The following is a 57,671-nucleotide window of genomic DNA, read 5'->3' as shown; positions in this document are numbered from 1 at the left end:
ACGAGCAAAGACCTACACCTTCCCAGCCCACAAACATCATCACGTAGTTAGAGCCCATTACAAGCAGTAACATCGAGAACATGAACAGGTTAATGAAAGCGAAGAACTTACCGAAGTTCTCGTCGTGGCTCATGTAGCCGGCCGAGTACAGGTGAATCAGGAAACCGATACCGGTCACCATCAGCATCATCAGCAGGGTCAGCTGGTCTATCAAAAACGAGAAACCGATCTGCATATCGCCAACCGAGATCCAGTTATAGAAATCTACGGTGTAAGCGCGGCTGCCATTAGCTGTGAAATCCACGAAAAGGTATACCGAGATAAGGAAGGACGCCAGCACGGTGCTGCAGCCTATCAGACTTACCATACCCTTTGCGAGCTTCCTGTTGCCAAGCCCGTTCACGATAAAGCCGATCAGAGGCAGCAGCGGAATGAGCAAACAGAGCAGTGCCATCGCCTGGTTATTGAAGGGCATTACAATCTCTTGCATCTAATTTTTATTAAGTTAAGCTATTGTAGATTCGATTTCGGGCTTACCACTTCAGGCGGTTAAGCAATTGCACATCCGTAGAGCGTACGTTGCGGTAGATCATTACAATAATGGCCAGACCAACGCACACTTCGGCAGCAGCCACAGCCATGATAAAGAACACAAAAACCTGCCCGTTGGGATCGGAACGATATGCTGACAGGGCCGTAAGTAAAATGTTTACAGCATTCAGCATCAGCTCCACGCACATAAAAATAATGATGGCATTGCGTCTGATAAGTACACCAACTATACCGATCACGAAAAGAGCGGTGCTGAAGAACAGGTAATATTCCAGCGGAATGGTTCTGATAATTTCAGGTATCTGGTTCATTGTCTGTGTAGTCCGAACGTAGTCCTACTGTTAAAGTATAATCCAATATTTCGTGCCGCAAAGTTATCCCCTTTTCTTAAATATCCATAACATATTTCTATACTTCTTTGGATAAAGGATTTAAGGGTTTTGTTCAATTTTCAGGATTAAATCTATATTTTGAGGGAGTTTGTTTTTTAAGTTGAGTAATGCATTTAAGCGGCGATCAATTAATATGAAAAAAGAGCATAACAGTAACCTGAAGTTCTATGTTATAGTTGGTATACTTTCATTAGTATTCATGATTCTTGTTCGTTATTTCTTTCCTTACATGGTTAAGAGTAGCTTGTGTGACAAAGAGCAGGAATTGAAAGATGCGCATTTAAATGGGGTAGTGAAGCAAAAATATATAGATAAGCCCAATCACGCTGCGGAAGTGCTATTAGTGCATCATCTAAATGGATCAGAGTATAAATTATATTTAGATGGAGACTCAAGCAGCTTGTACAACTATGCAACAGTTGGCGACTCAATCTATAAAGAGTTAGAATCTACGAAAGTGGAAGTATATCGAGAAGGAAACGCGAAGGCATTTATGGTTGCCTTTGGTTGCGAAGAGTTCACAACATTTTAACTAACAATTGTGCAATTTACAAGTATAAGTAGTGGTTCTTTAACTAACTCATTCGATGCTCTTAAAAAACAGGTTAGCCTTTAAATGTAATGCAATTGTTGTTTTGTTAAGCTTAGTTGCCTGTCAAATACTAATGCAGGGGTGTGATATGAAGGATAAAAAGAAAAACATTGATGCTACTGAAGAGGAAAGTACAAAGTTATCCGCAACTATAACTGCAACCCATTTTTACCATAATATCCCGTCGGGCTCTGGCATTGAGGAGGCGCCGGACGGCTATTACATCATCGGCGATGACTCTCCTTTTCTGTATCTGTTTGATAAGAACTATGCGCCTAAAGCGCAATATCCGCTTTTTGATACTGCCGGTTTCGTAAATGGTCGTATTCCCAAACCTGAAAAACCTGACCTCGAGAGCCTGGCAACTATAGCTTATAAAGGCAAAAGTTACCTGCTTACATTGGGCTCCGGCTCGTCGGAAGTGCGCAACAAAGCGTTTCTCGTGGAACTGCCACTGTCTGCTGCCAATCCAATAGTTAAAGAGGTGAGCTTAAAAGCCTTGTTCGATACCCTGCAGCAGGACACAACTATAGTTGGCGAAGAACTGCTGAATGTAGAAGGTCTTGCTATTTCCGAAGAGAAAGTGTATTTGCTGCAACGCGCTTTAAAGGCCGCTCCTAACCTGGTATTGACATTCGATCTGAATGATTTTGTTGCTTTTCTGTTCGAGAACAAAGCCTTACCTGAACCGGGAAGACACTTTTTTCAACTCCCCTCTTTACAGCAACACCAGGCCGGCTTTTCAGGAGCTTATGTTCTGGATGACAAACTGTTCTTTTCAGCATCTATCGAAAGCGCCCCCAACGCTATCCTCGACGGCGAAGTGATCGGCAGCTACATCGGCTTTATTCCCTTGGCAGCTCTCTCCGAAGCTACCTCTCCCACTAAACCCATCGTTGCCACCGCAGCCATAGTTACCGACAACAAAGGAAAAACCTATACCGGTAAAATAGAATCACTGGTTGTGGAGAAGGGGAAGAATGCAGGTAACTATAAAGTTATCGCCATTTCAGATGATGATCAGGGACATTCGGAATTATTGGAAGTAGAGTTTATAGTTAAGTAGGCTGCTGTCGTTTTGTTTAGGGATTTTATAGATCCTATAGTTTCACTATTAGTCATGTCGGGCATTCTTGAGACATCTTATGTGCCCATTTCTTGTCATTTCGAACAACGTGAGAAATCTATCTCAAACTATAGTTGAGGCTCAAGGACTATCATGTTATAGTTTAGTTTGCCTGCCACTGGAGACAAGCCGTAGTTTTATAGCTACTCTTCATCCTGGGAGCTTTAAAAGCCTACAGTCTTATAGTTTGCTTGGCTCCCTCTAAGGCCGGGAGGCCCCGTCTTCGGGCATCGCGCGGTGTACATTTCCTTTGCTCGTGCCTCGCAATGCCTTGCGGCACCGGAAATCTACAAGGCGCTCAACCCAAAGACTGATATCAGTTCGATAGCTGATGCTTCAACTATAGTTGCTGCACTTGTTCTTAGCTAAAACAGATCGGTTTTTCTCGTGGTTGTAATTCCGAAGGGTAGGCTGCGCCTCTCTTCTCTCGGTTTGTAACTATAGAACTATAGCTTCAACTATAGCAATAGCAGAGATTGTCCCCTTGAGGGGACTACAGGTGTGTTAAAGCAGCAACTATAGAACTATAGCTCAAACTATAGCATTGCCAGAAAGTCCCCCTTTGAAGGGGCAGGGGATGACAAACGGAAACTATAAAACTATAAGATTCAAACTATAACCATAGCCATAATTCCCCTCTTGAGAGGGGTAGGGGTGTGTTTGTTGACTATAAAACTATAGCTATCAACTATAGCCACAACCCTCATCCTGAAAATCCTAAAATCCTGTAAATCCTGATTCAGACAAAAAAAGGGCTGCAACTATAGAATTGCAGCCCCTTTATACTTTATAAGTAATCCGAATTAGAAGTGTCTTTCTCCGGTCTCTTTTTTACCTAACATTACAGCACCCACCATGGCAACTAAGAACAGCACCGATGCTAACTCGAAAGGCAGCAGGTATTTGGTGTACAACACTTTACCCAGGTTCTCTACCATGCCTATCTGTGAGTTAAAGTTCTCGGCATCATAGGTACCTACATGGGCATCTTTCAGCGCCGCAATCATCACCACGAATAGTAACCCACCTGCAATCGTTCCGGTAATTTTGGTCAGAGCCGATGTTTTCAGATCGCGCTCATTTTTGCCCATGTTCAGGAACATGATCACAAACAGGAACAGTACCATGATGGCTCCGGCATAAACGATGATGTTAACCGCAGCCAGGAACTGTGCATTTAGCAGGATGTAGTGTCCGGAAATGGTGAAGAACGTAATAACCAGGAAAATAATACTGTGCACCGGGTTTTTAGATATCACTACCATCAGGGCGCAAAGCAACGTAAGCGAAGCCAGAAAATAGAACAGATTCTCCATCAGGGATTATTTTGTTTCGGTTGTTTTTAACGGCTCCACCAGTCGGTCTTTGCCATAAATAAATTCGTCGCGCTCGTAGCGGGCAGGTGCAAGTTTATCATCCTGCAGAAAGATCGCCGCTTTAGGGCAGGCTTCCTCGCACATACCACAGAAAATGCAACGCAACATATTGATCTCATACGTCACGGCATACTTCTCTTCGCGGTACAGATGCTCCTCACCTGCTTTGCGCTCACCAGCCGTCATGGTAATGGCTTCGGCAGGGCAGGCTACGGCACAAAGTCCGCAGGCAGTGCAACGCTCTGCTCCTTTCTCATCGCGCTTCAGCACGTGCAAGCCACGCCATACGTCGCTGCGCTCGCGTGTTTGCTCCGGATAATTTATAGTTGCCTTCTTCTTAAAGAAGTGTTTTAATGTAATGCCCAAGCCTTGCGCAATAGCCGGAAGATAAGCCCTTTCAGCAAAGGTCATCTCGCGCTTCTGCACTTTTTTGCTTCTATTTGATAATGATTCCATTATATCGTTCTCCCTTCTATTGGTCCAACTATAGGTAAGACCAGTTTGAGGTACTATAGTTTAAAATAAATAGTCTTTCAGCAGAATAGCACCACCTGTTAATACTACGTTCAGGATCGCCAGTGGAATAAGGATCTGCCAGCCCAGCTTCATCAGTTGGTCGTAACGGAAGCGCGGAAGCGTCCAGCGAACCCACATAAAGAAGAAGATAAAGGCAAATATCTTCGCAAACATCACGATCACGCCCAGTATGGTCACCACGTTATTGGCCAGCACCGGATCGCTGATAGCCGCGCGCAGGTTTTCCATGAACGGGAAGTTGTAAGCACCAAAATATAAGGTAGACATTACCGCCGATGCCACAAAGATGTTGATGTATTCCGCGAACAGGTACATACCCAGCTTCATAGAGCCATATTCAGTATGGTAACCACCTATCAGTTCTGCCTCCGATTCCGGTAAGTCGAACGGGGTACGGTTACATTCTGCAAAAGCACACACCAGGAAAATCAGGAAACCAAGCGGCTGGTACCAGATATTCCAGTTAAAGCCCTGCTGCTGCTCTGCAATCTCTCTCAGCGAAAGCGATCCTGTCATCATCAGCACCGCGATCAGCGAAAGGCCCATTGCCAGCTCGTAGCTGATGTTCTGCGATGCTGCACGGATAGCGCCCAGCAACGAGAATTTGTTGTTGGAAGCCCAGCCACCGATCATCAGACCATACACACCCAGCGATACCACACCAAAAACGTACAGTACGCCAATGTTTACTTCTATTGCCTGCAGCCATATTTCGCGGCCACCAACTATAAGCATGTCGCCAAACGGAATCACCGCGCTCGACATGGTAGCCACCAGCATGGCAATACCCGGACCTATGATGAACAGCGCTTTGTTTGCCTTGGTAGGTATAAAATCCTCTTTAAAGAACAGTTTACCGGCATCGGCTAATGGCTGCAGCAAACCAGCCGGACCAGCACGGTTAGGGCCTACCCGGTCCTGGATAAAGGCTGCAATCTTACGCTCAAAATAAGTCGAGTAGGTAGCGATCAGCAGGGTGATGCCGAAAATTACCAGGATGTATATCGCTTTGTAAATTAGGTCTACAGACTCCATGTTTTAGTCCTGTGGCAGGTTTTTCTTGGTAGAACTTGGTAAGTTAGGCACAATTGGCACGTTCAGTACCGGCAACTCGTAGTGGTTTACCGAGATTACTGAATTACGCTCGATATGGCGCGGTCCTTCAATGGTCCAGTCTTTGGTTTCTTTTTTATCGAAGCGGCAGGTATTACAGATAAACTCTTCTACTTCGTTGTACTGGTCTTTGCGGGCTGTTACGCGCAATACTTCTTCGCCACGTGTCCAGAGGGTAACCTTACCGGAGCAGGTCGGGCAATCGCGGTGTGCATCCATTGGCTTTGTAAACCATACACGGTTCTTAAAGCGCCAGGTCTTATCGGTAAGGGCACCTACCGGGCACACATCGATCACGTTACCAGAGAAGTCGTTATCGATCACATTCTCAATGTACGTTCCGATCTCAGCGGCATCGCCACGGCCTAATACACCATGCACACGCTTAGCGGTGATCTGGTCGGCAGTATACACGCAGCGGTAGCACAGGATGCAACGCGTCATGTGCAGCTGAATGTAAGGACCAAGATCTACTTTATTGAAAGTTCTCTTCTCTTCTTCGAAACGGGTAGCGCTTACACCATGCTCAAACGAAAGGTCCTGCAGGTCACACTCACCAGCCTGGTCGCAGATAGGGCAATCCAGCGGGTGGTTGATCAGCAGCATTTCCACGATGCCTTTGCGGGCATTCATTACATCCTCGTTTGTAGTATTTTCTACCACCATGCCATCCTGCACCGGCGTAATGCACGAGGCTACCAGTTTAGGCATAGGACGCGGGTCTTTTGCCGAGCCCTGCGTTACTTTTACAAGACAAACACGGCACTTGCCACCACTTCCTTTAAGGGGAGTATAGTAGCACATGGCTGGCGGCACTACACTGCCACCAATTTTTCTGGCGGCCTGAAGAATGGTAGTTCCGTCTTCTACCTCTACTTCAATGCCATCGAATGTTATTTTAGCCATTTTATTATCGTTGTTCGTTATTCGCTGATCATTTTTCAAAAGAATCAACTATAAACGATTTTAAGCTATAATTTCCTTTTCAGGATATTTTACCTGAGAGCCAGTACCAGGAAAAAGTCTAATGTCTGATATCCTGATACTAGCATCTAATTTTACGCTTCTATAGTTGCCAGCTGGCCTCTGTATACAGCTCCCGGCAGCGTTGCTTCCTTCGGATGCTTAATGTGCCACTCGAATTCCTCGCGGAAGTGACGGATCGCGCTGGCTACTGGCCATGCGGCTGCATCACCCAGCGGGCAAATGGTATTACCCTCGATCTGTTTGGCAACGCTTACCAACAGGTCAATGTCCTGCTGATGGCCGTGGCCATGCTCGATGCGGTGCAATACTTTTTCCATCCAGCCGGTACCTTCGCGGCAAGGACTGCACTGGCCACACGACTCATGATGATAGAATCTGGCATAGTTCCAGGTGTTACGCACAATGCACTGGTCTTCATCAAACACAATGAATGCACCGGAACCCAGCATTGAGCCACTCACAAAACCACCATCAGATAGCGATTCATAAGTCATCAGGCGCTGCTCGCCGGCTGCAGTTTTGGTGATCAGGTTAGCAGGCAGGATCGGAACAGAAGAGCCACCCGGCACTACAGCCTTCAGTTGCTTGCCTTTCCAGATACCACCGCAGTATTCGTCAGAGTAAATGAATTCTTCCACCGGAACACCTAGTTCGATCTCGTAAACCCCCGGTTTGTTAATGTTACCGCTGCAGGAGAATAACTTCGTACCAGTACTTCTGCCAATACCGATCTTCGCATACTCTGCCCCACCGTTGTTCACGATCCACGGCACTGATGCGATAGACTCCACGTTATTCACCACCGTTGGCGAAGCGAACAGACCTTTCACAGCCGGGAATGGCGGTTTGTTACGCGGGTTACCACGCTTACCTTCCAAAGACTCCAGCAGCGCAGTTTCTTCACCACAGATATAAGCACCACCGCCCGGAGCCACATGCAGGTCCAGGTCGTAACCAGAGCCCAATATGTTTTTACCAAGCAAACCAGCTGCATAGGCTTCTGCAATGGCTTTCTCCAGTATGCGCAGCACAAACATCAACTCACCACGGATGTAGATATAGGATGTGTTCGCACCCAGCGCGTAGCTCGATGTGATCATACCTTCTATCAGGGAGTGTGGCGTTTTCTGCATGAAGTAGCGGTCCTTGAACGTGCCAGGCTCCGACTCATCGGCGTTGCAAACCAGGTAACGCGGAATGCCTTCCGGCTTAGCCAAAAAGCTCCACTTCATACCAGTCGGGAAGCCGGCACCACCACGACCACGCAGGCCTGATGTTTTTACTTCTTCCACCACCTCGTCCGGAGTCATCGTTTTCAGGGCTTTCTCTACCGAGCGGTATCCACCGTGCTTACGATATACTTCCAGGGTCTCGATGCCTGGTACGTCTATATGTTCGGTTAATATTTTAATTCCCATTTCAGCAGGATATCTATACTTGGTTATTGCTTGACAAAGAACTTCCGGACAAAGGACAAAAGAGATTAAGTTTAAAGTCTTTTGTCTGACTGTCTTTCGTCACAAAGTCTACTAATTACTTCTGATGATAAGGAGTTTCTACCTCGGTATTGCGCATAGTTTCCAGGAACTGATCCAGTTTTTCTTCTGTATCGATGTTCTCGTAAAATTTCTCGCGCACCTGCAGCATCGGGCCTGTTCCGCATGAGGCAAGGCACTCTACCGGCTTCAGGGTAAACATACCATCAGCAGTTGTCTCTCCTTCTTCTATGTTCAGCTTCTCCTTGATCATGTCGATCATCTGGTCAGCACCACGAAGGCAGCAAGGACCTGTGCGGCATACTTCCAGCACATGCTTGCCAACCGGCTTCAGGTTGAACATAGTATAGAACGTTGCCACTTCGTATACTTCGATGGGCTGTATGTTCAGGATTTCGGCAATTTTATCCATCACCTGCGGGCTCAGCCAGCCACCAAATTCTGCCTGTGCTACGTGCATAATAGGTAGAATAGCGGATTTCTGACGTCCTTCCGGGTAATGACTGATGTAGCGCTGGATCTCAGCCATGCCTGCATCAGAAAACTTTACTTCGTTTATTGTCTCTGCCATTTTTCAATTAGCAATGATCAGTTAACAACTATAGATTAACCTGATCGGGTATTTATATATGAGCCAGCAGCTTTGTTTACTGCTAACTATTTACTGTTCACTCTACTATGCGTCCAGCTCGCCGGCAATTACATTCAGGCTGCTCAGCGTCAGGATCGCATCCGCAAGCTGGCCACCTTTGATCATCTCGGTATAAGCCTGGTAGTAAATAAAGCAAGGACGACGGAAATGCAGACGATAAGGCGTGCGGCCACCATCTGATATAAGATAGAAACCAAGCTCTCCGTTACCACCTTCTACAGAATGATACACCTCGCTAACCGGGGCATCAATTTCACCCATCACAATTTTAAAGTGATAGATCAGGGCTTCCATGTTGCGGTACACTTCCTGTTTTGGAGGCAGGTAGTAGTGCGGCGCATCCGCATGGAAAGATCCTTCCGGTAAGTTCTTATAGGCCTGCTCAATGATCTTTAAGCTTTGCCATACTTCTTCGTTGCGCACCAGGTAACGGTCGTAGGTATCGCCTTTGCTTCCTACCGGAATTTCGAAGTCGAAATCTTCGTAAGATGAGTACGGATTCATCACACGCACATCGTAGTCTACCCCAGTGGCACGCAGGTTAGGGCCGGTAAAGCCATAGCTCAACGCACGCTCTGCCGAAATAGCACCAACATCTGTAGTTCTGTCGATGAAGATACGGTTGCGGGTAAGCATTTTCTCGAACTCAGCCCATACTTTCGGGAAGCGGTTCAGGAATTCGCCGATCAGGTGCAATGCTTTTGGCGAAAGGTCGCGCTCCATGCCCCCGATACGCCCCATGTTCGTTGTCAGACGGGCACCGCAAACTTCTTCGTAAATATCGTAGATGTGCTCACGCTCCTGCATCACGTACAGGAAGCCGGTAAACGCACCTGAGTCCACACCTAGGATAGAGTTACAGATCAGGTGATCCGAGATACGGGCCAGTTCCATCATGATCACGCGGATATACTGCGCGCGCTTCGGTACGGTAATCCCCAACAGCTTCTCTACCGACATCAGGTAACCCATATTGTTAATAGGTGCCGAGCAATAGTTCATGCGGTCGGTAAGCGGCGTGATCTGGTAAAACGCGCGTCGCTCCGCTATTTTCTCAAAAGCACGGTGAATGTAGCCGATCGTTGGTACAGCGTCCACGATCTTCTCCCCGTCCATCTGCAGAATGTTCTGGAAAATACCATGCGTTGCCGGGTGTGTCGGGCCCAGGTTCAGCGTGGTCAGGTTCTCGTTATGTTTATCTTGTAGTTTCAGATCCAGGTTCTCACGAAACTGCTCTAAACCATCAAGTTCTATTGTCTTCTTTTCAGTAGCCATAATATGCTTCTAAGTACAGCCGCCGGGTTAAGAGCGGCAAAACTGGCTTAACGTCCGAAAAACGTATTTACTTTATCTTCTCTCGTCTGGTCTTCCAGCGGGTATTGCTTCAGCATCGGGTGGTACTCCATGTCCTCCACATTCAGGATGCGGATCAGGTTCGGGTGACCGGTAAAAATAACACCGTAGAAATCGTAAGCCTCACGCTCCATCCAGTTGGCGGCTGCGTAAAGGTCTGTCATAGTTGGCATTACCGGGTCCGAGATCGGGAAATATACCTTTATGCGCAGGCGGTAATTATGGCGCAGGCTATGCAACTGGTACATCATGCACAGTTCCCTGTCCTTTTGTTCCGGATAATGAATACCGCACATAGTTGTCAGGAAGCTGATCTGCAGCTCCTTGTCGTCGCGCAGGTATTTTATCAGCTCATGAATGGTCGCACGGTTTGTCTGGAACGTCATGATCCCATCCGGATTTACAGCATCCCAGATGTTCTCTTCTCCAAACTGTTCGATGATCTTACCGAGTACGTTTTCGTTCGTAAGCTCCATGATGCTTATTTAATATTATAAGAGGCTAACAGTGCCTGATATTCCGGTGAGTTGCGGCGGCGCAACGATTCGTTTTTGGCAAGGTCCTGCACACGCATCAACCCGTCCAGTATCTGCTCAGGGCGCGGCGGGCAACCCGGCACGTACACATCCACAGGCACAATACGGTCGATACCCTGCAGCACAGAGTAAGTATCGAAAATACCACCTGAGGTAGCACAGGCACCTACAGCCACTACCCAGCGCGGCTCTGCCATCTGCTCATATACCTGCTTTACAACGGGGCCCATTTTTTTGGCTATAGTTCCCATTACCAGCAGGATGTCTGCCTGGCGTGGCGAGAAGCTTGGACGCTCCGACCCGAAACGGGAAATATCATACGTTGCACCCATGGTAGCCATAAACTCGATACCGCAGCACGATGTAGCAAAAGGCAATGGCCAAAGCGAGTTAGCACGGGCCAGACCAATTACTTTCTCAAACGAGGTAGCAAAAAAACCCGCTCCGGTGTATCCTTCCGGGGCTTCTGCCATTTTAATATCTTTATTAGAATCGCTCATTTTCAGAGTTATATTTGTTGTACAAAAAGGCGCTTTAAGGCCTCTTGCTCTAACAATATTGTTCTTGTAATAGTTTAATCTATTCCCACTTCAGAATACCCTTCTTCAGCACATAAAAGAAGCCGGACATCAGCAAGCCAAGGAATAAAAGCATCTGCAGGAAACCTTCTGCACCAAACTCTTTAAAGTTAACTGCCCAAGGGTACATAAAGATGATCTCCACATCAAAAAGCACGAACAGGATCGCTGTCATGAAGTATTTGTAAGAGATCGGCGTACGCGCATCCCCCACCGACTCGATACCACTTTCGAAGGCGGCGCCTTTTACAGCACTGCTGCGCTTAGGACCCAGCATGTGCGTTGCCACTAAAGCAAAAATCACAAAACCAAGGGCCGCTGCAAATTGTATTAAAATCGGCAGGTAGTCAGACGGTAAGTACTGATTTACAGTAGGTTCCATAAAGTTGTAACTCTTTCTTGAAATTTGGGAGCAAAATTAGGCATAAATAGCCAACAATCAAAAGTATAAGTTGCCTGTAAATCGGGGCAAAAAGGATGATTTAGCTCACCTTTTCCAGCAGTTTAACTTATCTAAATACAAGTATAACAAAACAAAGGGCCGCTACTCCCGAGAGTGCGGCCCTTTGCATTAAACTATAGGTTTATTATTTGTTCTCGCCTAAGAACGGGTAGCGGTAATCTACCGGCGGAACAAATGTTTCTTTGATAGAACGGGCAGATACCCAACGCAGCAGGTTCAGCATAGAGCCGGCCTTGTCGTTGGTACCAGATGCACGGGCACCACCAAATGGCTGCTGACCAACTACAGCACCAGTTGGCTTGTCGTTGATGTAGAAGTTACCGGCGGCCTGGTCCAGTTTCTTGGTTGCATACTCCACAGCATAACGGTCCTGTCCGAAAATGGCACCGGTCAGGGCGTAAGGCGATGTAGTGTTTACTAGCTCCAGCGTGTCTTCAAAGTTATTCTCATCATATACATAAATGGTAATAACCGGCCCGAAGATCTCTTCGCACATGGTAACATACAGCGGGTTATGCGACAGTAACACTGTTGGTTCTACAAAGTAACCTTTCGATTTATCGTAGCCGCCACCAGCTATAATTTCTACTTCGTTGCTGTTTTTCGCATTATCAATGTACTTGGCAATCTTGTCGAAAGATTTCTCGTCGATAACCGCGTTAATGAAGTTGCCGAAATCTTCCGGAGCGCCCATTTTAAACGACTTCAGGTCTTCGATGATGTAGCCTTTCACTTCGTCCCACAGGTTGCTTGGGATGTAGGCACGCGATGCAGCAGAGCACTTCTGGCCCTGGTATTCGAAAGCACCACGCGAAATGGCTGTAGCAAGCGCTTTGGCATCCGCTGACTTATGAGCCAGGATAAAGTCCTTACCACCGGTTTCGCCTACGATGCGTGGATATGATTTGTATTTATGGATGTTGGTACCGATTGTTTTCCAGATGTTCTGGAATACGCCGGTGCTGCCTGTAAAGTGAATACCGGCAAAATCAGAGTGGTTAAAGATCACATCGCCGGCAGTCGGGCCATCTACATATACTAAGTTGATCACGCCATCCGGCAGACCAGCCTCACGGAACAATTCCATGATCATCTGGGCAGCATAGATCTGGGTGTTAGCTGGTTTCCAAACCACTACGTTCCCCATCAGGGCTACAGAAGCTGGCAGGTTACCGGCAATGGCTGTAAAGTTGAATGGTGTTAACGCAAACACAAAGCCTTCCAATGGGCGGTGCTCCATGCGGTTCCAGACACCAGGCGAAGATTCCGGCTGCATCTGGTAAATTTCTGTCATGTACTGCACGTTAAAGCGCAGGAAGTCGATCAGTTCGCAAGCTGAGTCGATCTCCGCCTGGTACGCGTTTTTAGACTGACCCAGCATAGTAGCTGCATTCAGGCGTGCTCTCCATGGGCCAGCCAGTAACTCAGCAGCTTTTAAGAAGATAGATGCACGATGCTCCCAGCCCATGTGTGCCCAGGCCTCGCGTGCCGCAAGTGCTGCATTTATAGCCTGCTCTACGTGTGTCGAGTCGCCTTCGCTGAAATGACCCAGGATATGCTTGTGGTCGTGGGGCTGCAGCATTGGCTTCTTTTTGTCGGTAAAAACTTTGTCGCCACCAATGTACATCGGCACATCGATCTCTTTCGACTTCAGTTCTTTATAAGTTCGCTGCAGTTCTTCGCGCTCCGGTGAGCCCGGTGCATAAGACTTTACAGGTTCGTTTATGGGTGTTGGTACTTTAAAAAATCCGGTTGCCATGTAGTTTATAGTTAAGGATTTAAAATATGCTTCTGGGTGGTTGATTTAACCATGGTGCAAAGGTAAGGCTATTTCTGGAAATAAGCTTGTGTGTTAATGGGTTTCACCTGTTGCCTATCATGTAACTGTTTACTTGCGCTATAGTTTGAAAATGTCTGGTTCAAGGCTTCAGATTTCGTCAGCACGTGCAGTTCTTCTCCATGTTTGAGGTTTGAAGCAGTTTTTTTCTTTGTCATGTCGAGCAGCGCCGAGACATCTTATTTGTCCTATAGTTCATTCCTCTCTTTTGTCATTTCGAGTGTAGCGAGAAATCTATCTCAAACTATAGTTGAGGCTCAAAGGCTATAGTTCTATAGTTTGCTTTGCCTGCCATTGGAAACAAGCCTTTTATTTCATAGTTTCTACCAAGCCTGGGAGCTTTAAGAGCCTATAGTTTTATAGTTTGCCTGGCTCCCTCCCGGGCCGGGAGGCCCCGTCTTCGGGCATCGCGCTGCTGCCTTCTTGCTATCCTCGTACCTCGGATTGCCTGACGGCACCGCAACAAGTCAAAGGCGCTCAACCCAAAGACTGATAACAAGTTCGATAGCTTCCGCTTAAACTATAGTTTCTGTTCTTGCTTTTGGTGGGAGCAGATCGTTTTTTTCGTGGCTATAGTTACGAAGGGACAGGTCGCGACCTGTCCTATCTACTGCTTTAACTATAGAACTATGGCTGAATCTATAGTAGTAGCAGAGTTCCCCTCCTTGGATAAGGAGGGGCAGGGGTGGTTTGACCTATAGCAACTATAAAACTATAACTCAAACTATAACAACAGCCCGAATCCTGAAAATCATTTCATCCTGTAAATCCTGATTCAGCCAAAACAAAAAAAGCCTGTAACATTACTGCTACAGGCTTTTTGTCAAACTATAGTTTACAACTACTTCTTCTCCGAAGCAGAAATATTTCTCATTTTAATATGCAGCTCATCTAACTGTGCATCCGAAATTGGTGATGGAGCATCGATCATTACATCGCGGCCTGAGTTGTTTTTCGGGAAAGCAATGTAATCGCGGATAGAATCAGAACCGCCGAAAATAGAGCAAAGTCTGTCGAAGCCGAAAGCGATACCACCGTGCGGCGGCGCACCGTACTCAAACGCTTCCATCAGGAACCCGAACTGGGCTTTTGCTTCGTCGTTAGAGAAACCTAACAAGCGGAACATCTGCTCCTGCAAACGGCGGTCGTGGATACGAATAGAACCACCACCCACTTCTACACCATTGATAACCATATCATAGGCATTTGCACGGATGTCGCTCGGTCGGTCATCGATCAGCTCCAGGTCTTCCGGCTTTGGCGACGTGAACGGGTGGTGCATCGCATGGAAACGGCCTGATTCTTCGTCCCACTCTAATAACGGGAAATCCACTACCCACAGGGCAGAGAATGTATCTTTATCGCGCAGGCCAAGTCGTGTTCCCATTTCCAGGCGAAGCTCGTTCAGGGCTTTACGGGTTTTATCTTTTCCACCGGCCAACACCAGCAGCAGGTCGCCAGGCTTGGCGTTAAAAGCAGCAGCCCATTCTGCCAGATCTTCCGGAGAATAGAATTTATCTACCGATGATTTTACAGAGCCATCTTCATTCACGCGCGCATAAACCAAACCGGTAGCACCGATCTGCGGACGCTTCACAAAATCAGTCAGCTCGTCGAGTTGCTTGCGGGTATAGCTGGCAGCGCCTTCTGCATTGATACCAACTATAAGCTCGGCGTCATCAAATACTTTAAAACCTTTGTTCTTTACCAGGTTATTCAGCTCTACAAACTGCATCCCGAAACGGGTATCCGGCTTATCAGACCCGTACAGGCGCATGGCATCGGCATAGGTCATGCGGGGCAGCTTTGGCAGGTTAATGCCTTTTACTTTCTGGAACAGGTGCTGGATCAGGCCTTCAAAAGTGTTCAGGATATCTTCCTGGGTTACGAAAGAAAGTTCGCAGTCTATCTGTGTAAATTCCGGCTGACGGTCGGCACGCAGGTCTTCATCTCTGAAGCATTTCACAATCTGGTAATACTTATCGAAACCAGACACCATCAGCAGCTGCTTGAATGTTTGCGGCGACTGTGGCAGGGCGTAAAACTCACCCGGGTTCATGCGGCTTGGCACCACAAAGTCGCGGGCACCTTCCGGCGTTGATTTGATCAGAACAGGCGTTTCTACCTCAATAAAATAATGTCCGTCCAGGTAATGGCGGGTTTCGCGCATCACACGGTGGCGTAGCTCCAGGTTACGGCGCACCGGGTTACGGCGCAGGTCCAGGTAACGGTACTTCATGCGCAGGTCGTCTCCCCCATCGGTCTCATCTTCAATCATGAAAGGTGGCAACTTGGCGGCATTCAGTACTTCCAGCTTGGTCACTTTCAGCTCTATTGAGCCGGTAGGAATTTTATCATTCTTCGATTCGCGCTCAATTACTTTACCTACTACTCTGATCACGAATTCACGGCCCAGGCTACGTGCCTGGTTCAGAAGCGCTTCCGGCGTCATGCCTTCTTCAAAGCTTAGCTGGGTGATACCATAGCGGTCGCGCAGGTCTATCCAGAGCATTCCGCCTTTGTCGCGCAGGCGCTGTACCCAGCCAGCCAGGATAACTTCTTCGCCTACATTATCTATTCGTAGTTCGCCGCAAGTATGAGTTCGGAGCATAATCGTTTTTTGTAAAGTATATAGCGCAAAAGTAATAATTGTTACGTTAGGTTGCAGCTAAAATAGCAGGAGTATGCAAGAACTCAGTAAGCGGGCAGATGAGCAACTATAGCACCGCTTATTTACCGGGATGTAAACTATAAACTACATCTAAATACCGCAGACAATTCTAAACACAGGCTACACAGGGCTTAAACAACTATAACTCAGGTTGGTCGGGAAAAAGGGCAGGTTTGTATAGTTTATTTTGAATGGAAAAATGGATTGATTTTCTTTAGCTATAGTTATCTCTGGAAATCGAAAATATTAAGTATAAAATACAACTATGGAATTAGTCATACAGAATCTGTCCAAAACCTACCCTAATGGCACTCAGGCCCTTAAAAACATCAACCTGACTATTCCGAAAGGAATGTTTGGCCTGCTGGGACCCAACGGCGCCGGAAAATCATCGCTGATGCGAACTATAGCTACGCTGCAGGAAGCAGATACCGGCAGCATTATGCTGGGCGACTTGGACGTGCTGCGCCAGAAGGAAGAAATGCGGAAAGTGCTGGGTTACCTGCCACAGGAGTTTGGAGTTTACCCTAAGGTAAGTGCCGAAGAAATGCTGGACCACTTTGCTGTATTAAAAGGCATCAGCAACCCGAAAGAACGCAAGGAAGTGGTGGCAGCGCTGTTGCAGCAAACCAACCTGTACGATGTGCGCAAAAAGAACCTGGGTGGTTACTCGGGCGGTATGAAGCAGCGCTTTGGTATTGCGCAGGCACTGCTTGGCAACCCGCAACTGATTATAGTGGATGAGCCAACCGCCGGCCTGGACCCTGCCGAGCGTAACCGTTTCCATAACCTGCTGAGCGAGATTGGCGAGAACGTGATCGTAATTCTTTCTACACACATCGTGGAGGATGTAACTGACCTGTGCCGCAACTTTGCCATCATCAACAAAGGTGAAGTACTGCTTACCGGCGACCCGCTGGAAGTAATCAACAGCCTGAATGGCCGCATCTGGCGCAAATTCATCCACAAGTCAGAGCTGGCAGCACACCAATTACAGTACGATGTCATTTCGTCGCGCCTGTTTGCCGGCAAAACTATTATCCACGTGCTCAGCGATGTGCAGCCGGGTGTAGAATTTGAACCTGTAAACGCAGACCTAGAAGACGTGTACTTCAGCAAGATACACGAGGCTACTAGGGGCGAGCGCACTGAGCCTGCTGAAGTAATTATGAATTAAAAATTATGAATTATGAATGGCTTTGGTGGTTAGTAAAATACTACTCAGGATTTTCTGTAGCTCGGTAGCATCCTGATGAACTGATTCGAAAGATTTTGTGGAAATAAACTCACTGTCTTTTAGCAGTTTCAGCCAGTAAATCGTTTCGCGGGTTTCTTTAGCGGCAATGTTCAGTTTGTTCACAAAATCGGCACGGGAACTGGCAGCTATAGCTTCGGCTACATTAGCCCCGATTGATGTTCCGCTCCTGAGAATCTGTTTCGAAAGGATAAATTCCTGCTCAGAAAAACGAAGATGCTTGTACAATTTTACAACACGCAGTGCAAAGGCATAAGACTTATCAGCCACCACATTCTGTTTCATATTCATTTAAATTTTGACACAAGACATTAATTCATAATTAATAATTCATCATTCATAATTATTAAAGAGATGTTCAAAGAGATATTCCTGTTCGAACTGAAGTACCGGATGAAGCGCCCGGCTACTTATATCTATTTCTTCATTCTGTTCCTGATGGCCTTTTTTGCGATGCTTGGACTGGGTGGTGCTTTTGGTGCCGGTGTGGTGATCGGTGATACCAGCGGAGGAAAGGTGTTTGCCAACTCTCCTTACCAGATCAACTGGATCGTAACCTTGCTCAGCTGGTTTGGCGTGCTCATTACCTGCTCCATGATGGGTACCCCGATCTTCCGGGATTTCGAGCACAAAACGCATTCGCTTTATTACACTACGCCCATCTCAAAGGCAGGCTATATTTTCGGCCGATTTACGGGTTCGTTCCTGGTTACGCTGTTCGTGTTTGCGGGTGTGGCGCTTGGTGCCATGGTTGCTACTTTTATGCCGTGGATGTCACCTGAAAAAGTAGGGCCGTTTAACCTGATCTGGTACATACAACCTTATTTAACGATTATCATCCCCAACCTGCTGCTGACCGGTGCTATCTTCTTTACCCTGGCATCGCTTACCCGCAGCGCGCTTTCCATTTATGTAGGCGGCGTTATATTCCTGGTAATGTACGGCATTGCCAGCAGCCTTACCAGCGACCTGGACAACGAGTTTATCGCCAACCTGACCGACCCGCTCGGTGCTTCTGCCATTTACCTGACCCAACGCTACTGGACCACTGCCGAGCGAAATACCATGATGCTGCCTTTCAGCGAGTATGTGCTCCTGAACCGTGGGCTTTGGCTAACTATAGGTTTGAGCTTACTGGCGTTCTGCTACTATAAATTCAGTTTCTCGTTTGCCAACACCGGCATCAAATTGTTCCGCCGTAAAAACAGTGCTGAAGCCGTAGGAGCCATTATTCCGTCTGAGCGCCTGAACCTGCCCAAAGTATCGCAGAGCTTCTCGTTTAACCTGAGCCTGAAGCAGTATTTCAAGCTGAGCAAGCTGGAGTTCAATGGCATTATCAAAAGTGTTTATTTTATAGCTATAGTTACAGCCGGCATTATTTTCCTGTTCGTTTCAGGGGCGCAGGTCGGCAAGATGTATGACACCAATACCTTCCCGGTTACCTCGCAGGTAGTAACGGTGCTGAACGGCACATTCGCGCTGTTTTTCCTGATCATCATTACCTTCTACTCTGGCGAGCTGGTGTGGCGCGAGCGCGATAACAGTATTAACCAGATCTACGACTCCCTGCCTATTCCGAACTGGGTGCCTTTTGCTTCTAAAATGACTGCCCTGATGCTGGTGCAGGTGGTATTGCTGTTCGTTATTATGATCTGCGGTATCATCATCCAGACGTTTAAGGGCTACTATAAATATGAAATTGATGTGTACCTGCAGGGCCTGTTCGGCATTAACCTGATAGATTACCTGCTGCTATGCGTACTGGCGATGCTGGTACAGGTGATCGTGAACAACAAGTTTATCGGCCATTTTGTGATGGTGGTGTATTACCTGCTTAACATCTTTAAAGGCCAGCTTGGTTTTGAGCACACACTCTACTCCTATAGTTCCGATCCGGGCATTACCTACTCGGCCATGAACGGCTATGGGCACTTTGTGTGGCCATTTACCATCTATAAAATTTACTGGGGAGCCTTTGCCCTGTTGCTGGCTATAGTTGCCAATATGCTATGGTCGCGCGGTTCGGAGAATATGCTGAAGTGGCGCCTGAAACTGGCCAGCATGCAGCTTACAAAATCTACCCTTTTCGTTACCGCAGCCGGACTTATCGTTTTCCTGATCACAGGTAGCTTTATTTTCTACAACACCAATATCCTGAACAAGTACCGCACATCAGACGACCAGGAAGAGCGCCAGGCTTATTATGAAAAGACCTATAAAAAGTACGATGGCATTCCGCAGCCGCGCATTACAGATGTAAACCTGAACGTGGATATCTACCCGGAAGAGCGTATTTTCGACTTTAAAGGCTATTTCTGGATAAAGAACACACACAGCCAGCCAATCGACTCGGTGCACATTAACCTGTCGGATGAAGCTGAAGTGCGCAAATTGGAATTCGATAGGCCTGCCAAACTGGCCCTGCATGACGAGGACTATGGTTACCGCATTTACAAACTGGACAAGCCAATGCAGCCCGGCGATTCTATGCGTCTGAACATGGACCTGCACTATGCCACCAAAGGTTTCCGTAACAGCGGTTCCAACACAGGCATCGTTTACAACGGCACATTTATCAACAGCGATTATCTGCCTAAAATAGGGTACCAGTCCGGGCTGGAGCTGAGCGAAGACGATATGCGCAAAGAGCATGGCCTGGAACCAAAGCCTCGCATGGCCGATGTAAACGACTCGGTAGCCCGCATGAACACTTATATCAGCAAAGAAGCAGATTGGGTGAACTTTGAAACTACAGTAAGCACTATTCCAAGCCAGATTGCCATTGCGCCGGGTTACCTGCAGAAAGAATGGACAAAAGACGGCCGCCGCTACTTCCACTATAAAATGGATGCGCCGATCCTGAATTTCTACTCTTTCCTGTCGGCAGATTACCAGGTGAAGAAAGACCACTGGAAAGGCAAAAACGGCCAGGATGTAGCTATCGAGATATACTACCACAAAGGCCACGAGTATAACCTGGACCGCATGATAAAATCGGTGAAGAAATCGCTGGATTATTTTACTGAGAATTTCAGCCCGTACCAGCACAAGCAGGTGCGCATTCTGGAATTCCCGGGTTACCAGTCGTTTGCCCAGTCCTTCCCGAACACTATTCCTTACTCCGAATCTATCGGCTTTATAGCGGATGTGGACGACAACGACCCGGAAGATGTGGATTACCCGTTCTATGTAACGGCTCACGAAATAGCGCACCAGTGGTGGGCACACCAGGTAATTGGTGGCGATGTGCAGGGTTCAGTGCTAATGTCGGAGACGATGAGCCAGTACAGCGCCCTGATGGTGATGAAGCATGAGTACGGCGAAGAGCGCATGAACAAGTTCCTGAAATATGAACTGAACTCGTACCTGCTGGGCCGAACCACGGAGCGTAAAAAAGAAATGCCGCTATACAAAGTAGAAAACCAGGGATACATCCACTACCGCAAAGGCAGCGTGATCATGTATGCACTGGCCGACTACATTGGCGAAGAAAACCTGAACAAGGCGCTACATAAGTACATTCAGAAAGTGGCGTTCCAGCGGGCTCCGTATACTAATTCTGTCGAGTTTTTAGGTTACATCCGCGAAGCTACGCCGGACTCGCTGCAGTATATGGTGACGGACATGTTTGAGAAGATCACGCTCTACGAGAACAAAACCACCGACGCGACCTACAAAAAACTACATGACAACAAATACAAGGTTACGTTTACTGTAGATGCCAAAAAATGGTATGCGGACAGCCTGGGTAACGAAGCGCCAGCCAAAATGAACGACTGGGTAGATATTGGGGTAATTGCCCGTCACAAAGTAGACGGCAACTGGCAGGACAAACCGCTGTACCTGAAGAAGCACCAGCTAAAAGCCGGCGAAAACAAGTTCGAGTTTATAGTTGACGAGAAGCCTGAAAAAGCCGGCATCGATCCGATGAACAAACTCATTGACCGAAACCCAACCGATAACACCAAAAAAGTTACCGAAGGATAAAAACCTATAGTTTAGATTAAACACAGAAGCCATACCTGACTAGGTATGGCTTCATTTTTATAGTTGGGTATAGTTCGTATGTATGCCCTCGCTCGCGTCTCGCGAGTGTGAGCTATTTGGTGGCGTCTCGCCACGTTATCATCCGGTTTCAATCTGTAGTTGTAACTGTAAACTATAGTTTAGCGCGGCCAGAGTCCGCAGGAAGCTCACACGCGCGGGACGCGAGCGAAGGCAGTAGCTTTTATAGTTTCGAGCAACTATAAACTATAGTTACTTAAACATTCCACCCAGCTTATCGCCTAAGCCGCCGGGCAGTTTGTCTTTCAGGCCGCCGCCGAGCATGCCCATCAGGTCTCCTTCCGACGACACTTTACCAGACAGCTTCTGCATAATGAACGAGATAACGAATGGCCCGGCCTGTTTGGCTATAGATTCCGGCACGCCCAGTTTCGTGCTCAGGTCGTTCACGTACTTCCCGATCATGTTATTTACTGCAGGATGTTCTGTAGTACCTTTGTTGCCTTTCAGCACATCCAGTATGCCGCCAAAATTGCCGCTGGTCGCTTCGTTCTTCAAGCCATTTTCCAGGTCATCCTTGGCAAGGTCTACGGCTTTGTTGGCGGTGTCGGGCTGCAACTGAAATTTGTTTTGCAGTTCGCCGGTCAGTTGTCCTTTTACCGAATTAATCAAGTCGTTTAGCATAGTTATAGTTTGTTTATAGTTATAGATCGATCTATAGTTTGTAACGGCAACTATAGCTATAGGATACTTTTTAAATCTCCGGCTTCGTTAGCAATCTCAAACTTTTGGCAGAGAAATTGCACCACTTTCGCTTACTACCTGTTATTTGAACAATAATTTATAGCTTTGCCTACACAACCCTTATGAACATGCGTTATTTAGCATTTTTAGCCATCATCCTTATAGCCGGTGCTGCTTTTGCCGCTCCAAAACTGAAAAAGATAAATCTCACCAAAGAGATCAGCATTAAACTGCCCAAAGACTTTACGCCGATGTCGGATGATGACATTGCCCGCGAGTACCCTGCCACTACCAAGCCGCTGGCTGTATATACCAGCCCGGATGGCAACATCGACTTTAGCTTAACGCAGAAGCGCACTACCTTCCGTGAGCGTGACCTGACCATGCTTCGTGAGTTTTATAAAGCCAACCTGGTCGAAACGTTCACCAACATCGATTTCATCCGCCAGGAAGTTACTGCCATAGACGGAAAGCAGTTTATAGTATTTGAGTTTGTATCGAACCTTGCAGATACGCGCGGCGCCTCTAACCTGAAACCGGTGCAGAAATACAGCATCATCATGTACACCATAACCGGCAATCAGCTTCAGATCTACACCCTGCATATCCCGTTCCAGCTCAAAAACCAGTGGCAGGATACCGCCCGCGAGATCATGGGTTCAGTCAACATTAAAAAGTAAGCTTACCTAACTATAGCTTAAAAGCCTCTTCTGCAACCAGGAGAGGCTTTTTTTATGGACCAGTGAAAGGGATTGGCTGGATTAGTGGGATTGCTATAGTTGCAGCTATAGTTCTATAGTTGATTTTACCAAAACATTGTTCGCTGGCGCGAGTCTCCCGACTCAACTGGCCCGCAAGGGACAACAAAAGTAGTGTCGTTGGCTATCGGTCTATAGTTTCAGTGGTCCGACTACAGTTATAGCTATAGTTCTATAGTTGGCGTTTAACACCCCTGTGAGCTGCGCTCGCAAGTTTCGAACTCTCGTTCTCACTTGTCCTCAAGGGGACAGTCCTGCTATAGTTTGAGTTATAGTTCTATAGTTACAGTTTATGTGCAGATAGTATCCTCACCAAACAACCAGCAACTAAACCTTGCTTAACCTGGCCTTAGCCTTTACCTTTACAACTATGGCTACAGATTTTCTTTCTATTTACAGCGACGAGTATTTTATGCAGCAGGCCTACCGGCAGGCGCAGCAGGCTTTTGAAGAAGGCGAGATTCCGATTGGGGCTGTTATAGTTGCCAACAACCGCATTATAGCCAAAGCCTACAACCAGACCGAGAAACTGAACGACGTAACTGCCCATGCCGAGATGCTGGCTTTTACCGCTGCCTCCGAGTACCTGGGCAATAAGTATCTACATGACTGTACGCTGTATGTAACGGTTGAGCCCTGCATTATGTGCGCGGGCGCCAGCTACTGGGCACAGCTTAAGCGGGTAGTGTTCGGAACAAATGAGCCGAAGCGCGGTTATAGAAGAGTAGGCAATTTACTACATCCTAAAACCGAGATGGTTAGCGGTATTATGGCGCAGGAATGTGCCGACCTGATGGCAACTTTCTTTGCAGCCAGAAGAAAATAACTAATTTTGAAACTAAGAGTTTAAACGCATACGTACTCCTACAATGGCTACGTATGTAATTGTTCACATATAAAAATATACAAAACTATGGCTTTCGAACTTCCGAAATTACCTTATGCTTACGATGCACTGGAGCCGCACATTGATGCACGCACCATGGAGATCCACCATACAAAACACCACCAGGCCTATACCGACAACCTGAACAAGGCCATTGCCGGCACCGACATGGAAGGCAAAAGCATTGAAGATATCCTGCAAAACCTGGATGGCGAAAACAAAGCGGTTCGTAACAACGGTGGCGGTTACTACAACCACAACCTGTTCTGGACAATTCTTTCTCCGAACGGTGGCGGTCAGCCTTCAGGTGAGCTGGCAGATGCAATCAATTCAGCATTCGGTTCTTTCGATCAGATGAAAGAGAAATTTAACGCCGCTGCAGCTACCCGTTTCGGTTCTGGTTGGGCATGGCTTTGCGTAAAAGATGGTAAGCTGGAGATCTGCTCTACGCCTAACCAGGACAATACCCTGATGCCATTCGCTGAAGGTTGCGGCGGTCAGCCAATCCTGGGCCTGGACGTGTGGGAGCACGCCTATTACCTGAACTACCAGAACCGTCGTCCGGACTACATCAACGCTTTCTGGAACGTAGTGAACTGGGAAGAAGTAACCCGCCGCTACAACGAAGCAAAGTAGTAGTTTAGAAACTAGATGATAGACGTTAGATTTTAGACTTCTGAACTACAAACAAAAATCCCCACCAGAAATGGCGGGGATTTTTGTTTGTAGTTTGGTGCAGGTATCCTGCTTAATCAGTTTAATCTCTTTAATAACCGGTCTACCTCTGAGCTACGCTGCTTTGTCTGTTCTTGTAAGCCTCTACACCGGCATCTAAAAACTTCACAAAATTATCTATGCTCAGGTCGTAAGCAGTTGGTTTTACCAGCACGTTCTCATGTTCGTCCATCAGCACATAATATGGCTGGGCATTTACGTTAAACTTCGTGATCTGGTAGTCGGCGTACTTTCTGCCGATCGTTTTCTTTTCCTTGCCATCGTAAGTGCTGGTGTACCATTCGCTTTGCGGCAGTTCGGTTCTGTCGTCTACATACAGCGCTACCACCACATAGTTCTCGCGCAGGCGTTTCAGCACAGCCGGGTCCGACCAAACATTTTGCTCCATTTCGCGACAGTTCACGCAGCCGTGTCCGGTAAAATCTATAAAGATCGGTTTGCCCTGGGCAGCGGCACATTTCTTGGCTTGTTCCAGGTCGAAGTAGCCTTGCAGGCCATGCGGCAGATGCAGGAAATCAGCATATTTCGGCGCCTCGCACTGCTCATTGGTGTTGGCAGCTAACACAGCGGTATTGCCAGCGTTGCCACCATTGTTCTGCCTTACAATTTTATTGATATCGAAGTCCTGAGTGGTTTGTGGCGGCAGGTAACCGGACAGTGCTTTAAGCGGTGCACCGAACAGGCCCGGCACCAGGTACACTACAAACCCAAACGTAACAATAGCAAAGAACAGGCGCGGCACACTAATATAGTTCAGGTCAGAGTCGTGCGAGAACTTGAGTTTGCCTAGCAGGTAAAAGCCCATCAGCGTAAAGATCACGATCCAGAGCGCCAGGTACACTTCGCGGTCCAGGATGCCCCAGTGGTACACCTGGTCGGCTACGCTCAGGAACTTAAGCGCCAGTGCCAGCTCTATAAAACCCAGCACTACTTTTACTGAGTTCAGCCAGCCACCAGACTTAGGAAGGCTGCTTAGCCACGACGGGAAAATGGCAAACAAGGTAAACGGCAAAGCAAAAGCCAGCGAATACCCGAACATGCCAACTATAGGTCGTATCACTTCGCCCTGGAAGGATGAGGCAATGATGCTGCCAACCAGCGGACCGGTACAGGAGAAGGAAACCAGCACCAGGGTCATGGCCATAAAGAACACACCTACCCAGCCACCTTTATCTGCCTGCGCATCTACTTTTGTCAGGAACGAGCTTGGGAGCGTGATCTCAAACATGCCGAAGAACGACATGGCAAACAGGATGAACACAAAGAAGAAAAGCAGGTTCGGGAACCAGTGTGTACTGATGAAATTGGCTCCATCCACCCCAAAAACTCTCGCAAATATAGTCCCGACAAGGGTGTAGATAGCAATGATAGAAAGGCCGTACACAAAGGCTTTCAGGATTGCTTTTCCGCGGCTTTCGCTGCTGTTGGTAAAGAAGCTCACCGTCATCGGCACCATAGGGTATACACATGGTGTTAGTACCGCAAGCACACCGGCACCAAAGGCCATGATCATAAATGTCCACAGGTCGCTTTCATCGGTGGCAGGTGCGGTCAGGGCAACATCGGCGGCCTGTATAGTTTCACTGTTTTCCGGAGCGGTTACGGTATCTGTAGTTGCTTTTTCGCCCAGGCCAAAAGCCACGCTGGCAGCTGTATCGGTAGTGGCAGGCTGCTGAACTATAGTTTGCAATTCGCCAGTAGGCTGGCCTGCAGATGGAGCAGCAGGAGCAGGTTGTTCAGCAGTTATAGCTTTTGTTGGCTGTGCAGCGGCTTTTCCGGTTACCTGAATCTGTTTGTTATTAAACGTAAAATCGTCGTCAAACGGAATGCAGCGGCCATCTATGTCGGTACAAACCTGGTACTCGTAAGTGCCTTTTACCAACAGCTCGGGCTGCAGCACGCGTATTTTCTGGCGGAACTGGGCTGTGCCGGTAAAGTAAGTATACTCACCGCCCCACAGGTCGTCGTATTTCTTTTTGGGGTTAACCGGTTTTATTTTGCCTACCAGTTCGTAAGACGGATGCTTGGCAAAGGTAAATTCCGTTACCATCGGGCCCAGTTCCGGATCAAAATCAGACGAGTACAGGTACCAGTCCTTATCGATGCGAACGTTAAAGATCAGCTCAACTTCCTCGCCAACCGCGACTTGTTTTTTAGAGACATCATAACTCCAGGTAGCCGGCTTAAGTACCTGCGCAACTGCCGAAAAGGTGACCAGCCAGAACAGCGCAGCAGCCCAAAGGCTTTTAGAAGATATAGTAGTAAGCATACGTGCTTCTTTAATTTGTAGGTTGTGTAACCCGTGTTATTAAAAGCATAACACAAGCCAGGGAAACAATGTTAACAACTATAGCTACAAATGTAAAAAATATATCGCTGCCTTGGGTAGCAACTATAGTTTATTCCGGCTGCGGCAGATGTATAGCTACCTGCGCACTATAAACTGCTTTGCCTTCCCGACCAACTAAAACAACAGCATTACAGTTACAAAAGCCGCCACCACTATAGCAACCCCAGTTATATTTTTCCTGCTTTCACAGCCCTAACATTCGCTTCGATAACTATAGCAATATTTCAAAGTCAAACACAAATTTTTATAAAATACATTAAAAATAATATATAAAAAGATAACTATTTTAAAATATTTTCCGTATATTATACAAGTTAAAATTATTACGGTGCAACACATAAATTATAAACTTTCACCCTTTAAATTTTGAAGTATACCAATATAAAACTACCGCTTACTTGTAACTGCTGTTAAGGGGTGACGGGAACGGAATTTTAGCCTACTTTTGATTGTACTATAACAAAGAATAAGTATAACTCAACCAATAAACACCATGAAACAACGTCTTGAGCATACCGATGAGCAGCTATTACAGACAGAGTGCGGCAGAGTGTTTGGCTACATCTTTAAAGCAATGAAGCTTGTACGCGATGAAAAGCATAATTTTCATGTAGTCTACAAAACCATGACGGATGAGTATATCTATTCTTTTTGCAATCCCTTCCTGGATACCCTGGCACCAAACACGTACAAACTGATCTCGGAAGAAGAGGCCAGAAAAATATTTCTGCCCCAGCTTACTTCTGAAAACGCCCACGAGTTGTTTACAACCGCCAAGGCTTCTTTTGCACTGCATGCATAGTTTAGTGCCAGCGTATCTGTAACACGAAGGTGCCCCGCAAGGCACCTTTTGTTTTTATAAACGGGCTAAAAGGCCATATTTAGCGCTAATATTTGCCAAACTATATACATTTGTGGCTTAACATCGTATTTTAGTTAATTTTACAGAGTAGCGCCTTAGCTTGCCTATACTTAAACTATGATCCTAAATATACTTCTTACCATATTCCTGGTATTGCTTAATGGCTTTTTCGTGGCTGCCGAGTTTGCTATCGTAAAGGTGCGCGCCTCGCAGATAGAGCTGAAGGCGCAGGCCGGCAACACCATGGCAAAAATGGCATCCCACATGATATCGCACCTCGATGCCTACCTGTCGGCCACACAGCTGGGTATTACGCTGGCCTCGCTGGGCCTTGGTTGGATCGGGGAAAGCGTTGTGTCGCAGATCATCATCAACATTATGGCTGCTTTTGGTTTTGAGCCAAGCCCCGAAGTAGCCCACAGCATTGCCCTGCCTATTGCCTTTGCTTTAATTACAGTACTGCACATTGTATTTGGCGAGCTGGCCCCAAAATCGCTGGCAATACAGCGCCCGGAGTCTACTACGCTGGCTATTGCGCTGCCGCTGCGGTTCTTCTATATCCTGTTCATTCCGTTTATCTGGCTGCTCAACGGTTTTTCAAACTTTATCCTGCGTTCTATGGGCATCCGCTCGCTGCATGGCGCCGAGGTACACTCTGCCGAAGAACTGCGCCTGCTCTTTGAGCAAAGCGCCGAGGGAGGTGCCATCCAGGATTCGCAGCACGAGCTGATCGAGAATGTGTTCCAGTTTAACGAGCGCATGGTGAAGCAGATACTGGTGCCGCGTACCAAAATGGTTGCCGTAGACCTTAACATCTCAGAGCACGACCTGATGGAGATCATCTTTAACGAGGGTTACTCGCGCCTGCCGGTGTACAGCGGCAACATCGACAATATTGTGGGTGTGCTGTATGTAAAAGACCTGCTGAGCAAGATGCGCCTCGGGGAGCCGATAGAATTAGAGAAACTGATGCGCCCTGCCTATTTTGTGCCGGAAACCAAGAAAATAAACCGCCTGCTGAAACAGTTCCAGCGCCGCCACCTGCACATGGCTATCGCTACCGACGAGTTTGGCGGCGTATCAGGTATTGTTACCATTGAGGATATTATTGAGGAACTGGTAGGCGAGATACAGGACGAGTACGATGAAGAAGTGCCGCTGGTAGAAATGTTAGGCGACTACGAATACAAAGTAAGTGGCGCTGCCTCGATCTCGGATGCAAACGATTACCTGCCTTATGCACTGCCGGAGGGCGAAGATTACGAAACTGTAGGCGGCCTGATCAGTGTGATTTATGGTCAGATACCGGAAAACATTACCGATACCATTGATTTTAACGAGTATGAAGTTCGTGTGCTCGAGAAATCAGAAAGAAGTATTGATTCGGTACTGTTTAAGATACGCGAAGAAATGCGGGAAGAATCCACACTGCGCGAAATGCCGGAGCATTAAACTGCAACTATAGTTTTGAGCCAACTATAGTTTTGCTGAAAGAGCTATAGTTGTGATTACAGCTATAGCGCGAGCGCCCTGGCTCATGTCGAACTATAGTTCAGGTGTTGCTCTATAGTTGCGGCTATAGTCTAAACGCGGCCGGAGTCCGCGGGTAGCTCACACTCGCGGGACGCGAGCGAAGGTATGGGCTATAGTTACAGACCGGTTATTCTTTTCCTGTAAACCAGCCGCTGTACATTACATAGTTGTTGGCTACTTTGTCGAGGCCGTCTACCTGTTCCTGGCTCAGCTGTTTTACTTTTTTAGCCGGTATGCCCGCATAGATCCAACCCGATTCGCACACGGTATTTTCCAAAACGATAGCGCCGGCAGCCACGATACAGTTCTTCTGCACTATAGCATTGTCCATCACAATCGACCCCATCCCGATCAGTACGTTGTCTTCTACGGTACAGCCGTGTACAATAGCGTTGTGGCCTACCGATACGTTGCTACCAATGGTGGTGGCGGCTTTCTGGTAAGTGCAGTGTATCACGGCGCCATCCTGTATGTTGGTCTTGTCTCCGATCCGGATCGCATTTACATCTCCCCTGATCACGGCATTAAACCAGACAGAGCATTCGCGCCCCATCACCACATCGCCAACTATCGTTGCATTCTCTGCTACAAATGTATCATCGCCAATCTGTGGCATCACGCCTTTCACCGGAAGTATAAGGGGCATAGCTTTTTGAATTATGAATGAAGAATTATGAATGGGTGGTAAAGTTATGGTTTAATTGTTGATGGTTAAATTGTTACTCTTGTAAAGTATTTCTTATCGTGTAAATCTAAAACTCTGTAAATCCTGATTCAGAGAATTAACAATCATCCATTTAACCATTAACAATTAAACAATTAACCGCTTCCAGGTGCCTTTGTTGTAGTTGTATTTCAGGGTGCTGGGCAAGGCTTTCCAGAAGTATTTATTCAGGTTTACGGCAAAACTGGGTTGCATGTAGCAGTTAATGGTACATCCTTCGCAGGCGGGCAGTCTTCCTTCCAGTTGCTTTTGCTTTTCTACTTCGGGGCTATAGTATAGTTGCTGCAGGTTACCGTTAATCGGGTAGGTTTTAGCGCCTAAGTGGTAGCAGGGCAATACCAGTTCGTTTTCAGGCGAAATAACTATAGTTGTAGTGGCTGCTTTACACACCGGGTCGCTGATATGGTTTCCGCCATCCTTTCGAAGCTGAATAAAACCATCGTTCAGGTACACGCCTTTCCGTTTACCAAAAGCCGACAGGTATTCCAGTTCTGCTTCCGTTAAGCGTTCGCCGGTTTCTACCCCATTGTATTCAAAGGCCGGGTTCAGGATAAGTACCAGTTTGTTGGGTTGGGTTATGGTTCGGTACACTTCTTCCAGCTCGTGCAGGTTGTGCTTAAAAACGGTGAAAAGAATATCCGGCCGCTCGCCCAGCGCTTTAGCTACTTTAATAGATTCCATCACGAAATCATAACAAGCTACTCCCCTGCCCGCATCGTGGGTTTGTTTATGCGCAGAGTCGAGTGAGAAATGCAGCATATCAACTTTCCCTTTCAGGTGCTGGGCCAGTTTAGGGTAAAGCATAGCGTTGGTGGTGAGCGTGGTAATAAAGCCCATGTCGTGCGCCAGTCCCAGCATCTCGTCGATCTGGCGATGCAGCAACGGCTCGCCCCCGGTAAAGTCGATTACCTGTACACCCAGTTTCTTCAGGTCGCGCAGGTTTTGCGCTACATCATCTATAGTTATGTAAGGCGAAGGTTTTTCCCAGATATCGCAGAACGAGCACTTTGCGTTACAGCGATAAGTAACGTAGTAGTTGCAAAGTACAGGTCTGGTTCTCAGGAGCACGATCTTAATTACGAATTATTAATTACGAATTACGAATTTTAGAACGAGATAACGAAATATAGCTTAATTGCTACTGATTGATTATTGTAACTAAGAATCTTAACTTTCTAACTATGAAAAGGCAGAACATCTCATCCGGCGCTATGTGGGAAGACATTGTAGGCTACAGCCGTGCTGTACGGGTGGGCAATGTAATTGAAGTGGCAGGCACTACCGCTACCGACGGCGACCAGATCATAGGAAAAGGCAATGCTTACGAACAGACCAAATTCATTCTTCAGAAAATAGTGAAAGCTTTAGAAGAAGCCGGCGCAACAATGGAAGATGTAGTACGCACCCGCATGTTTGTAACGGACATAACCCGCTGGGAAGAGATTGGTCGCGCGCATGGCGAGGTGTTCCGGACTATAAAACCGGCCGCTACCATGGTGCAGGTGAGCGCACTCATAAATCCTGAACTTTTAGTAGAGATAGAAGTAACAGCCCTTTTGTCCGCAGAACATCCACAAACTGAAGGTTTTTCTTTACGGTAGTTTAGGTTGAAGGACTATAGTTAGCGTTGCGGATAATTTTACCTCACCCCGACAACAGAATAGAATTTGTCTGAATCAGGATTTTCTGGATTTGGGCTTGGCTATAGTTTGAGCTTTAGTCTTATAGTTACTGCTTTAACACCCCTGTAGTCCCCTCAATGGGACAGTCCTTGTCTTGCTATAGTTGGCACTGCTATAGTTTTATAGTTACGGTTTGTCCAACCACCCCTGCCCCTCCCTATCCAAGGAGGGGAGCTCTGATACTGCTTTAGATTAAGCTATAGTTCTATAGTTTAAGGCATAAGTAGGCCAAGTTTACTTGGCCCCATGGAACTACAACTACGAGAAAAATGATCTGCTCTAACTAAGAGCAAGCACTGAAACTATAACTAAGGCAGCAACTATCGAATGTGATTTCAGTCTTTGGGTTGAGCGCCTTGTAGATTTCCGGTGCTGAAAGCATTGCGAGGCACGAGCAAAGGAAATGTACACAGCGCGATGCCCGAAGACGGGGCCTCCCGGCCTGGGAGGGAGCCAATGAAACTATAGAACTGTAGGCTCATAGAGCTCCCAGGAATGAAAGCAGCTATGAAAGAAAAGGCTTGGTTCCAGTAGTAGGCAAATCAACTATAGAACTATAGCCAACTATAGGCTGAGATAGATTTCTCACTGCGTTCGAAATGACAAAAGTGGAACTCTAGGATAAACAAGATGCCTCGGCGTTGCTCGACAGGACAAAAACGAACTATAGCTTATTGACCTATAGCCAGCGCTATTGGTAATCCTGTCACCATCGGGCCAGTTTAGTTGGGAAACTAAACACCATAATAAGTTACGGTGAGGACGCTCGCGCCAACAAGAGAGCAGCAACGGCGTTTACAAAATGATAAAACAAAACCGCCGGAAAGCGAATGTCTCCGGCGGTTTCTGTATCAAATGTATTAAAATAAACTCCTACTTCGGCATATACATCTCGGCACCAGGACCAACCGGCCATCCGAAAATGATCCAGACGATGAACAGCAGGGTCCAGCCGATGAGGAACACGACGGTGTAAGGTAGCATGGTGGAGATAACCGTTCCGATACCGGCTTTCTTATCATAGCGCTGTATAAAGGCCACGATCAGGGCGAAGTACGACATCATAGGCGAGATAATATTGGTAACACTGTCGCCGATGCGGTAGGCGGTTTGCGTAAACTCCGGGGTGTAGCCCAGCAACATGAACATAGGGATGAACACTGGCGCCATAATAGCCCACTTGGCCGAAGCCGATCCCATTACCAGGTTTATAGTTGCGGCTACCAGTATGAACATAATCATCAGCGGAATATCGCTCAGGCCCATCGTTTGCAGTACTTCAGCACCGTTAATGGCCAGTATCAGCCCTAAGTTGGTCCAGTTGAAGTAAGCCACAAACTGCGCCGCAAAAAACACCAGTACAATGTAAGAGCCCAGGGTTTCCATCGATTTAGCCATGCCGCGCATCACATCGCTGTCGTTTTTAATGGTTTTGGCGCCAATACCATAAGCAATACCAGCCACACCAGCCAGAATAAAGATAAACGCCACAATACCCGACATAAACGGCGAGTTCAGGATGTCGCCGGTCTCAGGGTCGCGCAGGTAGCCATTTTCCGGAATCAAACCGCCCAGAATAAATGCCGACATCAGGGACACAGCTATAGTTGCGTAAAGGATGCCGCGCTTTTCCTGCGGATTCAGGCGGTCGATGCTTTGCGGCTTTTCATCGCCGGTATACTCGCCAAGGCGTGGTATCACAATTTTTTCAGTTACCCATGTTCCTAACGCTGCCACTAGGAAAGTAGAAACGAACATGAAATAATAGTTAGCGGCAGGGTTAACCACATAGTTTGGGTCGATGATCTTGGCAGCCTCGGTGGAAAGGCCGGCCAGCAACGGATCGACGGTGCCCAGCAACAGGTTGGCACTATAACCACCCGATACGCCGGCAAAGGCCGCCGCCAGACCTGCCAGCGGATGACGGCCCGCTGCCAGGAAAATAATAGCCGCCAGTGGTACCAGCAGCACATATCCAACCTCAGAAGCGGTGTTCGACATTACGCCCGCAAATACAATTACAAATGTAAGCAGGCGCTTCGGCGAGGCCAGCACTACCAGGCGCAGCACTGCCCCAATCAGGCCTGTCCCCTCGGCAATACCAATGCCCAGCAAGGACACCAGCACTGTACCCAGCGGCGCAAAGCCGGTAAAATTGGTCACCATGCGCGTCAGGATCATGTGCAGCCCTTCTGCGGAGATCAGGTTAACAGGGGCTACTGTTTCGCCGGTGCCGGGGTGCACGACGGCCATATCAAACAGGCTGGCTACCCACGACAAAATAATGATGAGCAGGGCGAAGCCGGCAAAAAGTGTGGCCGGGTGTGGCAGGGCATTTCCGATACGTTCTATCACAGACAGAAACCTGTCGATGCCGGATTTTTTTTCTTGAACTGCAGGCATAAGATAAGGTGAATGGTATGCGGCCAATGCAAAAAACAGATGCTATTGGCCAGATAGATTTAGTTTAGCTCCTGAATATCTTTAAAAAAGGCCGCACCTGCAAACTTTCGGGGAAATCCCTAACTTGGTAGCCGCTTATAGTTTACACGTTTTATGATACCACCTCTGCAACCCGGCGACCGTATCGCCATCCTTTCTACGGCCCGAAAAATAACTTCACAGGAGCTTGCACCCGCCATCCGGACATTTAAAAACTGGGGTTTGCAGGTAGTGTTGGGGCAAACAATAGATGCCAGCTACAACCAGTTTGCCGGCGACGATGCGCTCCGTTTACAGGATTTCCAGCAGATGCTTGATGATGAAACGATAAAGGCCATCGTGTGCGCACGCGGCGGCTACGGCACCACCCGCATCATCGACCAGGTAGATTTTACCAGGTTCCGACAACAGCCTAAATGGGTTGTAGGGTTCAGCGATGTCACTACCATCCACAGCCACATCCATAACCTGGGCATCGAGACCGTGCACGCCATTATGCCCGTGCTGTTCGGCCGCGAAGGAACAATTGATTCCGTGGAAACGCTGCGCAAAGTACTGTTCGGCGAACGTGTAAACTATAGTTCGGCACCGCATCCTTTTAACCGTACCGGCACCACGCAGGGCCAGTTGGTAGGCGGAAACCTGTCCATGCTGCACACGCTTACCGGCACTCAATCCGACATCAGCACCGAAGGTAAGATCCTGTTCTTAGAAGACCTTGACGAATACCTGTACCACATCGACCGCATGCTGGTGCACCTCGACCGCAGCGGCAAACTCTGCAACCTGGCCGGCCTTATAGTTGGCGACATGAGCGACATGAAAGACAACACCATCCCCTTCGGCAAAACAGCTTACGAGATTATAGCAGAGCACACCGGCAAGTATAATTACCCGGTTTGCTACAACTTCCCGGTTGGCCACGAGCCGCTTAACTTAGCCTTGGTGTGCGGCAGAGAGGCCGTGCTTGAAGTGAGTGAACTGGGAGCTAAACTGGAGTATGTTTTGTAACCAAAAAGTACTACATTAGATTTTAAGTATATAGTATATTCGTTAGTCCGATTCCGTTTAGCCGCTTTATTTGGGCTTATAAACGGAATAAACTCTTAATAAACTATAGTTGGGTTTAATCCAAACTATAGAATCTGCACATTCAAACGAGAAGAGATGAAACTAACACTATGCTTTTCAATGCTCTTACTCTTTGTATGCGTGAAGGTGTATGGACAAACAAGAACTATAACTGGGAGATTGATAACTGAAAACTTGGAAACTCTTCCAGAAGTTAGGATTCATAATTCAGACACTGTAGTACTTGGCACGACAGATAAAGAAGGGAGATTTGAAATAGAAATTGCTCCTACAACAGAAGACCTATTGATTGGCTGGATTGGTATGGAGTGGAAAACTATTCAGCTTCCTGCCCACTGTAACCAGCTTGACATAATTCTAATGTACCATGGGCATTATGATTTTATGTCGGTAGGAAGAATTGATAGACTTCGGAAAAAGCGGTTTGAGAAGCTGCCTGGGTTGCACCTAACAGCATATAAAAAAGGACTCTTTACTACAAAGCAACCCTGTTATGGACAGGAGTTTGTGCCAATCAAGAATAGATTAAAAGAAATAAATCGAAAGAGACGAACAAAAAAGCCCTAAACCTAACAAGATGCATAATTTAGGCTTCGGCAATGCCTCACCCACATTATAGCACGAACACGTTGGGCTTAATTTGATAAACTATAATTTAGAAGAGTATGAGTTTTCCAGAGGGACGAAATGATGAATTAGTTATTTTTAAGCCTGAAAGTGGTAATACTGAATTCCAAGTTGTTCTTGATAGTGAACATGATACTGTTTGGGCTACAGAACAGCAAATTGTAGAATTGTTTGGAAAATCTAGGAGGACTATTGGTGAGCATATTAAGAATATATATTCTGAGGGAGAACTTGACAAAGAATCAACTTGGCGGGAATTCCGCCAAGTTCAAAGAGAAGGTGATAGAGAGGTTTCTAGGAAAGTTTCCATTTATAATTTAGATGTAATAATATCAGTTGGATATCGAATAAAATCCAAAGTAGGAATTGAATTTAGAAAGTGGGCAACTTCTAAACTTAAAGAGTATTTACTCAAAGGATATTCAATTAATAAAGAACTATTAGAAGGACAACAATCAAGAATCTTAGAACTAGAACAGTCTCTAGATAAGTTGCATGACCAAGCACTTCAAGAACAAAAAATTCTTACTGAAGGATTTTTAAGTATAATAACTGATTATTCAAAATCATTTGAACTACTTAGTAAATATGATTCAGAACAACTCTCAATAGAGGGATTAAGCAGTGAAATAATCTATGTAATAAATTATCCAGATGTAAAAGAAGCAATACAAAAGCTAAAACAGACTTTGATTGCAAAAGGGGAAGCATCAGAAATATTTGGAAACGAGAAAGACCAATCTTTTGAGGGTATTTTAGGAAGTATATCCCAAACTGTATTTGGAGAGTTAGCTTATCCAACCGTTGAAGAACAGGCAGCACAACTCCTATATTCAGTTGTAAAAGGACACGCATTCAGTGATGGGAATAAAAGAATAGGTTCTTTTTTATTTGTTTGGTTTCTTGAGCAGAACAATTTTCATCTCAACTCAAAAGGGGAAAGAAAGATAAACGAAATCACCCTGCCTGCACTGGCACTAGCTGTAGCCCAAAGCCTTCCAGAACAAAGAGAAGTTATGACTAAGCTAATAATCAACATGATAAAAAACTAAGTCCAACAAGGTATATAGTGTATGGTTTCATATCGTCAACCACAGCACCATATACCAGCCCATTACCTCCCCAATCCAAACTATGCCCAACTATAGATCTTTCGAAACAGAGCGGCTTTTGCTTAAACCAAGTACCGAGGAAGATTGCTGCTTTTGTACTGGAACTGCTGAACACGCCCAAATGGCTGCAGTATATCGGCGACCGAAACGTGCATACCCTGGAAGCTGCAGAAGAGTATATCCGGAACAGGATGCTGCCACAATATGCAAGGTTAGGGTACGGCAACTATACGGTAACACGCAAAACGGATGGGGCGAAACTGGGCAACTGTGGCCTTTACGACCGCGAAGGCCTGGAAGGCATAGACATCGGGTTTGCGTTTTTGCCCGAACACGAAGGCAATGGTTATGCCCTGGAGGCTGCTACAGAAGTAAAACGTGCTGCCATAGAAATTTTCGGCCTTACACGCATCGGCGCCATTACTGTAAAAGAGAATACCTCGTCGCAGAAGCTGCTTGAAAAGCTGGGCCTGAGATACCAGAAAACCGTGCAGTTACCCGACAGCAACGAAGAGCTGTTATACTATGAGCTTATAGTTACACCGGCTTAAGTTATAGTTCGGCGTTCTGGCGCACCCTTACTCATAACCATTTAAGTTTTAACGCACTATGTTGAAATATTTCTTTTTATGGTTTCCGATGGTTGTGCTGGCAGTGCTGAACGGAACGGCGCGGGACCTTTGGTACAAAGAGTATGTAGGTGAATTAGCTGCTCGGCAGATCTCAACCATCACGCTCCTGTTACTTTTTGCAGTTTATATCTGGTTTGTGGTCAGAAAGTACCCACCTGCAACTTCGGGGCAAGCTTTAACTATAGGAATGCTGTGGCTTGTTTTAACCCTTATTTTCGAATTCGGAGTAGGTTTTATGTCGGGCAGAACCTGGGCGCAAATGTTGGAAGACTATAACTTACTGGCAGGCCGCCTTTGGATTCTGATTCCCTTCTGGGTTGCTGTTGCGCCTTATCTTTTCTATAAGATGATCAAAACCTGACAGCAGTTTCCCTGTTGAGCCGGAAGAGCTCCTCCCTCAATTCATTTCAGAGCAGCAAAAATACGGACCGGTGTTGAGCCGACAGTAGCTATCGTTTAATTGCTTTACTGCATTCAGTATAATTTAATTTTTATTATATTTTACTAAACTTTACTACGTCTACCAATTCAAAGCAGCTACTTACCTGTCGCTATAAACATATCACAATAATAAGCTTGAAAAAAGTTATCCGCCAAAACTGCATCCGTATATTTGTATGGCAGCAGATTATGGTATAAAGAGCTCGTATCAGGTTTGCTGCCAGCTAATACTCCTTTCAATAGCCACCCTTCTCTACAAAAGGCTGTTTATTCCCCGGTCTGCATTTACAAGCTTCTCACTAAACTTCCATTAAGTATAATCAGAAAGTAGAACCAAGTTAAGCTAACACTGGCATAGCTGTATAAGCTTCGCAACTATGCCCTACCGCTCCTAATACTGCAGCGTTGTGCTCCCTCTTACATTTTAAAAATCACAGGTGATCCTACATCCTCACCCGGCACCGCTGTGCCTATAGTTAACCAATTTTCACTATTAGTAATAACACAAACAAAACACTATTATGAGAACAAGAATTTTAAGCTTAGTAGTCACATTTATTGCCCTTTTGGCTTTTAACAATGCTTTTGCCCAGAATCCACACTTTAATTCAAATGAGACTCAAAGTGTTACTGTAACCTGTGAAGAACAAGGGTCCAGTACTGTTTATCTTGTAACTATATCAGGTACAGTACATGGTATAGGCAACGCCAGAACAGGTACTATAACTTATACCTATGATGCAGAATTTAACTGCTATAACCGGGGTGCAGACGCCGGCCCAGTTCCGGGACAATCTGGCCCGGTATCCGGAGTTGTTAAAAATGTAACTCTTACTACCATAAAACCCGGAGTTGCTACTTACAACGCTACTTTCACAATTGGTGCTTCATGCAAAGGCAAGTCACTTTACTCTGTAGTAACTGATCTGGACTTTTCTGCATTAAATCTTGTAATACAGGGTGAGAGCCTAAGTTTGCTTGACTACATCGGTGCTATACCAAATTGCGAGGAAGAGTAATATATCCTAATCTGGGCATTATCAGGAACGCATATTAAACGCTACTTTCTGATAATGCCTATTTTATAATAAAATAAGATGCCGGAATGCTATATCAGAAATATCTTACAAGATGCTTGAGAATAGCAGCCCTGCTAAAAACGCATTGGTTTTTATTTCTATTACCTTGTTATTTCACATCTTATCCTACCGTTAGTCAGGTAAAACCTGCAACTATAAAAGGCACCGTTACAGATTCTACTACCAGCGCGCCATTGGCTTATGTAACTATAGTTGTACTGGATAAAGAAGAAAAGCAAACTATAAAGCATGTTCTGAGCTCCGAATCAGGCACTTTCAAGCTTACCGGCCTCGCTCCAAAGGCATACCAGCTAATACTCTCCTATGTTGGCTACAAAACCAAAACTATAAACATATCTGATCTTTCTTCTCCTACGCTCGATTTAGGGAAAGTACAACTATCGCCGGTGGCTACACTGCTGGAAGAAGTGCAGGTAACCACCCAGCGCCCGCTTCTGGAGCAGGGCGCCGATAAACTGATCTATAACGTAGAAAACGACCCGGAACAGTACACCCTGAATACACTGGACATGCTCAGGAAAGTACCCTATATAACCACAGACGCGGACGACAACCTGTTACTCAACGGCAAAGGCAACTACCAGGTGCTTGTGAACGGCAAAAGATCGGCGCTGATAACGGGTAACCCGCGCGATGTGTTGATGAGCCTGCCAGCCAGTTCTATAAAAAAGATAGAGGTTATTACTGTCCCCTCGGCCCGCTACGAAGCTGAAGGTATAGGCGGCATTATAAACATTATTACACATAAAAAAAGCATCAGCGGCTACAATGGCACACTGAACCTGGCAGGCAATAGTCCGGGGGGCTACCACGCGGGCGGTACCCTGAGCGCAACGATGGGCAAGTTTGGGGTTTCCGGAAGTTACCGGCATAGCTATGCTACCTCTCCGGGCAGCAGCAGCAACCTCCTCCGGAATGACCTGATAAGGCAGATGCGGCTGGAGCAAACCACCGAAAGCAATAACAGCAGCAGGTCGCAGCATGTAACCAGCGAATTAAGCTATCAACCGGATAACCGGCACAGCTTTACGGCAAACTATAGTTATAACAGCAACGGCAGCACCAACAATTTCAAACAACAGGCTTTGCAGTTTAACGAGGCCGATGTGCTGACCGAGGCCTATACCAACATAACCACCACCGAAAGTGCCGGCACAGGGCAGGATGCCAGCTTGCAATACCAGTTCAGTCCTAAAGAAAATGAAGAGCAGCTGCTTTCCGTAAGCGTAAACCTGACCGATAATGCCAACAATGGTAACGGCAACTATAGGCTTCAACCAATCCTAAACTATACCGGCAGCGAAAATTCAACGCTCAACCTGTACCATGCCCGGAACCATACACTACAGGCAGATTATGTGCAACCGCTCGGCAGGCAAACGCTGGAACTGGGCATCAGGTCGGACCAGGAAAAGAACAGCAGCGATTACGAGTACCGTACCAAAGACCCGGAGACAGGCATCTTTAAACCTGATACAGCACTGAGTAACAACTTCGGGTATAAACAAACTATAAATGCGGCTTATGCTTCGGTAAACCTGAAACATAAAAACTGGGGACTGCGCAGCGGCATCCGGGTAGAAGACACGCGCCTGAATGCCGCTTTTGTTTCTTCGGGCACCAGCGCCAGGCAACGGTACCAGAACATTTTTCCGAGTATCACACTTTCACGGGCCTTCAAAAAAGGTAACACCTTAAAATTCTCTTACAACCAGCGCATCGAGCGTCCCGGTCTGTATTACCTCGACCCGTTTGTAGACAAGTCAGACCCACTGAATATCTTTTTCGGAAACCCCGAATTAAAACCCGCTACCAGCCACACCCTGCAGTTTGATTTTGACTCATTTTTCGGGAGCAGTTTTGTAAACGCCAGCCTTTCGCACAGCTTTACAAATAACACGATACAGGAGTTTACAGTGCTCGGCTCCGACTCGGTGGCACGCACTACATTCGGGAACATCGGCAAAAGCAGAAACTATAGTTTTACCCTGAGCGGCAACACCACGCTATTCCGGAAGCTCAACATCAGCCTTAACTCGGGGGCAAGCTACCTTGTTTTTAACAGCCGCCAGGAAGGCAACCTGCAAAACAGCGAAGGCTTCAGTTACTATGTGCAGGGCAATACAAATTACCGGTTCGGTAAAAACTGGCGTGCCAGCGGTAACCTGGGCTATAGTTCGCCCAACATTTTATTGCAGGGCAGATCGGGTGGGTATACCTGGAGCAGCCTGTCGGTAAACAAGGACTTTCTGAAGAACAACAAAGCCAGCATCAGCCTCGCTGTCAGGAGCCCGTTCCAGGAAAAACGCCGCGCTACCACCGAGCTTACCAACCCCGCCTTTTATCAGCGCCGCGAAACAGATACCCGTATCCGCCAGTTCAGCCTGTCGCTCACCTACAGGTTCGGTAAACTTAAATAGGTTACACACTTCTATAATTTAGTTCTTTACCTTTTACCATGCTCACAACATGGGTTAAAGTGTATAAGCTGGGCGAGTAGGTGTAGGTTACGGGAAATCTATTGGGAAACTATTACATTCTATAAAGTCTGATACCTTATACCAATTGTCTGTTTCTTCCATCAATGCCACATTCGGTAAGTAAGTTATCAATAATAAACAGTTCTAATATGCTATAAAAGAGGTATAGATTAATTCACTTTGTACTTATAAGCATAATTCAATATATTAGGCTTTTAATATTCAATGTAATTCATTTAACCCTTTTATGAAAACAAGCTTTACCTCTTATCTTCTGAAAGCGCTTCCGCTTCTTGTACTATTTATAGCCTTCTCATGTGGTGATAAGAATGACCCCGAACCACAACCTTTAATAGAGAGGGAGACTTCTTATTCAATACCTGTTAGTGAATCAGGAGAGATTCTTACAAATTACAAAAGACTCTGGACAGAAAAAGTGTATGACGAAGCAGGCTTGCTTATAAAAGAAAAGTACCGAAAGCTTAGCTACTCAGGTTCCGGATACCCTATTCCTGATAACTTATTTACCGAAACCAACACTTATGAAGGCGGGGTGCTGATGATTAAAATTGTAGAACGGGCCGAGCCACCAGTTACGGAAAAATATGTCTACACCTATAAAGACAAAAAACTGACCGCCAAGGATTACTACTTTGGGTATGGTACCGACCTGACATTACTTCAGAAATACTGGTATGAGTACGCTACTGGTGACCAACCAAGCAAAATGTATTTCAACCATTATAATTTTAGCTACGAGCCTGATGTGTTCGAGTATACTTACGATAGCCGTGGCAACAAAATAAAGGAAAACATTATTTCCGATGATTATGCAGGACATCCACATTCACACCGGAAAGGTACTTTTACCTGGGAATACGATGAGCATAATAATCTGACGAAAGAAACTTTCTATTCGGCTCAGACTAAAACAACAACAATAACTAAGCTGACAGAATATAAATATACTCCGGATGGCAAAATTGCTGAAGAAATCAGAAGCTTCGGGGGAAACTTTTTTGAAAAATATGTTTACCACTATAATCAGCAAGGTTTGGTAGAAAAAGTAGAGGTTCTGAAAAAAGACGGGGCTTATTACCCAGACTACACGCTTAGCAGCATTCTTGAGCATGAGTATGTCTTCAGGAAGTAAAACAGTATTTAGTTAACTATTTTAAAGCACAACTATAAGAGGGACTTCAGGGGTCCCTCTTATAGTTACAATCCCATCAGTTCTTCACTTTAGTTATTTAATCGATCGCAGAAATCCTCAACTTCGTTATAGTGCCTGCAGCTAAAATATTGCAGATAATAGAAAGCTGCTTTCCACCTGATAGATCGCTTTTCGTTCGCAGCGCTAAAGTGTATAGGCTTGTGTTAAGTATCTGCATTCCCACGCAAAATCTTCCAACACAACTATAGCACTACGCACAGGATAATTTTATTTTCTCTAATTTAGAGGCTGCTTCAATTTCAACTATAGCCTTTATGCACATCCTGATCGTTAACAACACCCGGATACCGGTTACAACTTATGGCGGCACCGAACGCGTGATCTGGTACCTGGGCAAAGAACTGACAGACTTAGGCCACAAAGTTACTTACCTCGTGAACCAGGGCTCCCACTGCCCTTTTGCCGACGTGTTGTTTTTAGATCCAGCCAAACCTATGGCTGCCCAGATACCCGACGATGTGGATGTAGTGCATTTTAACATTATGCCGCCTGCCGAAGGAATTGGCAAACCGTACATTTACACGCTGCACGGCAACCACACCAACCCCGAACCACTGGATATAAACACCACATTTGTGTCGCGCAACCATGCCAGCCGCTATAACTCTGCCTCGTTTGTGCACAACGGCATGGACTGGAACGACTATGGCCCGGTGCAGCTCGACAACAAGAGGAATTACTTCCATTTCCTGGGCAATGCTGCCTGGCGCGTAAAAAACGTGAAGGGAGCTATAAAAGTGATAAGCGGCGTAAAAGGCGGAAAACTGAAAGTGCTGGGCGGTAACAGGCTGAACATTAAAATGGGCTTCCGGCTCACGCTTAACCCCAATATACAGTTCCATGGCATGGTTGGCGGCGCCGAAAAACTACGCTTACTGCAGGGCTCAAAAGGACTCGTATTCCCGGTGCGCTGGCACGAGCCGTTCGGGCTGGCTATAACCGAGAGTTTATACTTTGGATGCCCGGTATTAGGAACCCCTTATGGCTCGCTCCCGGAACTGGTGCCAGCTGAGGTAGGCTTTCTATCAAACAACAGCCGCGACCTGACAGAAGCTGCCCGAACTATAGACAAATACTCGCGCAAGCGCTGCCACGAATACGCCGCCGACCTGTTCAACTCCAGGCTGATGGCGGAGCGCTACCTCGAAAAATATGCTACCGTACTGAATGGCCAGACCCTGAACCAGGAAAAACCACAGCTGCAGCAAGTGCAGACAGTTAAATTTCTGGAGTGGCATTAACTATCGTTTGCCTTACGCAGCCTTATCAATTCCTTTAAAGCGTACATCCTGGTAATAATTGCAGATGTTGTGGAGCACACATTCCTCGCATTTAGGCGCGAAAAATGTACACACCCGCTGGCCATGACGAAGCATGTGCACATGAAAATTAAATAGCTCGACAGGGTCTTCGGGGAGCATGTGCAACAGCAGGTCATGGGCTTTGTTGGCGGTCACCTTGGCTCCTATCAACCCTACACGCTGGCTTATCCGGAACACGTGCGTATCAACGGGCATTACCGGTTTGTAGAAGTTAAAGAGCAAGAGCAGCGTTGCTGTTTTAGGGCCTACACCCGGCAGGTTGGTCAGCCAGTCCATGGCCTCCTCTACGGGTAAGTCTTCCAGAAAATCAATATTAAACTCGCCCCGTTCTTCTTTTATTTTGCGCAGTGTTTCCTGTATCTGAGGTGCTTTCTGGCCGGGGTAACGGGTAGTTTTTATAGCATCTGCCAGCGCTTCAAAATCAGCGTTCATCACGCCATCCCAATCCCCGAAACGCTCCAGCATAGTGTAAAAAGCCTTCTCCTCGTCTTTGTGGTTGGTGCGGTGCGATAGCATCGTTGAGATAAGCTCGTGCATGTGGTCGCGGCGCTTTTCCAGTTTCAGGCGCTTGTAGGCTTTGTTCAGCAGCTCGTGCGTCAGCAGCGTTTTCTTTTCCGGAGATAGTTCGTGTGCATCCATGGCAACTATAGTTTGCATATTTTCTACGGACTACGGCAGGCACAGTTGGCACCCGCACAAACTATAACTATAGGTAGCAATTGCCGGTTGTAACTATAGCTACAGCCTGGCACATTGAACTTTACACACAACTATTTGCAGATTTGTACGCTATATGCTGTAGGATTTTTTTGGCAGGACACCAGTTACAGACCTTGTATGCAGATAAAATTTTTAGGAACCGGCGGCGCTTTTGATATAGATTACCTGAACTCAGCTGCAAAACTACATTTCAGGGGTAAACATATTCTTATCGATTGCGGCTTTACTGTTTTTCCGGCGCTGGTTCATAAAAATCTGATCCAACAGGTAGACCACATCTTGATCACACACCTGCACAACGACCATATCGGCAGCCTGCCCACCATGCTGCTTTATAAAAGCATTATCGAGAAAAGCCCGCGCCCCGTCATACTGTACCCATCGGAGCAACTGAAGAATCAGCTGTACGCCATCCTGGAGCCTCAGCTAAAGAATCCTGATAAATACGCGGAGTTTATACCACTGGAGCAATTTGAAGGCATCACCGCCATCGATACCTTTGGCCAGCACTCTGAAGGTATGCAAACTTACGCTTATGTGTTTGACGAGGGCGAAGAGCGCATTGCCTATTCCGGCGACTTAGGCAAACCCGAAACGCTTTTCGACAGGCTGGAAAAAATGAAACCGCTGCGCACCTGTGTGTTTCACGAGATAACCTTTAACGCCGAAAATACCGGCCACACCTTTTATAAAAAGCTGCTTCCCTACCTTGCCAACTACGAGGTATTCGGCTACCACTGCGATCCTACCAAAAACCCTTCGGATAACCCGGTCCGGCTGGTGTTTTACGAACCCGATCTGATGGCTTAAACTATCACCACAACTATAGTTTAAGGTCTCCCACACTGGCACGGATCTATGATCCGTGACTAACCTATAAGGTTGGATCTGTGATCCAACTGGGCCAGCGGCCCAAACTATAGTTTGATACGAGCGGGGACGCTCGCGCCATAGTTATAATCCCAACTATAAATTTTCCCAACTATAGATTTCAGCAAACTTATAGTTTCTGCTGGCGCAGAAAGCCAGTTACAAACTGGCGCCATTTTAACCACAAGTTACGCTACCGCTAAACTTGCGGCATAAAAGAAGGCTGAACGCCCTCGCTTGCGTCCTGCGAGTGTGAGCTATCCCGTGGCATCCCGCCACTTTTGGAGCAACTATAGTTTAGCAAGGGCAGCTATTTTACTGCAGCTCCGAGGCTTTTACTTCTTTCTGCCAGATATCGGCGCCTTTGGCGTTGTAAATGGTCACTTTAAAACTGCGCTCTTTGGCCGGTCCCTGTACAGTAACTATAGCAAAGTTATGCTCCTGCACCAGCGTACCGGGCACACGCAGGGTATTGGCTTCATTCTTCGGGTTAGACAAACCGGCTGTGAGTGGTGAGATAGTGAAGTCGTAAAGCGGGTAAGTACCGGGGCGATCCAGCCTGGTAAGCTCAGTAAAGTGGCGGTCGCCGTCCATAAAGATCACGCCTTTTATTTTGGCTTCCGCAATGGCATCCAGCAGCTTCTGGCGCTCTTCGGGGTGGTTGCTATAGTTCTCCTTCACGGCAGCCGGGTTCAGCACCTGTCCGCCCACGCAAATAACCTTAAATGTGGCTGTGCTCGAGTGCAGTGCATCTATCAGCCAGTTAAGTTGCTGTTCGCCTAAGTAAGCTTTATCAGTCGTGCGGGAATTCGGGCTTTTAAACCAGCGGTCGTCCATCATAAAAAACTGCACATCGTTCCACTGAAACGTACCGGTTACAGGGCCTTCGTCAAAAATATAGTTCGGGTTAGCCCAGAAAGTACGGAATGCTTCGGCGGTCAGCTCTTTTCCCCAGAAACTGCGGTCGGCGTTGTTAGGGCCATAGTCGTGGTCGTCCCAGATGGCGTAATTGTGTACCGAGCCCAGCAGCGGCTGCAGTTCCGGCACTGAGCGTGTATGCGTGTAGCGGTATTGGATGCCCGTTTTCGTGTTCCAGTCCGGTTCGCGCAGGTAAGTATTATCGCCGATCCAGAGCATAAAATCCGGTTTCTTCTGGTGTATTGATGTCAGGATCTCGAAACTGGTGCTGCCGTAAGGTTTGCCCGGGCGGTCGTAGGGAGTGTCGTTCACGTAAAAGCAGCTGCCCACGGCAAAGCTAAAATCCGGGGCATCTTTGCGGTGCTGCCACAAGTCCTGCGTCTGGAACTCCAGCAGGTAATTGCGCTTTACTTTTTTATTGTTAATGTATAGTTCGTAGCTGTATTTTTTGCCATAGGTTACCTGGTCGGCGAGCAGGTGTGCGGCATTGGCATTGGCAGCGTCGGTGCGTACTTCGGAGGTAGTGTAAACCTTGCCCGGCTCATCTTTTGCCCAGTATTTTATTTTTACTTTGGCTGGCTCTTTGGTCTGCACCCATAGTTTCACTTCGCGCATTTCGGAGTAACCCACCATAGGGCCTGCCTGCAAAAGTTTTTCCTGCGCCACGGCCGCAAGGCTCCAGCACATAAAGTATAGCACTGTCAGTAATCGTAATTTCATCGTATCGTAGTTAAACTATAGGTGATAACCGCCCAAAGATACGCGGCCTGCATCAAAATTGTAAAAACATAGGTATTACTTTTAAGTTGATCCTTACCCTATTTCTAAACTATGCCCCTGACCAGCAGACAGCCTGTTTCGCAAAAGCCTTTCCTGCAGCAGCCCTTGCACATGGCTTACCTGCTTTTGTTTACGGGGTACTGGTGCTTCTCGGCATTCACTACGCCCGACCTGCTAAACTGGCTCTCCGAGAATATCCTGACCGCATCATTGCTTATTTTCCTGGTAGCTTTTTACAACATTTTCCGCTTCTCCGACGCCAGCTATAGTTTCATTTTCCTGTTTTTGCTGCTGCACGTGTACGGCAGCCACTACCAGTACCCCGACGCCCCCTTAGGTGAGTGGGCCAAACTACAGTTCAACCTGCAGCGCAATCATTACGACCGGCTCGTGCATTTCGGCTTCGGCCTGCTGCTCTCGTATCCCATGCACGAAGTATTGGTCCGCAGCTTTCACGTGAAAGGGTGGCTCAGCTACCTGTTGCCTGTGCAGTTCGTGCTCTCGCTGGGTGCCTTGTATGAGTTGGTGGAATGGGCGGTAGCTGACCTGCTTTATAACGGCACCGCCCAGGGCATGGATTTCCTGGGAATGCAGGGCGACATCTGGGATGCACAAAAGGATATTGCCTTAGGCTTTGCAGGAAGTATCCTGACAATGGGTCTCGCCCTCCTGCAACACAGCAGGAAATAATGGGTTTACCTCACCCCTGTCCTCTCCACCTCACCCCGACCTTCTCCTTTTATCGAGGGCCCCTGCCCCCAAAACAGGAGAGGGAGATTGTCTGAATCGGGATTTACAGGATTTGGGCTTTTGCTAAAGTTAACTGCTATAGTTTCATAGTTGGCGTTGGTCCAACCACCCCTACCCCTCCTTATCCAAGGAGGGGAACTCTGCTACTGCTATAGATTCAGCTATAGTTCTATAGTTACAGACCGTGAGCAGGACAGGTTTACCTGTCCATACGGAATTACAACCACGAGAAAACAGATATGCTTCAGCGAAGGGCAATCGCGTCAACTATGGTTAAAGCGTAGACTATCGAATGTGTAATCAGTCTTTGGGTTGAGCGCCTTTGACTTGTTGCGGTACCGTCAGGCAATCCGACGCAGGAGGATAGCAAGAAGGCAGCAGCGCGATGCCCAAAGACGGGGCCTCCCGGCCCGGGAGGGAGCCAACCAAACTATAAAACAGTAGGTAATTAAAGCTCCCAGGATTGGTAGAAACTATAGAACCACGGCTTGTGTCGAATTGTAGGCAAAGTCAACTATAGAACTATAGCCCTGAGCATCAACTATAAGGCAAATAAGATGTCTCGGCGGTGCTCGACATGACAGTAGCGCCAACTATAATTCATATAAACACAGCTATTTAACTAAGAACAAGCAAAAACAAAAGAGAAGCTATTTAGCTTCTCCTGCAATCACTTAAACAAAGCTGGTAAAATCGTAGCTTTTTTAGGTTGGGGTAACTTTGTATCCGGCGTAAACTTTTCGCAGGCGCAGGCGAGCAATGAAATAGCAGCACTTAACAGCGCCATCTTTAAGTATAGTTTCATAGAACAGGTACAAAAAACAGCCGTACCCGAAGGCACGGCTGAAAAATCAACAAATCACACTTTTATTCAAACACTATAACTCGCCACGCTCGGCAGCTTTTTTCATCTTTTCGTTCGCAAAAATGGCAATTTCCACACGGCGGTTCTGCTGACGACCGGCTGCTGTGCTGTTATCAGCCACTGGCTGGTCAAAGGCATAGCCTTGGGTTGTCATGCGGTTGCGGCTCACACCCTGGCTTGATAAGTAGTTGGCTACCGATTCGGCGCGGCGCTCCGATAAACGCTGGTTCAGATCACGAGTACCGGTATTATCGGTGTGGCCTTCTATCAGGATGTTGGTGTCTTCGTACTTTTTAAGTGTCGTAGCCAGCTGCGCGATCTCTGTCTGGGCGTTAGACTGTAGTGCATCGGAGTTTGTAGCGAACAGGATACCGGAGTTAAACGTGATCTTGATACCTTCGCCCACACGCTCTACCTTGGCATTTTCCAGGTCGCGCTGTAGTTCTGCAGCCTGCTTATCCATGTGGCGACCGATGAGTGCACCAGCTGTACCACCTACGGCGGCACCAATAATAGCACCTGCAGCAGTGTTACCGGCAGCTTTACCAATTACACCACCTACCACAGCACCAGTACCGGCACCTATGGCACCACCTTTTGCTGTTTTGCTGGCGTTACATGCCGTAAACAGCAACCCAAAAACGACAAGAATGGATAAATAAATTCTGATACTTTTCATATGTTCTATTCTTTTGTTCAACGTTACGAATCCGAAGATTCAGTGCTTCTTACTGCTTATTTTTAAAAATGTTCCGGTTTTGCACCGTTCAGGTTCCTCCCGTAATCAGGATAGCAACAGCTTCAAAAACCTATCTAACTGACACTTATTACTTTATATAGCTTATATAGTATACGTTAACGGTTGAAATATTTAACAGGTTTTTCAAAAAAGTGAATGCGCTGAACCTAAGGGTAAATACGAACGCATAAAAAAGCGCCTGCCAACCGAAGCTGACAGGCGCCCTGTAACTATAAACTATAGTTTCTGCTTATTTCAGTTCACCGCTTTCGGCAGCTTTTTTCATCTCTTCGTTTGCCACGATGATGATCTCTACACGGCGGTTCTGCTGACGACCTGCTACCGTAGAGTTATCGGCGATTGGCTGATCGTAGCTATAGCCTTTGGCCTGCAGACGTGATGCTTCTACACCCAGACTCTTGGCATAGTTCAGTACAGACTGCGCACGACGCTCTGATAATTTCTGGTTCAGTTCGTAGCTACCGGTGTTGTCGGTGTGGCCTTCAATAATTACGTTGGTTCCTTCGTACTCCTTCAGGGTCTTGGCAAGTTTGGCAATGTCCTGCTTGGCAGAGGCGCTCAGTTCGGCAGAGTTTGTTGCGAACAGGATACCTGAATCAAAGTTGATACGGATCGCTTCGCCTACACGCTCTACGTTCGCGTTTTCCATGCTTTTCTCCAGTTCCTCGGCCTGCTTATCCATGCGGCGGCCAATTACGGCACCGGTTGCACCACCCACAGCTGCACCAATAATGGCACCTGCAGCAGTGTTACCCATTTTATTACCAATAATACCACCAATTACAGCACCGGAGCCGGCACCAATTATACCACCTTTGGTAGTTTTATTCATTCCCTTTTTCTCGGTAGTAGTGGTAGTTCCGGTTGAGGTACCTGTTGTATCAGCTGTAGGACGCGTGGTCTGGCAAGAAGTGAACAACATAGTTGCAGCCAGAAACGAGGTCAATGATAATTTTAAAGCTTTCATGTTTCTTAAAATTGGTAAAGGTTTGGTTTACGTGATTTATAAAGTTGATGATGATAAATTAACGGCTTTCTGCCAGAGTGCCTATTGCAATCCGAGTGCCAACTTTACACAAACGCCGGCAATCCTTAAAACAATACAAGCAAAGCAAAATTAATATATAGTTAACAAACTATCAGAATTGGCTTGTACTGCTGCTTAAAATAAAAGCCTGTCACTTTTTAAAATGACAGGCCTTTTAAAAGTATAAGTTACAGGAACTACAACGTTTTGCTTACTTTTTTAGTCTTGGCCTTTGCATCTTCGGCGCTTTTCTCGCACACCATACTTAGCAGGTCTGTCAGGCGTTGCTTCAGTTCTTTGCGGTCAACTATAAAATCAAGGAAGCCGTGCTCCAGTACAAACTCAGCACTCTGGAAACCCTTTGGCAGGTCTTTGCCAATTGTTTCTTTAATTACACGCGGGCCGGCAAAACCGATCAGTGCGCCTGGCTCGGCAATGTTAAAATCGCCCAACATGGCGTAAGATGCCGTTACGCCACCAGTTGTAGGGTCCGTCAGCATCGAGATGTATGGCAGGCCTTCTTCTGACAACAGCGCCAGTTTAGCCGAGGTTTTTGCCATCTGCATCAGCGAGAAGCCGGCTTCCATCATACGCGCTCCACCTGATTTTGAGATCATCATGAACGGCGTACGTGTTTTGCGTGCATGGTCAATGGCGCGGGCTATCTTCTCTCCTACTACCGAGCCCATCGAACCACCGATAAAAGCAAAGTCCATACAAGAGATGGTAATATCGCGGCCGTTCATCTTGCCATAGGCGCTGCGCACTGCATCTGTCAGGCCAGTTGCTTTCTGGGTGGCAACTATACGGTTCGGGTATGGCTTGGAGTCCACGAAGTCCAGCGGGTCGCCAGAGGTAAGGCCGGCATCCAGCTCCGTGAATTCGTTGTTATCGAAAAGAATAGCAAAGTACTCTTTTGAGCCAATGCGGTCATGGTAATTACACTTAACGCAGGTGTTCAGGTTTTTGCGGTGCTCTGCCATGCTGGTTACAGCTTTACAGCTCGGGCACTTATACCATAATCCGTCGGGTGTTTCCTTCTTCTCTTCCGTAGGGGTATGAATTCCTTTTTCTACGCGTTTAAACCAAGGCATCATAGTTTAAAGTGTGCACTGGGCACATAAAATGTGATAAAATACAAACAGCCAACCGGCCGGTATATCAAAAAAAGTGACCTGCCTTTTCGGGCTCCGGAGAGCTTTTAAAAAGGCAGGTCACAAAATTATGTAATTATCAGCAGTTCTGCTACAAATTACGCTAATGTAATCTCGTTGCTCAGGTAAACATCCTGAATGGCGTTCAGTAACTCAATACCAACTTTCATATCTTTCTGGAATGCTTTACGGCCAGAAATAAGGCCCATACCGCCTGCACGCTTGTTAATTACAGCTGTGCGCACTGCATCTGCCAGATCCGATTCGCCTTTAGACTCACCACCAGAGTTGATTAAGCCGGCACGGCCCATGTAGCAGTTTGCCACCTGGTAACGTGTCAGGTCAATCGGGTTATCGGTAGTAAGTTTGTCGTACATCGCCTTATGCGACTTCGCAAAGTTGATAGCTGTAAAGCCACCATTGTTCTCCGGAAGTTTCTGCTTGATGATGTCGGCCTGTATAGTTACGCCCAGGTGGTTAGCCTGTGCTGTAATGTCAGCAGCTACGTGGTAATCTACACCGTCTTTTTTGAAGGCGTTGTTACGGGCATAGCACCAAAGTATAGTTGCCATACCTAACTGATGTGCTCTTTCAAAGGCTTCAGCCACTTCAATGATCTGGCGGGAAGACTCTTCTGAACCGAAATAGATGGTTGCACCAACGGCAGCAGCACCTAAGTTCCAGGCTTCATCCACAGAACCGAACATGATCTGGTCGAACTTGTTAGGGTAAGTCAGCAGCTCGTTGTGGTTAATTTTTACGATGAACGGAATGCGGTGTGCATATTTTCTGGACATCATGGCCAGGTTACCAAACGTGGTTGCTACTGCATTACAGCCACCTTCAATAGCCAGTTTAATGATGTTCTCGGGGTCGAAATAGATAGGGTTTGGTGCAAACGATGCACCGGCAGTGTGCTCAATACCCTGGTCTACCGGCAGGATAGACAGGTAACCCGTGCCACCAAGGCGGCCATGGTCGAAGAGTTGCTGTAAGCTGCGCAGTACCTGTGGGTTGCGGTTGCTCTGAGCAAAAATACGGTCCACGAAATCCGGGCCCGGCGCGTGCAGCTGCTCTTTAGAAATAGTTTTGCTTTCATACTGAAGCAGGCTTTCTCCTTCAGAACCAAGTAAAGAAACGATGTTATCGTAATTCATTTGTCTTTTAATAATTTGTGGTAAGAGACACTTTGATTTGGTGATACAAATATAGTAAGGTTAATATTATTTCTGTTATACTTTTCAGGAACAATATTGCAATTTACAGGCTTTATGCCGAATGGTGGTCAGCTACAGATGAACGTATCTTAACACAGCCTGCACAACAGCTCCCACATCATACTTTGCCAGCCAAAAAAAGTTACTTAAAAAAATAGCGCCTGCTTTAAAAGAAACAGGCGCTGCAACTATAGTTCAGCTATAGTTCTGAGCTAACTATATACATTCTTCGCTCACCACTGTGCCGTTTACCAGTACCGTGCACACGTGGGTGGTATACTCAAACGGGTCGCCATCAAACAACACCACATCGGCATCCTTGCCCTTCTCCAGCGAGCCCACCCTGCCGTACTGCCCCAGCATTTTAGCTGGCGTAGACGTAATGGCTGCCAGGGCCTGCTCTGGTTGCATGCCATTGGCCACGGCTACGCTGGCTTCGAACAACAACACGCGCGCCCGTGGCACATAAGCCTCGAAGCCACTTTGTATGGCAACCGGTATCCCTGCTCTGGCAAGTGTAGCTGCCGTCTCAAACGACATGTTTTTGTTATCGCCGTAGGCACGCGCCATAGTTGGGTGAACTATAACCGGCACGCCGGCCGCTTTAATTTCATCTACCAGCAGGTACGCTTCGGCCGCGCCGTCCAGTACCAGGTCCAGGTTAAATTCTTTGGCTAAGCGCAGGGCTGCCATAATATCCTGCGCTCTGTTTGCAGTGATCAGGGCTTTGTACTTTTTGTTCAGTACATCGGCCAGGGTTTCCAGTTTCAGGTTGCGGTCCGGGCGTTTGGTGGCATCGGAGTTACCCATTTTTCTGCTATAGTTCTGTGCGGCCTGCAGCTCGGCACGCAGCATGGCCATGCCTTTTGCCGATGTTTTCGGAGAGCTATAGTTATCGCCTACAGTTGTACCTAGCGTAAAAGCCACCATACTGGTCGTATCCAGCAGACTACTGAAACCGTCTTCAGATGTTTTGAGCGTCATGAGCTGGCCGCTGGCCAATGCGCCGGGTGCGTGGCCCGTGTTTATAGTTGTAACCCCATAGCTGCGCACATACTTTATCAGCTCTTCGTTAGGGTTGTAGGCATCTATGGCGCGTAGTTCCGGTTGAATGGGTGCTGTTCTTTCTAGTTGTTGCTGATCGGCGGGCACGTTATAGATACCAGCTAAACCAACGGAAGTATGCGCATCCACAAAACCGGGTGTTACTACTTTGGCGGTATAGGTTTTATAGTTCTGCGGCACCTGCAGGTTGGCACCAACGGCTTCAATCTTACCGTCTTTTATCAGCACCACCCCATTTTTTATCGGAGTGCCTGCCATAGTATAAACAGTTTCGCCTTTTATGGCTACCTGTGCCTGCACCTTACCGGCGCCAACTATAGCCACACTAGCAACCATAGCCGCAGCAATTTGAATATGTTTTTTCATGATGTTCTTTTTAAAGATGTTAGAAGCCAGAAATTAGATGTTAGACTCAGCTGTGCGCTACATTTTTAAGTCTGCTACATTTTTAAGTCTAATGTCTAGCATCTATCGTCTACAGTCTTTTAATGTGCGTGATAGTGAACGTCGCTTTGGTAGGTGTTGTAACCGCCGGTCGCAAACTTCTTATCATCTTCGTTGCTGAGGTCGAAGCGTTTTTTGCCTTCCACCCAAGTCTGCTCTACTCTGGTGTACACACTGAATGGTTCTCCGTTCAGGATGATAAAGTCAGCGTCTTTGCCTTTCTCCAGTGAGCCAACACGGTCATCTAATTCCAGCATTTTAGCGCCAGCTATAGTCAGGGCTTCCAGGGCTTTCTCGCGGCTCATGCCGGCACGCACACCTAAGGCAGCGCTGCGCATAAACAAGCGCGAATCGGTAATGCCATCGTCGGTATGGAAGGCGGTGAGTACGCCTGCTTTTTCCAGCACAGCTCCATTGGAGTTGCGCACTTCTACGGCTTCGGACTTACCGCCCGGCGAGTCTAAAGTGATGATAGAGGCAGGAATACCGGCTTTGGCAATTTCGTCGGCAGCTTTCCAAGCTTCGCTTACGTGGTGCAGCACCAGCTTAAAGCCAAATTCTTTCTGCAGACGCAGCGCTGTGAGCACATCATCGTAGCGGTGCGTGTGGAAATGCACAATGCGCTTGCCTTCCAGTATCTCTACCAGCGGGTCCAGGTTTGGTTTGCGCTCCGGCATTTTATCGGCTTTGCCTTTGGCTGCTTTTATTTTGCTCTGGTATTGCTGGGCATCTAAAAACAACTGCCGCGCCATAGCCGCCGACTTAGCCCGGGTACCCGGAAACGGAGCTGCTTTGATGGGATTGGTACCGTTGGCCATTTTCATGCCTCCACAGATGCCGCTACCCGGGTCCTCGCAAAAGGTAAGGTCGCCTATGGTTTTGCCTTCGCGCATTTTCAGGTACACGGTCTGCCCGCTCATCAGGTGGCCCGACCCGGGCATTACGTTCACCGTAGTAATGCCCCCTGCCAGCGCCCGCTTAAAAGAGTCGCTCATGGGGTTAATGCCATCTATAATCCGCACATCGGGGTGCAGTGCGCCGGAGCCATCGCCGCCCGAGCCTTCGCCTAAATGCGAGTGTGTATCAACCAGACCTGGCATTAGCACTTTTCCGGTCACATCTATTTCGGTGGCGCCTTTGGGTACTTTTACCTGGCCGGCTGCGCCAACTGCGGTTATTTTGCCGTGCTGTACTACCAGCACGCCGTTCTCGATGGGTTTGCCGGCTATGGGTATAATGCGCGCACCTTTAAACACATGCGGCTGTTCCTGGGCCATGGTGCTGCCGGTAAGCAGAAATCCGGCTACACCAAGCGCTGCCAGCAACTTGTTCCTGTTTTTCATGATGAAGGTTAAGTATAAGTTAGGTTAGTTTTAGCACTGTTAACCTAAGCATTTTACCCGGCAAATAAAACAGTAATCGCCCCGAAACTACAACTATAAGTAACACCCATTTAACCTGCCAATCGTTAAATAAACAGACCTTAACCTTACCAACTATGGAAACAAAAAAGAACCTGAACAGCCATGTGCTACTTTGCTGCCTTTGGGTGTTGCTACTGGTAGTAGCTGGTTGTGCGCCATCTACCCAGATAACAGGCACCTGGAAGAGCCCCGAGGCTACCCAAACTTATAACAACATTGTAGTAGGTGCCCTGACCGATAACATCCTGGCCCGCCAGAAAGTAGAAACCGATATGCAGACCCAACTGCAGCAACGTGGCATAAAGGCAACCCGGAGTATCGACATTTTCCCGCCGAGCGGGGCAAGTAAAAACGGTCCGGATGTTAACCTGCTGCTGGAGAAAATGCGCGGCGATGATTATGATGCCGTGCTAACCGTTGCCCTGGTAGACGAACAGACACAGACACGTTATGTACCCGGCAATGTAGGTTACAGACCGATTACTCGCTATGCCTGGTATGGCAATTTCAGGGGCTACTATACGTACTGGTACCCAATCCTCTACGACCCGGGTTATTACACCGAAGATAAGATTTACTTTGTAGAGACTAACCTGTATAATGTGGCGGATGATAATTTGCTCTGGTCTGCCCAGTCGCAATCCTATAGTCCGTCGAGCTTGCGCAAAGCAGCCGAAAAGCTGGCTGAGATAACTGTAAACCAGATGGCAAAAGAAGGCTTGATTCAGGGGCAGGTGAGCCAGCCATAAATATCTATACAGTGATTATACCGCCAGTTTGAGTGCAGCGGTAACTGGTTAACGCTGGGGCCAGTTTCGCAGGCGCTAATCTTGTGGCTGCAACTATAGTTTACACCGGCGCCGGTATCCAACTGGTGGCGTGCAATGGGTGCGAGTCTCCAGACTCGCTTGGCTATAGTTGCAGAATAAGGCTAATCTATAGTTAGGCCCATCGTTTCATAGCAGAGACGCAAGGTATTGCGTCTCTACAAATCCTGTTAATTCTTTAATCCTGTAAATTCTTGGGTAGGGCCCTATTTAAAGAATCAGACAAAAGACGCTAAAAGCTACTATAGTTTTAGTTCGAATAATTAGCCACCTACCAGAACTGTGACGGGTTGATGACCTTGCCGGTGTTGTTTAGCAGGATGCCCAGCACAATCTCGCTGCTGCCTTTACTGTTGCGGCTTACTTCGGAAGCGGACGCGTCATACGCATAACTTAGCTGCCACTGCTTTTTAATGTTAACGCCACCGAGCAGCACCATTGTATCACGCTTGCGGTACGAGGCTCCGGCCCAGAGGAAATCCCGGTAGAGCACTTTCAGGTTCACATCCGCGGCCACCGGGGCAGACGGCACATACTTGATCAGGGTAGATGGAAGCAGCGATACGGCAGGAG

Annotated in this window: 51 protein-coding genes (1 of these 51 running past the window's edge); 22 read left to right on the top strand and 29 right to left on the bottom strand. The window is 47.1% G+C overall.

What is annotated here, in order from left to right:
- A protein-coding gene (nuoL, locus tag H7F15_RS17160) for an NADH-quinone oxidoreductase subunit L (protein WP_255481310.1) crosses the window boundary here: on the bottom strand, positions 1-490 show its beginning. 1,475 nt of this gene lie to the left of the window's left edge; the window shows 490 of its 1,965 coding nt (coding positions 1-490); the start codon lies at positions 488-490; the stop codon falls past the left edge of the window.
- Positions 491-533: 43 nt separating this feature from the next.
- The gene (gene nuoK / locus H7F15_RS17155) at positions 534-863 is read right to left on the bottom strand and encodes an NADH-quinone oxidoreductase subunit NuoK (RefSeq protein ID WP_185198226.1); all 330 of its coding nucleotides are present in this window, start codon (positions 861-863) and stop codon (positions 534-536) included.
- A gap of 214 nt (positions 864-1,077) precedes the next feature.
- On the opposite strand from nuoK, the gene H7F15_RS17150 reads away from it, so the two are divergent.
- Both H7F15_RS17150 and H7F15_RS17145 read left to right on the top strand, forming a co-directional pair.
- Positions 1,078-1,476, top strand: a complete 399-nt coding sequence (locus H7F15_RS17150) for a hypothetical protein (RefSeq protein ID WP_185198225.1) — start codon at positions 1,078-1,080, stop codon at positions 1,474-1,476.
- A gap of 148 nt (positions 1,477-1,624) precedes the next feature.
- Entirely contained in the window at positions 1,625-2,602 is a 978-nt protein-coding gene (locus tag H7F15_RS17145; protein ID WP_185198224.1) for a hypothetical protein, read from the top strand.
- An 863-nt stretch (positions 2,603-3,465) separates the two neighbouring features.
- On the opposite strand, the gene H7F15_RS17140 is transcribed toward H7F15_RS17145, so the two are convergent.
- The 12 genes from H7F15_RS17140 to aspS all read right to left on the bottom strand — a co-directional run bounded on the left by H7F15_RS17140 (position 3,466) and on the right by aspS (position 16,201).
- Complete coding sequence (locus tag H7F15_RS17140) at positions 3,466-3,978, bottom strand: NADH-quinone oxidoreductase subunit J (RefSeq protein WP_185198223.1); 513 nt, start codon at positions 3,976-3,978, stop codon at positions 3,466-3,468.
- 6 nt (positions 3,979-3,984) lie between these two features.
- Entirely contained in the window at positions 3,985-4,494 is a 510-nt protein-coding gene (locus tag H7F15_RS17135; RefSeq protein ID WP_185198222.1) for an NADH-quinone oxidoreductase subunit I, read from the bottom strand.
- Between the two features lie 60 nt (positions 4,495-4,554).
- Entirely contained in the window at positions 4,555-5,610 is a 1,056-nt protein-coding gene (nuoH, locus tag H7F15_RS17130) for an NADH-quinone oxidoreductase subunit NuoH (protein WP_185198221.1), read from the bottom strand.
- A gap of 3 nt (positions 5,611-5,613) precedes the next feature.
- Positions 5,614-6,594, bottom strand: coding sequence for a 2Fe-2S iron-sulfur cluster-binding protein (locus tag H7F15_RS17125; RefSeq protein WP_185198220.1), 981 nt, complete (start codon positions 6,592-6,594; stop codon positions 5,614-5,616).
- A gap of 152 nt (positions 6,595-6,746) precedes the next feature.
- Positions 6,747-8,093: an NADH-quinone oxidoreductase subunit NuoF gene (nuoF, locus tag H7F15_RS17120; protein WP_185198219.1), complete on the bottom strand. Its 1,347-nt coding sequence runs from the start codon at positions 8,091-8,093 to the stop codon at positions 6,747-6,749.
- Positions 8,094-8,208: 115 nt separating this feature from the next.
- Complete coding sequence (nuoE, locus tag H7F15_RS17115; RefSeq protein ID WP_185198218.1) at positions 8,209-8,742, bottom strand: NAD(P)H-dependent oxidoreductase subunit E; 534 nt, start codon at positions 8,740-8,742, stop codon at positions 8,209-8,211.
- Positions 8,743-8,847: 105 nt separating this feature from the next.
- On the bottom strand, positions 8,848-10,098 hold the full coding sequence (nuoD, locus tag H7F15_RS17110) for an NADH dehydrogenase (quinone) subunit D (RefSeq protein WP_185198217.1): 1,251 nt from the start codon (positions 10,096-10,098) through the stop codon (positions 8,848-8,850).
- 47 nt (positions 10,099-10,145) lie between these two features.
- On the bottom strand, positions 10,146-10,652 hold the full coding sequence (locus H7F15_RS17105) for an NADH-quinone oxidoreductase subunit C (RefSeq protein WP_185198216.1): 507 nt from the start codon (positions 10,650-10,652) through the stop codon (positions 10,146-10,148).
- Between the two features lie 5 nt (positions 10,653-10,657).
- Positions 10,658-11,212 carry an NADH-quinone oxidoreductase subunit B gene (locus tag H7F15_RS17100; protein WP_185198215.1) on the bottom strand — a complete coding sequence of 185 codons (555 nt, stop codon included), beginning with the start codon at positions 11,210-11,212 and terminating at the stop codon, positions 10,658-10,660.
- Between the two features lie 79 nt (positions 11,213-11,291).
- Positions 11,292-11,672, bottom strand: coding sequence for an NADH-quinone oxidoreductase subunit A (locus tag H7F15_RS17095; RefSeq protein ID WP_185198214.1), 381 nt, complete (start codon positions 11,670-11,672; stop codon positions 11,292-11,294).
- Positions 11,673-11,877: 205 nt separating this feature from the next.
- Complete coding sequence (pruA, locus tag H7F15_RS17090) at positions 11,878-13,512, bottom strand: L-glutamate gamma-semialdehyde dehydrogenase (protein WP_185198213.1); 1,635 nt, start codon at positions 13,510-13,512, stop codon at positions 11,878-11,880.
- A gap of 919 nt (positions 13,513-14,431) precedes the next feature.
- On the bottom strand, positions 14,432-16,201 hold the full coding sequence (aspS, locus tag H7F15_RS17085; RefSeq protein WP_185198212.1) for an aspartate--tRNA ligase: 1,770 nt from the start codon (positions 16,199-16,201) through the stop codon (positions 14,432-14,434).
- Between the two features lie 325 nt (positions 16,202-16,526).
- On the opposite strand from aspS, the gene H7F15_RS17080 reads away from it, so the two are divergent.
- Positions 16,527-17,438: an ABC transporter ATP-binding protein gene (locus H7F15_RS17080; RefSeq protein WP_185198211.1), complete on the top strand. Its 912-nt coding sequence runs from the start codon at positions 16,527-16,529 to the stop codon at positions 17,436-17,438.
- Positions 17,439-17,441: 3 nt separating this feature from the next.
- Here H7F15_RS17080 and H7F15_RS17075 read toward each other — a convergent pair whose 3' ends face one another.
- Positions 17,442-17,801, bottom strand: coding sequence for a four helix bundle protein (locus H7F15_RS17075; protein ID WP_185198210.1), 360 nt, complete (start codon positions 17,799-17,801; stop codon positions 17,442-17,444).
- A gap of 69 nt (positions 17,802-17,870) precedes the next feature.
- Here H7F15_RS17075 and H7F15_RS17070 point away from each other — a divergent pair, with 69 nt between their 5' ends.
- Positions 17,871-21,503, top strand: a complete 3,633-nt coding sequence (locus H7F15_RS17070; RefSeq protein WP_185198209.1) for a M1 family aminopeptidase — start codon at positions 17,871-17,873, stop codon at positions 21,501-21,503.
- Between the two features lie 270 nt (positions 21,504-21,773).
- Here the strand turns inward: H7F15_RS17070 and H7F15_RS17065 are convergent, their stop codons facing one another.
- Positions 21,774-22,205, bottom strand: a complete 432-nt coding sequence (locus H7F15_RS17065) for a hypothetical protein (RefSeq protein ID WP_185198208.1) — start codon at positions 22,203-22,205, stop codon at positions 21,774-21,776.
- Between the two features lie 188 nt (positions 22,206-22,393).
- Between H7F15_RS17065 and H7F15_RS17060 the strand changes: the two genes are divergently transcribed.
- The 3 genes from H7F15_RS17060 to H7F15_RS17050 all read left to right on the top strand — a co-directional run bounded on the left by H7F15_RS17060 (position 22,394) and on the right by H7F15_RS17050 (position 24,545).
- Complete coding sequence (locus H7F15_RS17060; protein ID WP_255481309.1) at positions 22,394-22,945, top strand: hypothetical protein; 552 nt, start codon at positions 22,394-22,396, stop codon at positions 22,943-22,945.
- Between the two features lie 448 nt (positions 22,946-23,393).
- Complete coding sequence (locus H7F15_RS17055) at positions 23,394-23,849, top strand: nucleoside deaminase (RefSeq protein ID WP_255481308.1); 456 nt, start codon at positions 23,394-23,396, stop codon at positions 23,847-23,849.
- Between the two features lie 87 nt (positions 23,850-23,936).
- On the top strand, positions 23,937-24,545 hold the full coding sequence (locus tag H7F15_RS17050) for a superoxide dismutase (RefSeq protein WP_185198206.1): 609 nt from the start codon (positions 23,937-23,939) through the stop codon (positions 24,543-24,545).
- A 142-nt stretch (positions 24,546-24,687) separates the two neighbouring features.
- Here H7F15_RS17050 and H7F15_RS17045 read toward each other — a convergent pair whose 3' ends face one another.
- Positions 24,688-26,913, bottom strand: a complete 2,226-nt coding sequence (locus tag H7F15_RS17045; RefSeq protein WP_185198205.1) for a thioredoxin family protein — start codon at positions 26,911-26,913, stop codon at positions 24,688-24,690.
- Between the two features lie 574 nt (positions 26,914-27,487).
- Here H7F15_RS17045 and H7F15_RS17040 point away from each other — a divergent pair.
- A complete protein-coding gene (locus H7F15_RS17040) occupies positions 27,488-27,796 on the top strand; it encodes a hypothetical protein (RefSeq protein WP_185198204.1) in 309 nt (102 codons plus the stop codon).
- A gap of 177 nt (positions 27,797-27,973) precedes the next feature.
- Entirely contained in the window at positions 27,974-29,308 is a 1,335-nt protein-coding gene (locus H7F15_RS17035) for a hemolysin family protein (RefSeq protein WP_185198203.1), read from the top strand.
- Positions 29,309-29,516: 208 nt separating this feature from the next.
- Here the strand turns inward: H7F15_RS17035 and H7F15_RS17030 are convergent, their stop codons facing one another.
- Together H7F15_RS17030 and H7F15_RS17025 are read right to left on the bottom strand one after the other, a co-directional pair.
- A complete protein-coding gene (locus H7F15_RS17030; RefSeq protein ID WP_185198202.1) occupies positions 29,517-30,035 on the bottom strand; it encodes a gamma carbonic anhydrase family protein in 519 nt (172 codons plus the stop codon).
- Positions 30,036-30,200: 165 nt separating this feature from the next.
- Positions 30,201-31,181, bottom strand: coding sequence for a radical SAM protein (locus H7F15_RS17025; RefSeq protein ID WP_185198201.1), 981 nt, complete (start codon positions 31,179-31,181; stop codon positions 30,201-30,203).
- Positions 31,182-31,294: 113 nt separating this feature from the next.
- Here H7F15_RS17025 and H7F15_RS17020 point away from each other — a divergent pair, with 113 nt between their 5' ends.
- Positions 31,295-31,714, top strand: coding sequence for a RidA family protein (locus H7F15_RS17020; protein ID WP_185198200.1), 420 nt, complete (start codon positions 31,295-31,297; stop codon positions 31,712-31,714).
- Between the two features lie 954 nt (positions 31,715-32,668).
- On the opposite strand, the gene H7F15_RS17015 is transcribed toward H7F15_RS17020, so the two are convergent.
- Positions 32,669-34,198 carry an AbgT family transporter gene (locus H7F15_RS17015; protein ID WP_185198199.1) on the bottom strand — a complete coding sequence of 510 codons (1,530 nt, stop codon included), beginning with the start codon at positions 34,196-34,198 and terminating at the stop codon, positions 32,669-32,671.
- Positions 34,199-34,351: 153 nt separating this feature from the next.
- Here H7F15_RS17015 and H7F15_RS17010 point away from each other — a divergent pair, with 153 nt between their 5' ends.
- From H7F15_RS17010 to H7F15_RS16970, 9 genes are all read left to right on the top strand, one after another.
- The gene (locus H7F15_RS17010; RefSeq protein ID WP_185198198.1) at positions 34,352-35,248 is read left to right on the top strand and encodes an LD-carboxypeptidase; all 897 of its coding nucleotides are present in this window, start codon (positions 34,352-34,354) and stop codon (positions 35,246-35,248) included.
- A gap of 156 nt (positions 35,249-35,404) precedes the next feature.
- Entirely contained in the window at positions 35,405-35,896 is a 492-nt protein-coding gene (locus tag H7F15_RS17005; RefSeq protein WP_185198197.1) for a hypothetical protein, read from the top strand.
- A gap of 98 nt (positions 35,897-35,994) precedes the next feature.
- Positions 35,995-37,008: a virulence protein RhuM/Fic/DOC family protein gene (rhuM, locus tag H7F15_RS17000; RefSeq protein WP_185198196.1), complete on the top strand. Its 1,014-nt coding sequence runs from the start codon at positions 35,995-35,997 to the stop codon at positions 37,006-37,008.
- Between the two features lie 17 nt (positions 37,009-37,025).
- Entirely contained in the window at positions 37,026-37,619 is a 594-nt protein-coding gene (locus H7F15_RS16995; protein WP_370523752.1) for a GNAT family N-acetyltransferase, read from the top strand.
- A 58-nt stretch (positions 37,620-37,677) separates the two neighbouring features.
- Entirely contained in the window at positions 37,678-38,061 is a 384-nt protein-coding gene (locus tag H7F15_RS16990; RefSeq protein WP_185198195.1) for a hypothetical protein, read from the top strand.
- A gap of 601 nt (positions 38,062-38,662) precedes the next feature.
- Positions 38,663-39,160, top strand: a complete 498-nt coding sequence (locus H7F15_RS16985; RefSeq protein WP_185198194.1) for a hypothetical protein — start codon at positions 38,663-38,665, stop codon at positions 39,158-39,160.
- 116 nt (positions 39,161-39,276) lie between these two features.
- Positions 39,277-41,661, top strand: coding sequence for a TonB-dependent receptor domain-containing protein (locus H7F15_RS16980; RefSeq protein ID WP_185198193.1), 2,385 nt, complete (start codon positions 39,277-39,279; stop codon positions 41,659-41,661).
- 307 nt (positions 41,662-41,968) lie between these two features.
- Entirely contained in the window at positions 41,969-42,874 is a 906-nt protein-coding gene (locus tag H7F15_RS16975; protein WP_185198192.1) for a hypothetical protein, read from the top strand.
- Positions 42,875-43,209: 335 nt separating this feature from the next.
- Positions 43,210-44,196: a glycosyltransferase family 4 protein gene (locus tag H7F15_RS16970; protein ID WP_185198191.1), complete on the top strand. Its 987-nt coding sequence runs from the start codon at positions 43,210-43,212 to the stop codon at positions 44,194-44,196.
- A 12-nt stretch (positions 44,197-44,208) separates the two neighbouring features.
- Here H7F15_RS16970 and nth read toward each other — a convergent pair whose 3' ends face one another.
- Entirely contained in the window at positions 44,209-44,934 is a 726-nt protein-coding gene (gene nth, locus H7F15_RS16965; protein ID WP_255481306.1) for an endonuclease III, read from the bottom strand.
- Positions 44,935-45,114: 180 nt separating this feature from the next.
- On the opposite strand from nth, the gene H7F15_RS16960 reads away from it, so the two are divergent.
- A complete protein-coding gene (locus tag H7F15_RS16960; RefSeq protein WP_185198190.1) occupies positions 45,115-45,807 on the top strand; it encodes an MBL fold metallo-hydrolase in 693 nt (230 codons plus the stop codon).
- Positions 45,808-46,182: 375 nt separating this feature from the next.
- Here H7F15_RS16960 and H7F15_RS16955 read toward each other — a convergent pair whose 3' ends face one another.
- A complete protein-coding gene (locus tag H7F15_RS16955) occupies positions 46,183-47,505 on the bottom strand; it encodes an alkaline phosphatase (RefSeq protein WP_185198189.1) in 1,323 nt (440 codons plus the stop codon).
- Between the two features lie 111 nt (positions 47,506-47,616).
- Here H7F15_RS16955 and H7F15_RS16950 point away from each other — a divergent pair, with 111 nt between their 5' ends.
- Entirely contained in the window at positions 47,617-48,255 is a 639-nt protein-coding gene (locus H7F15_RS16950; protein ID WP_185198188.1) for a DUF2238 domain-containing protein, read from the top strand.
- Between the two features lie 938 nt (positions 48,256-49,193).
- On the opposite strand, the gene H7F15_RS16945 is transcribed toward H7F15_RS16950, so the two are convergent.
- From H7F15_RS16945 to H7F15_RS16920, 6 genes are all read right to left on the bottom strand, one after another.
- Complete coding sequence (locus H7F15_RS16945) at positions 49,194-49,859, bottom strand: OmpA family protein (RefSeq protein WP_185198187.1); 666 nt, start codon at positions 49,857-49,859, stop codon at positions 49,194-49,196.
- 310 nt (positions 49,860-50,169) lie between these two features.
- Positions 50,170-50,907: an OmpA family protein gene (locus tag H7F15_RS16940; protein ID WP_255481305.1), complete on the bottom strand. Its 738-nt coding sequence runs from the start codon at positions 50,905-50,907 to the stop codon at positions 50,170-50,172.
- A gap of 257 nt (positions 50,908-51,164) precedes the next feature.
- Positions 51,165-52,061 (bottom strand): acetyl-CoA carboxylase, carboxyltransferase subunit beta, encoded by an 897-nt coding sequence (gene accD, locus H7F15_RS16935; protein ID WP_185198340.1) that lies wholly within the window; start codon positions 52,059-52,061, stop codon positions 51,165-51,167.
- 158 nt (positions 52,062-52,219) lie between these two features.
- Positions 52,220-53,278, bottom strand: coding sequence for a class I fructose-bisphosphate aldolase (locus H7F15_RS16930; RefSeq protein ID WP_185198186.1), 1,059 nt, complete (start codon positions 53,276-53,278; stop codon positions 52,220-52,222).
- 276 nt (positions 53,279-53,554) lie between these two features.
- Entirely contained in the window at positions 53,555-54,769 is a 1,215-nt protein-coding gene (locus H7F15_RS16925; protein ID WP_221627112.1) for an amidohydrolase family protein, read from the bottom strand.
- Positions 54,770-54,888: 119 nt separating this feature from the next.
- Entirely contained in the window at positions 54,889-56,190 is a 1,302-nt protein-coding gene (locus tag H7F15_RS16920) for an amidohydrolase family protein (RefSeq protein ID WP_185198185.1), read from the bottom strand.
- Between the two features lie 155 nt (positions 56,191-56,345).
- Here H7F15_RS16920 and H7F15_RS16915 point away from each other — a divergent pair, with 155 nt between their 5' ends.
- Positions 56,346-57,020: a hypothetical protein gene (locus H7F15_RS16915; protein ID WP_185198184.1), complete on the top strand. Its 675-nt coding sequence runs from the start codon at positions 56,346-56,348 to the stop codon at positions 57,018-57,020.
- Between the two features lie 349 nt (positions 57,021-57,369).
- On the opposite strand, the gene H7F15_RS16910 is transcribed toward H7F15_RS16915, so the two are convergent.
- Positions 57,370-57,671: type IX secretion system membrane protein PorP/SprF (locus H7F15_RS16910; RefSeq protein ID WP_185198183.1), on the bottom strand; the 302-nt coding region annotated here is incomplete at its 5' end.

Origin of the sequence: Pontibacter sp. Tf4 (assembly GCF_014212495.1) — a bacterium.
Taxonomy (GTDB): domain Bacteria; phylum Bacteroidota; class Bacteroidia; order Cytophagales; family Hymenobacteraceae; genus Pontibacter.
Note: the sequence above shows the minus strand (reverse complement) of the source record. Positions and strands in the feature narration are given on the sequence as shown.

Bases quoted from the DNA above. Each gene is read 5' to 3' on its own strand.
- nuoK (WP_185198226.1), bottom strand. From the start codon at position 863: ATGAACCAGATACCTGAAATTATCAGAACCATTCCGCTGGAATATTAC.
- H7F15_RS17150 (WP_185198225.1), top strand. From the start codon at position 1,078: ATGAAAAAAGAGCATAACAGTAACCTGAAGTTCTATGTTATAGTTGGT.
- H7F15_RS17145 (WP_185198224.1), top strand. From the start codon at position 1,625: ATGAAGGATAAAAAGAAAAACATTGATGCTACTGAAGAGGAAAGTACA.
- H7F15_RS17140 (WP_185198223.1), bottom strand. From the start codon at position 3,978: ATGGAGAATCTGTTCTATTTTCTGGCTTCGCTTACGTTGCTTTGCGCC.
- H7F15_RS17135 (WP_185198222.1), bottom strand. From the start codon at position 4,494: ATGGAATCATTATCAAATAGAAGCAAAAAAGTGCAGAAGCGCGAGATG.
- nuoH (WP_185198221.1), bottom strand. From the start codon at position 5,610: ATGGAGTCTGTAGACCTAATTTACAAAGCGATATACATCCTGGTAATT.
- H7F15_RS17125 (WP_185198220.1), bottom strand. From the start codon at position 6,594: ATGGCTAAAATAACATTCGATGGCATTGAAGTAGAGGTAGAAGACGGA.
- nuoF (WP_185198219.1), bottom strand. From the start codon at position 8,093: ATGGGAATTAAAATATTAACCGAACATATAGACGTACCAGGCATCGAG.
- nuoE (WP_185198218.1), bottom strand. From the start codon at position 8,742: ATGGCAGAGACAATAAACGAAGTAAAGTTTTCTGATGCAGGCATGGCT.
- nuoD (WP_185198217.1), bottom strand. From the start codon at position 10,098: ATGGCTACTGAAAAGAAGACAATAGAACTTGATGGTTTAGAGCAGTTT.
- H7F15_RS17105 (WP_185198216.1), bottom strand. From the start codon at position 10,652: ATGGAGCTTACGAACGAAAACGTACTCGGTAAGATCATCGAACAGTTT.
- H7F15_RS17100 (WP_185198215.1), bottom strand. From the start codon at position 11,212: ATGAGCGATTCTAATAAAGATATTAAAATGGCAGAAGCCCCGGAAGGA.
- H7F15_RS17095 (WP_185198214.1), bottom strand. From the start codon at position 11,672: ATGGAACCTACTGTAAATCAGTACTTACCGTCTGACTACCTGCCGATT.
- pruA (WP_185198213.1), bottom strand. From the start codon at position 13,512: ATGGCAACCGGATTTTTTAAAGTACCAACACCCATAAACGAACCTGTA.
- aspS (WP_185198212.1), bottom strand. From the start codon at position 16,201: ATGCTCCGAACTCATACTTGCGGCGAACTACGAATAGATAATGTAGGC.
- H7F15_RS17080 (WP_185198211.1), top strand. From the start codon at position 16,527: ATGGAATTAGTCATACAGAATCTGTCCAAAACCTACCCTAATGGCACT.
- H7F15_RS17075 (WP_185198210.1), bottom strand. From the start codon at position 17,801: ATGAAACAGAATGTGGTGGCTGATAAGTCTTATGCCTTTGCACTGCGT.
- H7F15_RS17070 (WP_185198209.1), top strand. From the start codon at position 17,871: ATGTTCAAAGAGATATTCCTGTTCGAACTGAAGTACCGGATGAAGCGC.
- H7F15_RS17065 (WP_185198208.1), bottom strand. From the start codon at position 22,205: ATGCTAAACGACTTGATTAATTCGGTAAAAGGACAACTGACCGGCGAA.
- H7F15_RS17060 (WP_255481309.1), top strand. From the start codon at position 22,394: ATGCGTTATTTAGCATTTTTAGCCATCATCCTTATAGCCGGTGCTGCT.
- H7F15_RS17055 (WP_255481308.1), top strand. From the start codon at position 23,394: ATGGCTACAGATTTTCTTTCTATTTACAGCGACGAGTATTTTATGCAG.
- H7F15_RS17050 (WP_185198206.1), top strand. From the start codon at position 23,937: ATGGCTTTCGAACTTCCGAAATTACCTTATGCTTACGATGCACTGGAG.
- H7F15_RS17045 (WP_185198205.1), bottom strand. From the start codon at position 26,913: ATGCTTACTACTATATCTTCTAAAAGCCTTTGGGCTGCTGCGCTGTTC.
- H7F15_RS17040 (WP_185198204.1), top strand. From the start codon at position 27,488: ATGAAACAACGTCTTGAGCATACCGATGAGCAGCTATTACAGACAGAG.
- H7F15_RS17035 (WP_185198203.1), top strand. From the start codon at position 27,974: ATGATCCTAAATATACTTCTTACCATATTCCTGGTATTGCTTAATGGC.
- H7F15_RS17030 (WP_185198202.1), bottom strand. From the start codon at position 30,035: ATGCCCCTTATACTTCCGGTGAAAGGCGTGATGCCACAGATTGGCGAT.
- H7F15_RS17020 (WP_185198200.1), top strand. From the start codon at position 31,295: ATGAAAAGGCAGAACATCTCATCCGGCGCTATGTGGGAAGACATTGTA.
- H7F15_RS17015 (WP_185198199.1), bottom strand. From the start codon at position 34,198: ATGCCTGCAGTTCAAGAAAAAAAATCCGGCATCGACAGGTTTCTGTCT.
- H7F15_RS17010 (WP_185198198.1), top strand. From the start codon at position 34,352: ATGATACCACCTCTGCAACCCGGCGACCGTATCGCCATCCTTTCTACG.
- H7F15_RS17005 (WP_185198197.1), top strand. From the start codon at position 35,405: ATGAAACTAACACTATGCTTTTCAATGCTCTTACTCTTTGTATGCGTG.
- rhuM (WP_185198196.1), top strand. From the start codon at position 35,995: ATGAGTTTTCCAGAGGGACGAAATGATGAATTAGTTATTTTTAAGCCT.
- H7F15_RS16990 (WP_185198195.1), top strand. From the start codon at position 37,678: ATGTTGAAATATTTCTTTTTATGGTTTCCGATGGTTGTGCTGGCAGTG.
- H7F15_RS16985 (WP_185198194.1), top strand. From the start codon at position 38,663: ATGAGAACAAGAATTTTAAGCTTAGTAGTCACATTTATTGCCCTTTTG.
- H7F15_RS16975 (WP_185198192.1), top strand. From the start codon at position 41,969: ATGAAAACAAGCTTTACCTCTTATCTTCTGAAAGCGCTTCCGCTTCTT.
- H7F15_RS16970 (WP_185198191.1), top strand. From the start codon at position 43,210: ATGCACATCCTGATCGTTAACAACACCCGGATACCGGTTACAACTTAT.
- nth (WP_255481306.1), bottom strand. From the start codon at position 44,934: ATGCAAACTATAGTTGCCATGGATGCACACGAACTATCTCCGGAAAAG.
- H7F15_RS16960 (WP_185198190.1), top strand. From the start codon at position 45,115: ATGCAGATAAAATTTTTAGGAACCGGCGGCGCTTTTGATATAGATTAC.
- H7F15_RS16955 (WP_185198189.1), bottom strand. From the start codon at position 47,505: ATGAAATTACGATTACTGACAGTGCTATACTTTATGTGCTGGAGCCTT.
- H7F15_RS16950 (WP_185198188.1), top strand. From the start codon at position 47,617: ATGCCCCTGACCAGCAGACAGCCTGTTTCGCAAAAGCCTTTCCTGCAG.
- H7F15_RS16945 (WP_185198187.1), bottom strand. From the start codon at position 49,859: ATGAAAAGTATCAGAATTTATTTATCCATTCTTGTCGTTTTTGGGTTG.
- H7F15_RS16940 (WP_255481305.1), bottom strand. From the start codon at position 50,907: ATGAAAGCTTTAAAATTATCATTGACCTCGTTTCTGGCTGCAACTATG.
- accD (WP_185198340.1), bottom strand. From the start codon at position 52,061: ATGCCTTGGTTTAAACGCGTAGAAAAAGGAATTCATACCCCTACGGAA.
- H7F15_RS16930 (WP_185198186.1), bottom strand. From the start codon at position 53,278: ATGAATTACGATAACATCGTTTCTTTACTTGGTTCTGAAGGAGAAAGC.
- H7F15_RS16925 (WP_221627112.1), bottom strand. From the start codon at position 54,769: ATGAAAAAACATATTCAAATTGCTGCGGCTATGGTTGCTAGTGTGGCT.
- H7F15_RS16920 (WP_185198185.1), bottom strand. From the start codon at position 56,190: ATGAAAAACAGGAACAAGTTGCTGGCAGCGCTTGGTGTAGCCGGATTT.
- H7F15_RS16915 (WP_185198184.1), top strand. From the start codon at position 56,346: ATGGAAACAAAAAAGAACCTGAACAGCCATGTGCTACTTTGCTGCCTT.